Source organism: Micromonospora sp. SYSU B005 (genome assembly GCF_055362685.1).
In genome coordinates, this window is the sequence record NZ_JAXCFU010000004.1 from 397118 (window position 1) to 438728 (window position 41611).

Annotated in this window: 34 protein-coding genes (1 of these 34 only partly in view); 20 read left to right on the forward strand and 14 right to left on the reverse strand. The window is 74.0% G+C overall.

The features are described 5' to 3' along the window. The 5 genes from SM452_RS13450 to SM452_RS13470 form a co-directional block, all read left to right on the forward strand. Positions 1-1652, forward strand: partial view of an APC family permease gene (locus SM452_RS13450; protein ID WP_262013540.1) — the 3' portion only. Its footprint begins 409 nt before the window's first position; the window shows 1652 of its 2061 coding nt (coding positions 410-2061); its start codon lies beyond the left edge, outside the window; the stop codon is at positions 1650-1652. Further along, positions 1649-2908: a class I SAM-dependent RNA methyltransferase gene (locus tag SM452_RS13455; protein WP_463840007.1), complete on the forward strand. Its 1260-nt coding sequence runs from the start codon at positions 1649-1651 to the stop codon at positions 2906-2908. The genes SM452_RS13450 and SM452_RS13455 overlap by 4 nt, the downstream gene beginning before the upstream one ends. A 9-nt stretch (positions 2909-2917) precedes the next feature. Next, positions 2918-4084, forward strand: coding sequence for an anhydro-N-acetylmuramic acid kinase (locus SM452_RS13460; protein ID WP_463840008.1), 1167 nt, complete (start codon positions 2918-2920; stop codon positions 4082-4084). 58 nt (positions 4085-4142) lie between these two features. After that, the gene (gene dxs, locus SM452_RS13465) at positions 4143-6086 is read left to right on the forward strand and encodes a 1-deoxy-D-xylulose-5-phosphate synthase (RefSeq protein ID WP_318333054.1); all 1944 of its coding nucleotides are present in this window, start codon (positions 4143-4145) and stop codon (positions 6084-6086) included. A gap of 122 nt (positions 6087-6208) precedes the next feature. Then, a complete protein-coding gene (locus tag SM452_RS13470; protein WP_463840009.1) occupies positions 6209-6703 on the forward strand; it encodes an N-acetyltransferase family protein in 495 nt (164 codons plus the stop codon). A gap of 352 nt (positions 6704-7055) precedes the next feature. Here the strand turns inward: SM452_RS13470 and SM452_RS13475 are convergent, their stop codons facing one another. Beyond that, on the reverse strand, positions 7056-8246 hold the full coding sequence (locus SM452_RS13475; protein ID WP_262013535.1) for a hypothetical protein: 1191 nt from the start codon (positions 8244-8246) through the stop codon (positions 7056-7058). A 156-nt stretch (positions 8247-8402) separates the two neighbouring features. Between SM452_RS13475 and SM452_RS13480 the strand changes: the two genes are divergently transcribed. Both SM452_RS13480 and SM452_RS13485 read left to right on the forward strand, forming a co-directional pair. Continuing rightward, the gene (locus SM452_RS13480) at positions 8403-10334 is read left to right on the forward strand and encodes a DUF6311 domain-containing protein (protein WP_463840010.1); all 1932 of its coding nucleotides are present in this window, start codon (positions 8403-8405) and stop codon (positions 10332-10334) included. Further along, positions 10292-12076 (forward strand): hypothetical protein, encoded by a 1785-nt coding sequence (locus SM452_RS13485; RefSeq protein WP_315985927.1) that lies wholly within the window; start codon positions 10292-10294, stop codon positions 12074-12076. The genes SM452_RS13480 and SM452_RS13485 overlap by 43 nt, the downstream gene beginning before the upstream one ends. 12 nt (positions 12077-12088) lie before the next feature. Here the strand turns inward: SM452_RS13485 and SM452_RS13490 are convergent, their stop codons facing one another. After that, a complete protein-coding gene (locus SM452_RS13490) occupies positions 12089-13960 on the reverse strand; it encodes a hypothetical protein (RefSeq protein ID WP_410054917.1) in 1872 nt (623 codons plus the stop codon). 87 nt (positions 13961-14047) lie between these two features. Here SM452_RS13490 and SM452_RS13495 point away from each other — a divergent pair, with 87 nt between their 5' ends. Together SM452_RS13495 and SM452_RS13500 are read left to right on the forward strand one after the other, a co-directional pair. Beyond that, complete coding sequence (locus SM452_RS13495) at positions 14048-15310, forward strand: outer membrane protein assembly factor BamB family protein (protein ID WP_463840011.1); 1263 nt, start codon at positions 14048-14050, stop codon at positions 15308-15310. Then, positions 15307-16599, forward strand: coding sequence for an outer membrane protein assembly factor BamB family protein (locus SM452_RS13500; protein WP_357209241.1), 1293 nt, complete (start codon positions 15307-15309; stop codon positions 16597-16599). The genes SM452_RS13495 and SM452_RS13500 overlap by 4 nt, the downstream gene beginning before the upstream one ends. On the opposite strand, the gene SM452_RS13505 is transcribed toward SM452_RS13500, so the two are convergent. Further along, positions 16600-17916 (reverse strand): peptidase C39 family protein, encoded by a 1317-nt coding sequence (locus SM452_RS13505; RefSeq protein ID WP_463840012.1) that lies wholly within the window; start codon positions 17914-17916, stop codon positions 16600-16602. Between the two features lie 400 nt (positions 17917-18316). Here SM452_RS13505 and SM452_RS13510 point away from each other — a divergent pair, with 400 nt between their 5' ends. The 4 genes from SM452_RS13510 to SM452_RS13525 all read left to right on the forward strand — a co-directional run bounded on the left by SM452_RS13510 (position 18317) and on the right by SM452_RS13525 (position 23531). Then, positions 18317-18985 carry a response regulator transcription factor gene (locus tag SM452_RS13510; protein ID WP_018788976.1) on the forward strand — a complete coding sequence of 223 codons (669 nt, stop codon included), beginning with the start codon at positions 18317-18319 and terminating at the stop codon, positions 18983-18985. Next, positions 18982-20148 carry a sensor histidine kinase gene (locus tag SM452_RS13515; RefSeq protein WP_194803014.1) on the forward strand — a complete coding sequence of 389 codons (1167 nt, stop codon included), beginning with the start codon at positions 18982-18984 and terminating at the stop codon, positions 20146-20148. The genes SM452_RS13510 and SM452_RS13515 overlap by 4 nt, the downstream gene beginning before the upstream one ends. A 204-nt stretch (positions 20149-20352) precedes the next feature. Beyond that, positions 20353-22899 carry a malectin domain-containing carbohydrate-binding protein gene (locus tag SM452_RS13520; protein WP_463840013.1) on the forward strand — a complete coding sequence of 849 codons (2547 nt, stop codon included), beginning with the start codon at positions 20353-20355 and terminating at the stop codon, positions 22897-22899. A gap of 245 nt (positions 22900-23144) precedes the next feature. Next, positions 23145-23531 (forward strand): VOC family protein, encoded by a 387-nt coding sequence (locus SM452_RS13525; RefSeq protein WP_463840014.1) that lies wholly within the window; start codon positions 23145-23147, stop codon positions 23529-23531. A 58-nt stretch (positions 23532-23589) separates the two neighbouring features. Here the strand turns inward: SM452_RS13525 and SM452_RS13530 are convergent, their stop codons facing one another. The 4 genes from SM452_RS13530 to SM452_RS13545 all read right to left on the reverse strand — a co-directional run bounded on the left by SM452_RS13530 (position 23590) and on the right by SM452_RS13545 (position 29207). After that, positions 23590-24336, reverse strand: coding sequence for a hypothetical protein (locus SM452_RS13530; protein WP_135238961.1), 747 nt, complete (start codon positions 24334-24336; stop codon positions 23590-23592). Between the two features lie 188 nt (positions 24337-24524). Next, positions 24525-26591: a 3-hydroxyacyl-CoA dehydrogenase NAD-binding domain-containing protein gene (locus SM452_RS13535; RefSeq protein ID WP_463840015.1), complete on the reverse strand. Its 2067-nt coding sequence runs from the start codon at positions 26589-26591 to the stop codon at positions 24525-24527. Beyond that, positions 26588-27781, reverse strand: coding sequence for a thiolase family protein (locus tag SM452_RS13540; RefSeq protein ID WP_463840016.1), 1194 nt, complete (start codon positions 27779-27781; stop codon positions 26588-26590). The genes SM452_RS13535 and SM452_RS13540 overlap by 4 nt, the downstream gene beginning before the upstream one ends. Before the next feature lie 103 nt (positions 27782-27884). Next, positions 27885-29207, reverse strand: a complete 1323-nt coding sequence (locus tag SM452_RS13545) for a ribonuclease D (RefSeq protein WP_262013525.1) — start codon at positions 29205-29207, stop codon at positions 27885-27887. Positions 29208-29439: 232 nt separating this feature from the next. Between SM452_RS13545 and SM452_RS13550 the strand changes: the two genes are divergently transcribed. Further along, positions 29440-30897 carry a S1C family serine protease gene (locus SM452_RS13550; RefSeq protein ID WP_463840017.1) on the forward strand — a complete coding sequence of 486 codons (1458 nt, stop codon included), beginning with the start codon at positions 29440-29442 and terminating at the stop codon, positions 30895-30897. Between the two features lie 86 nt (positions 30898-30983). Then, the gene (locus tag SM452_RS13555; RefSeq protein ID WP_463840018.1) at positions 30984-31796 is read left to right on the forward strand and encodes a hypothetical protein; all 813 of its coding nucleotides are present in this window, start codon (positions 30984-30986) and stop codon (positions 31794-31796) included. Between the two features lie 69 nt (positions 31797-31865). Here the strand turns inward: SM452_RS13555 and SM452_RS13560 are convergent, their stop codons facing one another. Continuing rightward, positions 31866-32438: a DUF3000 domain-containing protein gene (locus SM452_RS13560; protein ID WP_135238966.1), complete on the reverse strand. Its 573-nt coding sequence runs from the start codon at positions 32436-32438 to the stop codon at positions 31866-31868. A 128-nt stretch (positions 32439-32566) separates the two neighbouring features. Between SM452_RS13560 and hemE the strand changes: the two genes are divergently transcribed. Genes hemE through hemQ form a run of 3 tightly spaced genes read left to right on the forward strand, consistent with a single transcriptional unit; the run spans position 32567 to position 35784 of the window. Further along, complete coding sequence (gene hemE / locus SM452_RS13565; RefSeq protein ID WP_463840019.1) at positions 32567-33667, forward strand: uroporphyrinogen decarboxylase; 1101 nt, start codon at positions 32567-32569, stop codon at positions 33665-33667. A gap of 9 nt (positions 33668-33676) precedes the next feature. Beyond that, entirely contained in the window at positions 33677-35086 is a 1410-nt protein-coding gene (gene hemG / locus SM452_RS13570) for a protoporphyrinogen oxidase (protein ID WP_463840020.1), read from the forward strand. Continuing rightward, positions 35083-35784, forward strand: a complete 702-nt coding sequence (gene hemQ / locus SM452_RS13575; RefSeq protein ID WP_357209228.1) for a hydrogen peroxide-dependent heme synthase — start codon at positions 35083-35085, stop codon at positions 35782-35784. Before hemG ends, hemQ begins: the two co-directional genes overlap by 4 nt. Before the next feature lie 46 nt (positions 35785-35830). Here the strand turns inward: hemQ and SM452_RS13580 are convergent, their stop codons facing one another. The 4 genes from SM452_RS13580 to SM452_RS13595 form a co-directional block, all read right to left on the reverse strand. After that, positions 35831-36961 (reverse strand): lytic polysaccharide monooxygenase auxiliary activity family 9 protein, encoded by a 1131-nt coding sequence (locus SM452_RS13580; protein ID WP_463840021.1) that lies wholly within the window; start codon positions 36959-36961, stop codon positions 35831-35833. Positions 36962-37067: 106 nt separating this feature from the next. Next, entirely contained in the window at positions 37068-37511 is a 444-nt protein-coding gene (locus SM452_RS13585) for a GNAT family N-acetyltransferase (protein ID WP_355507162.1), read from the reverse strand. Positions 37512-37605: 94 nt separating this feature from the next. Beyond that, positions 37606-38277: a hypothetical protein gene (locus tag SM452_RS13590; RefSeq protein ID WP_463840022.1), complete on the reverse strand. Its 672-nt coding sequence runs from the start codon at positions 38275-38277 to the stop codon at positions 37606-37608. A 54-nt stretch (positions 38278-38331) separates the two neighbouring features. Next, on the reverse strand, positions 38332-38592 hold the full coding sequence (locus SM452_RS13595; protein WP_030503017.1) for a hypothetical protein: 261 nt from the start codon (positions 38590-38592) through the stop codon (positions 38332-38334). Between the two features lie 155 nt (positions 38593-38747). On the opposite strand from SM452_RS13595, the gene SM452_RS13600 reads away from it, so the two are divergent. Continuing rightward, positions 38748-39023 (forward strand): isoamylase early set domain-containing protein, encoded by a 276-nt coding sequence (locus SM452_RS13600; protein ID WP_262013517.1) that lies wholly within the window; start codon positions 38748-38750, stop codon positions 39021-39023. A gap of 8 nt (positions 39024-39031) precedes the next feature. Here the strand turns inward: SM452_RS13600 and msrB are convergent, their stop codons facing one another. After that, on the reverse strand, positions 39032-39442 hold the full coding sequence (gene msrB, locus SM452_RS13605; RefSeq protein WP_013284828.1) for a peptide-methionine (R)-S-oxide reductase MsrB: 411 nt from the start codon (positions 39440-39442) through the stop codon (positions 39032-39034). 47 nt (positions 39443-39489) lie between these two features. Here msrB and ligD point away from each other — a divergent pair, with 47 nt between their 5' ends. After that, complete coding sequence (ligD, locus tag SM452_RS13610; protein WP_356954318.1) at positions 39490-40515, forward strand: non-homologous end-joining DNA ligase; 1026 nt, start codon at positions 39490-39492, stop codon at positions 40513-40515. Positions 40516-40542: 27 nt separating this feature from the next. Here the strand turns inward: ligD and SM452_RS13615 are convergent, their stop codons facing one another. Continuing rightward, a complete protein-coding gene (locus SM452_RS13615) occupies positions 40543-41388 on the reverse strand; it encodes a hypothetical protein (RefSeq protein WP_355507168.1) in 846 nt (281 codons plus the stop codon). Positions 41389-41611 lie beyond the last annotated feature (223 nt).

Sequence of the window (41611 nt, forward strand, 5' to 3'; positions counted from 1 at the left end):
GCTCGGTGGTGCCGTTCGTGGCGACCCACAAGGTGCTCATCGCGGTCAGCGCGGTGGTGCTGCTCACCGCGATCAACCTGCGCGGCCTGCGCGAGTCCGGCACCGCCTTCGCCATCCCCACGTACGGCTTCGTGATCGTGATCGGCGGCATGCTGCTGACCGGGCTGGTCCGCATCTTCGTGCTCGGCGACGACCTGCGCGCGCCGAGCGCCGGCCTGGAGATCCAGGCCGAGCACAGCGTCACCGGGTTCGCGCTGGTGTTCCTGCTGCTGCGCACGTTCTCCTCCGGCTGCGCCGCGCTCACCGGCGTGGAGGCGATCTCCAACGGCGTACCGGCGTTCAAGAGCCCGAAGTCGAAGAACGCGGCGACCACGCTGCTGCTGCTCGGCGGCATCGCGGTGGCGATGCTGGTCGGCATCATCTGGCTGGCCCGCCTCACCGGCCTGCAGTTCGTCGAGGACCCGGGCAGGCAGATCGTCTCCGGCCCGGACGGGTACGTGCAGAAGACGGTCACCACCCAGCTCGGCGAGACCGTGTTCGGCGGCGGCTCGGTGCTGCTCTACGTGGTCGCCGGGATGACCGCGCTGATCCTGTTCCTGGCCGCCAACACCGCCTTCAACGGCTTCCCGGTGCTCGGCTCGATCCTCGCGCAGGACCGCTACCTGCCCCGCCAGCTGCACACCCGGGGCGACCGGCTGGCGTTCTCCAACGGCATCCTCTTCCTGGCCGTCTTCGCGATCGTGCTGATCGTCGGTTTCCAGGCCGAGGTGACGAAGCTCATCCAGCTCTACATCGTCGGGGTGTTCGTCTCGTTCACGCTCTCCCAGGCCGGCATGATCCGGCACTGGAACCGGCACCTGCGCCGCGAGCGCGACCCGGAGGCGCGCCGGCGGATGATCCGCTCCCGGGCGATCAACACGTTCGGCATGGTCATGACCGGCGTCGTGCTGATCATCGTGCTGGCCACGAAGTTCCTGCTCGGGGCGTGGATCGCGATCGTCGCGATGGCCGTGATGTACGTGGTGATGCTCGGCATCCGCCGCCACTACGACCGGATCGCCGAGGAACTGGAACCGACCGAGCAGCGCGGCGTCCTGCCCGCCCGCAACCACGCCATCGTGCTGGTCAGCAAGCTGCACAAGCCGACGCTGCGGGCCGTCGCGTACGCCCGGGCCACCCGGCCGGACACGCTCACCGCCGTCACCGTGAACGTGGACGAGCAGGACACCCGCGATCTCCAGGCCGACTGGGAGCGCCGCGAGCTGCCGGTGCCGCTCACCGTGATCGACTCCCCGTACCGGGAGATCACCCGCCCGATCCTCAACTTCGTCGCGTCGGTGCGCCGGGAGTCGCCGCGCGACGTGGTCACCGTCTTCATCCCCGAGTACGTGGTGGGCCGCTGGTGGGAGAACCTTCTGCACAACCAGAGCGCGCTGCGGCTCAAGGGGCGGCTGCTGTTCGAGCCGGGCGTGATGGTGACCAGCGTGCCGTGGCAGCTCGCGTCCACCGCCAGCAAGAACCTGGACCGGCTGGACGCCACGCTGAGCCGGGGACCGGCGCGTGGCCCCCGGGTGGCGCCGCAGAGCACGCTGCCGCCGCCGGTGGCGTCCACGCCGTCCGCGCCCTCTGCCGAACGGGAGGAGCGGTCGTGAGCGCCGACGAGCGTCCCGTTCCTGTGCCGGCGGCGCAGCGGCCCGGGCTGGAGGAGGCCGAGCGGGTCGAGCTGACAGTCGACGCGGTCGCGCCGGGCGGGCACTGCGTGGCCCGCGTCGGCGGCCAGGTGGTCTTCGTCCGGCACGCGCTGCCCGGCGAGCGGGTGATCGCCGAGGTGACCGAGCTGCACCGGGGCTTCGCCCGCGCCGACGCGGTGGAGATCCTGGACGCCTCGCCGGACCGGGTCACCCCGCCGTGCCCGTACGCCCGGCCGGGCCGGTGCGGCGGCTGCGACCTCCAGCACGTCGCCCCGGCCGCCCAGCTCGACTGGAAGCTCTCCGTGGTGCGCGAGCAGCTCACCCGGCTGGGCGGCCTCACCGCGGAGCAGATCGACGCGCTCGGCGTCCACGTCGAGGCGCTGCCCGGCGGGCCGCTGGGCTGGCGCTCCCGGGTCCGCTACGCGGTCGACGCGGCCGGGCGGGCCGGGCTGCTCAAGCACCGCTCGCACGAGGTCGTGCCGATCGACAGGTGCCTGATCGCGCACCCGGCGATCCAGGACCTGCCGGTGCTCCCGCCCACCGGTGCCCGCTGGCCCGACGCCGACGCGGTGGAGACGGTCGCCAGCACCGGCAGGGACGTCGCCGTGGTCGCGTACACCGATGGGGTTCCGACGGCGGTGAGCGGGCCGGAGCGGGTCCGGGAGACGGCGGCCGGGCGGTCCTTCACGCTGCCCGCCTCCGGGTTCTGGCAGGTGCACCCGGCCGCGGCGGACGCGCTGACCGGCGCGGTCCTCGACCTGCTCGACCCGCAGCCGGGCGAGACGGCCTGGGACCTGTACGGCGGGGCCGGCCTGTTCGCCGCCGCGCTCGCCGAACGGGTCGACGGGGCCCGGGTGACGCTCGTCGAGTCGGCGCCGGACGGGGTGGCCGCGGCCCGGCAGAACCTGGCCGACCTGCGCGCCGTCGAGGTGGTCGCCGCGCGGGTGGAGGCGGCGCTGTCCCGGCGCCGGATCGCCGGACCGGTCGACCTGGTGGTGCTCGACCCGCCGCGCTCCGGCGCGGGCGCGCCGGTGGTGCGTGCGGTGGCGGGCGCCGGGCCGCGCGCTGTCGCCTACGTGGCCTGCGACCCGGCCGCGTTCGCCCGGGACGTGCGCACGTTCACCGAGGCGGGCTGGCGGCTGGCCGCGCTGCGCGGCTTCGACCTGTTCCCGATGACCCAGCACGTGGAGCTGGTGGGCCTGTTCCTGCCTGGCTAGCCTGACCCGATGAAGATCGTCGGGCTGATGTCGGGCACGTCCTACGACGGGGTGGACGTGGTGGCCGCCGAGTTCACCGCCGACGGCGACACGCTGCGGCTGCGGCCGCTCGGGCACCGGGAACTGGCGTACCCGGACGACCTGCGGGCCGAGATCGGCGCGCTGCTGCCCCCGGCGGCCACCACGATCGAGGCGGTCTGCCGGCTGGACAACCGGCTCGGCGAGGTGTTCGCCGAGGCGGCCGCGGCCGGCGTCGAGCTGGCCGGGGGCACCGCCGACGCGGTCGTGTCGCCCGGGCAGACGGTCTTCCACTGGGTCGAGGACGGCCGGGTGCGCGGCACGCTCCAACTCGGCGCGCCGGCCCGGGTGGCCGCCCGGGTGGGCGTACCGGTGCTGCACGACCTGCGCTCGGCGGACGTCGCCGCCGGCGGCCAGGGCGCGCCGCTGGTCCCGGCGTTCGACGCGCTGCTGCTCGACCCGGCCGCTGGTGCTGCACCCCGCGCCGCGTTGAACCTCGGCGGGATCGCGAACCTCACCGTGGTCGCGCCCGGCACGCCGGTCCTCGGGTACGACGTGGGCCCGGCCAACGCGCTGCTGGACGCCGCCGCCCGGCGGTTCCTGGACCGGCCCTGCGACGTCGACGGGGCCCGCGCCGCGGCCGGGCGGGTGCACGAGGCGCTGCTGGCCCGGCTGCTCGCCGAGCCGTACTACGCCACGCCGCCGCCCAAGTCGACGGGTAAGGAGCTGTTCCACGGCGGCTACCTGGACGCCGCGCTGAGCGGGCTGGGCGAGCCGGTGGCCGCCGACGACGTGCTGGCCACGCTCACCGAGCTGACCGCCCGCACGGTGGCCGACGCCTGCGACCGGCACCGGGTCACCGAGGTGGTGGCCGCCGGCGGGGGAGTGCGCAATCCCACACTCCGGGCGCGGCTGGCCGCGCTGGGCGCGGGACGCTGGCGGCTGCGCACCACCGACGAGCTGGGCGTACCGGCCCAGGCCAAGGAGGCGTACGCGTTCGCGCTGCTCGGCTGGCTGTCCTGGCACGGGCTGCCAGGCGCGGTGCCCTCGGTGACCGGGGCGTCCCGGGCCGCCGTGCTCGGCTCCTGGACCCCTGCGGGCCCGTCCGCCACAGCACCCCGCCCACCCGCGCCCCGGCGGCTGGTGGTCGACGCCTGACCTGGGTCGATGCACGGCCGGGCTGCGGACTGTTCCGCGGCCGATAGACTCTCCGGTCATGAGTGTTGAAGAGGGCACGGCCAACCACGGTCGGCTGCTGGGCACCGTCCGCGGCCCGCAGGACGTGAAGCGGATGACCGCCGAGCAGCTGGACATCCTCGCCGCCGAGATCCGTGACTTCCTGATCGCCAAGGTCTCCCGCACCGGCGGCCACGTCGGCCCCAACCTCGGTGTGGTCGAGCTGACCCTGGCGATGCACCGGGTCTTCGACTCCCCGCGTGACCGGCTCCTCTTCGACACCGGTCACCAGGCGTACGTGCACAAGATCCTCACCGGCCGGCAGGAGGGCTTCGACAAGCTCCGCCAGCGTGGTGGCCTCTCCGGCTACCCCAGCCAGGCGGAGAGCGAGCACGACCTGATCGAGAACTCGCACGCCTCCACCGCCCTGTCGTACGCCGACGGCCTCGCGAAGGCGTACGCGCTGCGCGGCGAGAAGCGCTCAGTGGTCGCCGTGGTGGGCGACGGCGCGCTCACCGGCGGCATGTGCTGGGAGGCGCTGAACAACATCGCCACCGCCGGCAACCCGCTGGTGATCGTCGTCAACGACAACGGCCGGTCCTACTCGCCGACCATCGGCGGCCTCGCCGACCACCTGTCGTCGCTGCGGCTCAACCCCGGCTACGAGAAGGTGCTCGACACGGTCAAGGACGCGCTGGGCAACACCCCGTTCGTCGGCAAGCCGATGTACGAGGTGCTGCACGCGGTCAAGAAGGGCATCAAGGACGCGGTCGCCCCGCAGGCCATGTTCGAGGACCTCGGCATCAAGTACGTCGGCCCGGTCGACGGCCACGACGTACCGGCCGTCGAGGCGGCACTGCGCGCCGCGAAGAACTTCGGCGGCCCGGTGATCGTGCACGCGGTCACCCGCAAGGGCTACGGCTACCGTCCCGCCGAGGACGACGAGGCCGACTGCCTGCACGGCCCCGGCGCGTTCGACGCCGAGACCGGCAAGCTGCTCGCCGTGCCGTCGGTGAAGTGGACGAACGTCTTCGCCGACGAGCTGGTCGCGATCGCCGACGAGCGCCCCGACGTGGTCGGCATCACCGCCGCCATGGCCGAGCCCACTGGCATCGCCACGCTCGCCCGCAAGTACCCGGAGCGGGTGTACGACGTGGGCATCGCCGAGCAGCACGCCGCCACCTCCGCCGCCGGCCTCGCCATGGGCGGGCTGCACCCGGTCGTCGCGGTCTACGCCACGTTCCTCAACCGCGCGTTCGACCAGGTCCTGCTGGACGTGGCCATGCACAAGCTGCCCGTCACGTTCGTGCTGGACCGGGCCGGCATCACCGGTCCGGACGGGCCCAGCCACTACGGCATCTGGGACATGTCGGTCTTCGGTGTGGTGCCCGGCCTGCGGATCGCCGCGCCCCGCGACTCGGCCACGCTGCGCGAGGAGCTGCGCGAGGCGGTCGCCGTGGACGACGGCCCGACCATCCTGCGCTTCCCGACCGGCACCGTCGCCGCCGACCTGCCGGCTGTCCGCCGGGTCGGCCCGGTCGACGTGCTGGCCGAGTCGGCGCGTACCGACGTGCTGCTGGTAGCGGTCGGCTCGTTCGCCGGCCTCGGCGTGGAGGTCGCCGCCCGGGTCGCCGAGCAGGGCTACGGCGTGACTGTGGTCGACCCGCGCTGGGTGCGCCCGGTGCCGGCCGAGCTGGTCGAGCTGGCATCCGCGCACCGGCTCGTGGTCACCGTGGAGGACGGCGTACGCATCGGTGGCGTCGGCTCGGCGCTGGCCCAGGCGATGCGCGACGCGGATGTCCGCGTACCGGTCAAGGACATGGGCGTACCGGCCGACTGGCACCCGCACGGCAGCCGCGCGCAGATCCTGGCCGACCTGCGGCTGACGGCGCAGGACGTGGCGCGCGACGTCACCGGCTGGATCTCCGGCCTGGACGCCGCCCCGGTGGACCCGGCCACGAACGGAGCCCGAGCCCAGAGCTGAGCCTGCCTCCGTCCAGCCCGCCTCGTCGATCTTGCACTTGCGGCCCTCCTGATGTCGGTTTCGCCCGATCAGGGAGGGCCGCAATCGCAAGATCGCGGGGCCTGACGTGGAAGGAGGGCCTCGTGGAGATACGCGAGGCGGTGCCGGGGGATCTCTCGGGGATCGTCGGGCTGCACAGCCGGGCGCGGGTCGCCTACTACGGGGCCGGCGGGCTGCCGGTCGGGGAGATCCTCACCCCGGAGCCGGCCCGGGAACAGCGGGAGGGCTGGGCGGCGGCGATCACCTCGGCGCACAAGCAGGTGCGAGTCGCCATCGTGGACGGTGCAGTGGCCGGCGTGCTGGCCATGGGACCGCCGCCCTCGTCCGGCCTGGATCCACGCACGACGGCGCAGCTCTACCAGATCCACGTCGACCCGGAGATGTGGGGACGAGGCGTGGGGAGTGCGCTGCACGCGCTGTTCGTACGGCACCTGGCGGACGAAGGACTGGTGCTGGGCGTGCTGGAGGTGTGGGAGCGCAACACCCGGGCTCGCGCGTTCTACACCCGCCACGGCTGGCGCCCCGACGGCACCTCCGCCCCGGCCCAGCCCAAACCCCCTACCTGGGCATGCGGCTGACCCGCCTTTAGCCCACCCAGCCCTCAGCCCGCCCCGACCTCGTCGCCGGCCCCCAGATTGCCGGTTATGCCCTGTTCAGCGGGGCCCCAACTGCAAGATCGCCGAGCCGAGCCGAGCCGAGCCGAGCCGAGCCGAGCCAGCCCCGCCCCGCCTGGCTCCGTCCTGTTGACCAAGGAGTTTGGGTGCGTGGAGGGCCCTCCGGATGGCACAAACTCCTTGATCACCGAGCAGGGTGGGTGATCATGAGGTTGGCGGTGCGGGGTGTCCGGTTTGTCGCCGTCAAGTTCATGATCGACGGGAGCGGGCCAACGCGCGAGGCGGGGCCGGGCCAACGCGCGGGGCGGGACGCGGGTCAGGGGGTGGGGAGGGAGCGGTACCACGTTTTCTCGGTGCCGGCCAGGCTGAACGTCTGCCTGGCGTCGGTGTGCTCGACCACCACCAGGCCGGGACGGTCCACCAGGCGCGTCGTGCCGGGCGGTGCGGAGAACGAGGCGTCCCGGGTACGCCAGGACAGCACCGCCAGCGGCCGGCCCGGCATCGGCAGGTGGTACGCCTGAAGCGTGGTGGACCGGTCGGCGGGGGAGACCACCGGGGTGCCGCCGTCGGCCGGCCGGTAGACCACCGCCGTCATGGTCGCGCCCGGCGTCTCCCAGCTGAGCTGCTCCAACTCGCCCGGCTCCCCGTCACCGAGGGCCACCGAACCGAGCGAACGCGTCGCGATCTTCGCCATCGGCCAGGACTCCGGCGCGGAGCGGGGCGCCTCCCGGTCGCCGATGCGGCGCGGCACACTGCCGAACGGGCCCCGCTCACCGGCGAGCACACAGGTGTCCAGCCCGGTCAGCGCGCGCTTGCCGGCGCCCGTCTCGTCGCGTACCAGGGGGTAGCGGGGCGCTTCGGTGGCCGTACCCAGGTCGAGGACGCGGTCCGCGGCCTTGCCGCGCGGCAGCGACGGTGTGGCCCGCAGCGTCGCGGTCAGTTCGACGGCCCGGCAGGCCGGTACGGCGACCGGGTCGCTGACGCCGTCGGTGCCGCCGAGCACCTTGCCGTCGGGCCCGGTCAGGCGTTCGACGCGGGCCGAGGTGAGGTAGCGGCGGCCGGACGGCTCCCGCACCGGCAGCACGTCGGAGTAGACCAGGTAGCCGGGGTCGGTGTACTCGGTGGCGTGGACGACCCGCCAGCGCTGCCCGTCCCGGTCGAGTTGCAGCAGCCAGGAGGCCGACTCGCCGGGCACGTCGGCGGCGACGAGCGCGAGCGCCGACCCGGCGACCTGACCGGAGAAGAGGATGCCGGACGTGGGCACGTGCACCCGGTCGTCCACCGGGGAGCGCCAGTCGCGTACCGCTGTCGTGATCGCGGCGGTAGCCTCGGCGTCGCGGGCCAGGCTGCCGCGCGGCGGCCACACCGCGAGGGTGCCGTCCAGGCTGTCGTAGCCGACCCGCAGGTCCGCCGGCCGCCGTTCGGCGACCGGTCCGCAACCGGCCGTGACCAGCAGCAGAGCTGCCAGCGCGATGCCCGTCGTAGCGCCTCGGCGGGCTGAAAGCACCCTGATCCCCTCGCCGGTCGTCGGTCGGAAGCCCACATGGTACGAGACGACCGGTCACCCGGCCGCGCCCGGCTCACCCTTTCGGCCGATCGGCCACTGCGGAACGTGACGGGCGATTCGGGTACCAATATCCGGCTCCGGTAGACTCCGCCGACTGTGACGCCTGCCGAGACCCGCGGCGCCTCGACGCCGGACGCCGCCGCCCCGACGGGCCACCGCGCCGTCACCCTGGACCCACCATCGGTCACCATCACCGCCGAGCCGGAGCCGGCGACCACCACGCCGCCCGAATCGCCGGCCGAGCCGGAGGCGCCGGCCACGCCGGGCGCACGGCGCGCGCGCCGGTGGCGGTGGACGCGCCGCCGGATCGACCTCACCGTGTACGGCGGATTCCTGCTCGCCGCGATCTGGGTCACCAGCGGCATCTGGGTCGACCCGGCCGGACGGGTCGCCGCGCTCTACAGCAGCGACCCGGCGCAGGTGCAGTTCTTCCTCGCCCACTCGGTGCGGGTGGTGCTGCACGGCGAGTTCCCGTTCTTCACCGAGCAGTTCAACTACCCCGACGGCGTCAACCTGATGGCGAACACCGCCATCCTGGCGCTCGGCATCCCGATGGTGCCGGTGACCCTCCTGTTCGGACCGGCGGTCTCGTTCGTCACGCTGGTCACGCTCGGTCTGGCCGGCACCGCCGCCGCCTGGTACCGGGTGCTGTCCCGGCACCTGATCCGGCACCGCCCGGCCGCCGCCGTGGCGGCCTGGTTCTGCGGCTTCTCACCGGCCATGCTGTCGCACGCCAACTGGCACCCGAACATCATCAGCCAGTTCCTGCCGCCGTTCATCGTGTGGCGGGTGCTGGTGCTGACCCGCTCGACCCGGCGGGTCCGCGACGGCGTGCTGCTGGCGCTGCTGGTCACCGCGCAGGCGTTCATCAACGAGGAGATCCTGCTCTTCACCGCGCTCGCGCTGGGCGTGTTCCTGATCGCCGTGGTGGTGCAGCAGCGGGAGCGGTGGAGCACCGCGTGGCGGCCGCTCGGCGCCGGGCTGGCGGTCTGCGCGGCGCTGGCCGGTGCGCTGCTGGCGTACCCGCTGTGGGTGCAGTTCGCCGGCCCGATGGCGTACCACGGGCTCAGCGACGCGGTGCGCGACTACGGCAACGACATCGCCGCGTTCTTCGCCCCCGGCTCGCCCACGTTCGGCGGCAACGAACGCGCCAACGTCAACCTCGCGCCGAACTACTCGGAGGAGAACGCGTTCTTCGGCTGGAGCCTGTCGCTGCTCGTCGTGGGCATCGTGGTGTGGCTGCGGCGGGACGTGATCGTCCGCGCGCTCGCCGCCACCGGGCTGTTCTTCGCCGTGCTCTCCCTGGGCGAGCGGATCTCCTGGTGGGACCGGGAGATCGCCACCGGCCCGTGGGAGCTGCTGGTACGGCTGCCGCTGCTCGACGCCGTGGTCCCGACCCGCTTCGGCCTGATCACCGGCGTGACGGTGGCGATCCTGCTCGCGTACGCGGTCCGGCGCGCCTGGGCGCTGCGCGGCGTGGACCGGCGGACCGCCCGCAGGCTCACCGCCGCGGGCCTGGTCCTCGCGCTGCTGCCGATCGCGCCGATGCCGTTGCAGGTCACCACCCGGGAGCCGGTGCCGGAGTTCATCACCGCCGACAGGTGGCGCAAGTACGTCGGGCCGGACCAGACGCTCGTGTCCGTGCCGGTGCCCGCGATGGGCAACACCGACCCGATGCGCTGGGCGGCCAGCACCAACCTCGACTTCAAGATCCCCGGCGGCTACTTCCTCGCGCCGCGCAACGGCGTCACCGGCGATCCCGGACGCTTCGGCGGCCGCCCCAGCGGCATCGGCGAGATGCTGCGGGAGGTATCGTCCACCGGCCGCATGCCGAAGCTGGACGACCGCCAGCGGCGCCGCTACCTGGACGAGCTGCGGCACTGGAACGCGGCGGTGGTGGTGCTGCCGCGCGACGAGCAGAACGCCGAGCCGCTGCGCCGCACCGTGGAGCAGCTGGTCGGCCCCGGACGGCAGGAGCTGGACGTGTGGCTGTGGGACGTGCGGAAACTGACCAGCCGGTCCGCCTGACCGAACCGGCGGTCCCCGCCCCCGCGCCCCGCCGCCGCCGGCCCCGCCCGGTCGACGTGCTGGTGGTGACCGGCTACCTCGGCCTGGCCGTGCTGCTCACCACCGGCCAGTGGCGCCGGCCGGAACGGCTGTTCCACCAGGCCGGCGACCAGATGCTGTTCGAGTGGATGCTGGCCCGGGCCGCCCGCGCGGTCACCGGCGGCGAGAACCCGCTGTACAGCGGCGCGCTGAACGCCCCGGACGGGGTGAACCTGATGGCGAACACGTCGGTGCTCGGGCTGGGCGTGCCGCTCACCCCGGTCACAGTCGTCTTCGGCTCCCAGGCGGCCTTCCTCGTCGCCGTGACGCTCAGCCTCGCCGGCACCGCCACCGCCTGGTACGCGCTGCTCGCCCGACGGCTGGTCCGCTCCCGGGCCGCCGCCGCGGTGGGCGGCCTGTTCTGCGGCTTCGCCCCGGGCATGGTGGCGCAGGCCGGGGCGCACCTGCACATGGCCGCCCAGTTCCTGGTGCCGGTGATCCTCGCGCTGGTGTTCCGCCCGGCCATCGACCGGGTCCGGCGCGACGGCGTGCTGCTCGGGCTCGCAGTCGCGTACCAGGTGTTCCTCGGCGAGGAGGTGCTTGTCTTCCTGGCGCTGGCAGCCGGGGTGTTCGCCGGGGCGTACGCGCTCGCCGACCGGGCCGCCGCCCGCCGCCTGGCACCGGTGGTGGCCCGCCGGCTGGGCGTCGGCGCGCTGGTGGCGGGCGTGCTGCTGGCGTACCCGCTGTGGTTCCAGTTCGCCGGGCCGGGCCACTACCGGGGGATGCCGTTCCACACCGAGGGCTACCGGCTGGACGTGGTCTCGTTCGCCGCCACCGCCCGGCAGACGGTCGCCGGGGACGCCCACCGGGCCGGGCTGCTGTCGCCGAACCCGACCGAGCAGAACTCGTTCTTCGGGCCGTTCCTGCCGCTGCTGGCCGTCCTCGTGGTGGTGCGGCTGTGGCGGCGGCCGCTGGTGCGCGCGCTCGCCGCGTGCGGCCTGCTGTTCGCGCTGCTGTCGCTCGGCTCCCCGGTGGTGGTGAACCGGCACGACACCGGGCTGCCCGGCCCGTACCGCCTGCTCGCCGGCGTGCCGCTGCTGGACCTGGTGGTGCCGGCGCGGTTCGCGCTGGTCTGCGTACCGGTGCTCGGGGTGCTGCTCGCGCTCGCAGTGGACCGGGTCCGGCACGGCGCCGCGCGCACCTGGGCGCCGTGGGCCGGCGCGGTCGCCGCCGCGCTGCTGCCGCTGGCGCCGACGCCGATCCGCGCGGTGCCGGTCCCGCCGGTCCCGGCCGTCGTGTCCGGCGGCGGCTGGCGGGAGTACGTGCCGGCGGGCCGGACGCTGGTGCCGGTGCCGCCGGTGACCGGGGCGGCGGTCAGCCCCGCCATGTTCTGGTCGGCGCGCACCGGGCTGGCGTTCGACGCGCCCGGCGGCTACTTCATCGGCCCGCAGTCGGCAGGCGACCCGGCGGCCCGCTGGGGCGCGCCGGACCGGCCCACGTCGCTGCTGCTGCGCCGGGCCGCCGAGACCGGCCGGGTGCCGCCGGTCGGCGAGACGGAACGCCGGCAGGCGGTCGACGACCTGCGGCACTGGCGCGCGGCGGCACTCGTGCAGGCCGACTCGTCACCGGCCGATCCGGTGCGCGCCACAGTGGACGCGCTGGTCGGCCCCGGCCGGGACGTGCCCGGCGGCTACCTGTGGGACGTCCGCCCGCTCGTCGGCTGACCGGCGCGGGTGTCACACCCGGTCGCGGACGTCCCAGATCCACACGTCGTCGACCCGCTGCGGCGGGCCGAGCAGCTCGGCCATCAGGTCGCGCAGCACCGCCTCACGCGGGCCGGCCCCGAGCACCACCACCGAGGCCCGCCAGAAGCGCAGGTCGTCCACGGCCTGGCGGCGGTTCTCCTCGGTGATCTCCGGCACCTCGTTGGCGTCCATGGTGGAGTAGATGAGCGTGCTGGTGGGCCGGTTCGGGGCGCCGAACACGCCCTCGCCGCGCTCGTTCGGGCCGATGAAGTAGCCACCCGGGATCGGGAACTCCTGCCCGGTCAGCGCGCTCCAGCGCAGCGTGTGCAGCCCGTGCACGTTGCTGGGGATCGGCACCGGCACGAGCGTGCGGCCCTCCGGCACGTACGGCCGCCAGCCGCCCGCGGTGATGAAGTGCGGCGGCGGGTCGATCCGCTCGGCCGGCAGCGGACGCGGGATCAGCGGCACCACGGCGGCGGCGATGGCCACGAGCCCGGCCAGGCGCAGCACCCGGCGACGCGTGTCGCGCGCGGCCGTCGCGCCGTCACCGTCGTCGTCACCGCCGTCGTCGTCGCCGGAGCGGGGGGCGGGCACCGGCGGGCGGCCGGCACCGGCGAGCGCGTCCCACGCCAGGGCGAGCAGCACGCCCACTGCCGCCACCACGACCAGGCTCAACCGGGTCGGCATCATCATCTCGACCAGCGGCAGGTCGTCCGGCACGTACGCCCACGGACCGTCGATGTCGGTCTCCGCGCCGTTGAACCGCACGACCGGGCCGATCGAGGCGATCGTGAACACGACCACCAGCACGGCCAGGATCCGGGCCGGCACCGACCGGCGGACCAGCAGCACCAGCGCGGCCAGCGCCACCAGCACCAGCGGCCAGCCGAACCAGGTGTTCTGCTCGGTCAGGCCGATGGTCTTCTCCACCGCCTCGTCACCGGCGATCGTGTCCCGGGCGAACGTGACGAAGGCGACCAGGTCCTCACCCCAGTTGTGGAAGACGCCGCCCTGCAACCCGCGGTAGGACTGCGGGCCGTTGAACTGGAACCAGATCGGGTACGCGGTCAGCAGCAGCGCCAGGCCGCCACCGAGACCGAGCGCGGCCACGAACGACCCGGCCCGCTCGCGGGCCGCGCGGGGCCGCTGCACCGCGTACGCCACCACGACGACCAGGCAGGCCAGCGCGGTCAGCAGCAGCATCTCCTCGTTGATGAAGATCTGGTACGCGACAAGCAACCCGAGCGCCAGCCCGTTGCGCCGCCAGCGGCCCGGCTCGCCCAGCCGCAGCACCCGGGCCACGATCAGCGGCAGCAGGAAGTTCGACACGAAGTTGGGCTGGCCGTTGGCGTGGTGCACGATGCCCGGCGCGAAACCGAGGAACGCGCCGCCGACGAACGCCCCGGCCCGGGACCGGACCAGGTGCCGGGACAGCACCCAGTACGACGTGGCGGCGGTCGCGGACAGCGCGGCGCCCAGGTAGAGCGCGTACATCACCTGCGGGCCGAGCAGCAGCGTCAGCGGCGCCAGCGGCAGCGTCACCCCGAGCAGCGAGGTGTTCGCCATCATGTTCACCCCGTCCGGCGCGTTCTGCCGGGTGGTGAACAGCGGGTTCTCCAGGTGCTGCACCGAGTACGCGCCGTGCGCGAACAGCCACTCGAACCAGCTGTGGTCGGTGGGCAGGTGCGAGGAGACCCGGTGCTCCACGTCGCCCCAGTAGTTGAGGCAGACGAGAACGCCGAGGAGCACATAGGCTCCGATGGCCAGCACGTCGGCGCGGGCCGGCCGGCGACGGGCGCGGCGTGGCGGGTCGGCCACGACGGCGTCCGCCTCGACGGACGAGGGGTTCAACGAGGGGTCCACCACGGGCACGGCCACGACGCGCCATCGTACAGGCGGTTCGTCACACGGCCGGTCACGGTCGGGCGGCGGCCCGGCGCGCGGGAGAGGATGGTCGTGACGGTCATCGATCTGGGGGAGCTGCGCGACGACGCGCCGCCCGGCCCGGCGCCCCGCCCCCCGCGTGCCGTCGGACGGCCGTTCCGCCTTCTCGTGGTGCTGCTGGTGGCGTTGCTCACGCTCACCGCCGCGACGCCGCCGCGAGGCCCGGTCGAGTGGACGCTGCCCGGCGGCCTGGGATCGGCCGTGTTCGTCTCCGGTGACGTGGTGTACGTGGTGCGGCCGGACCGCGCAGGCGCCGGCGGCGGGCGGGAACTCCTCGCGTACCGGGGCGACCGGGAGCGGTGGCGCAGCCCGCTGCCAGGCGTGGGCACCGCCGTGTCGGTGTGGGAGCAGGACGGCCGGGTGATCGTGGCCGGCCGGGGCGTCGACGACACGGACTGGCAGACGGTCACGTACGACGCGGCCACCGGCGCGGACGTCTGGCGCCGGCCCGGAATCGCGTTCGCGGTGGGCCGGGTGCTGCTGATCCAGTCGGCCACCTCCGACACCACGACGTCGATCGGAGGGCTGGACCCGGCCGACGGCCGTACCGTGTGGACGGCGCCGATGACGGGCGCGCTGGGGTTCGACGTCGAGCCGGCCGGGCCGGCACGCATGGTGTTGTCCCCGGCGACCGGGGAGACGGTGGTCGTGGACGTGCGCACCGGCGCGCGGCTCGTGGCCCGCGACCTGTACCCGGTACGACGGCCCGGCCCGCGCCGGTTGCAGATCGCCCGCGGGCTGCTGCTGGAGTTCCGCGACGGCGACGGGGCCATCGAGGCGTACGACCTGGACACGCTCCGGTCGCGCTGGACCGTCGCGCGGAAGCTCGTCGGCCACGCCGAGAGCTGCGGCGCCCTGCTCTGCGCCGTCGGGCCGGCCGGCGGGATGACCGCGCTCGACCCGGCGACCGGCGCCGTGCGCTGGAGCGCGGACCGGTGGGCGGGCGTGGCGGCGGAGCGTGGCGGCCGGCTGCTCGTCGGCGTCCCCGACACCGCCATCGACGACGGCCTGGCGGTGCTCGACCAGGACGACGGGCGGCTGATCGCCGACCTGGGCGGCTGGACACCGGTCCCGCAGCACGAGTCGGGCGGGCCGCTGCTGGCGACACGGCCGCTGGGCGGCGGCCGTCGGCTCCTGGCCGAGGTGGCCCTGTCCGGCGATCCACCCTCGATCCGGGGCACGCTCACCGGCACCCACTGCACCACCGGCGTGACGCTTCTGGTCTGCCGCCGGCCCGGCGGCGACTACATGGTGCGGCGGCTGACGTGAGCCCGGTGATCGAGCTGGGGGAGATGCGGCACGGCGAGTCCGCCGACGAGCCGGCCGCCGCGCCGCCCCGCCGGCCGCCGGGTCCGACGGCGCGGGTGACACTGCTCGGCTGCCTGGTGCTGCTCGTGGTCACCGCCGCCGCCGGGCCGCCGCGACGGCCCGAGCCGATCCGGGTGCCCGCCCCGCAGGGCGCGGCGTTCGTGGTCCTGCCGGACCGCGTGGTGGTGGCCGACGGCCCGGGCGCGATCGGCCGGGGTGGGCGGGTGGTAGCCGCGTATCGGCTGCCCGGTGGGGACCCGGCGTGGCGGTTCGCGCTGACCGACGGCGACCATGTGCTCGGCCTCACCGCAGTGGCCGGGGGACTGCTGGTGACGAGCAGCCCGGCCGGGGACGGCGACTCCGTCTCGGCCATGCTCGACCCGGCCACCGGCACGCTGCGCTGGCGGCATCCCGGCTACCCGGTCCGGACCGCATCGGGCGGGCTGCTGCTGGAGAACCCCCGCCCGCCCGGTGCGGGCACGGTGCGGGCCGTGGACCCGGCCTCCGGCGAGGTGCGGTGGACGCTGCCCGTACCCGGCCAGGAGGTGGGGTACCGCCGCGACGACCACGGGGTGACGCAGCTCGTGCTGGTCACCCCGCAGGGCCGGGTGACCGTGTACGACGCGGACTCCGGCGCGGTCGCGCACACCGGCCGGGTGGCGCCCGCGGCCGATCGCGCCGCCTACCGGTACGCGCAGGTGGTGGCCGATCTCCTGCTCGTCGAGGACGCCCGGGGCACTGTCACCGGGTACGGCCTGGACGGGCTCGACGAGCGGTGGAGCCTGCCGGTCGGCTCCCGCGCCGGGCTCTGGTTCGCCGACTGCGCCGGGATGGTGTGCCTGCGCGACCAGGTGGGCGGCGCGCAGGCCCTCGACCCGGCCACCGGTCGTCCGGCCTGGACGGACGAGCGCTGGCTGGGGATGGGACCGGTCGGCGACCGGCTCATCGCCGCCGAACGCGGCGTCGGGGAGGAACTGGAACTGTCGGCGCTGGACCCGCCGACCGGCCGCGTGCTGGCCCGGCTGGGCCGCTGGCGCGTCTCCGGCAACGACCTCCCGTCCGGGCCGCTGCTCGGACTGCGCACGCTCACCGAGGACCGCACGCTCGTCGGCGCGCTCGACGTGGCGGCCGGGCAGGTGCGGATCCGGGGGATCCTGCCCGGCGCCTGGTCCGAGTGCGCGGACACGGGTACGCAACTGGTGTGCCTGCGCCCGACCGGCGGCATGGCGATCTGGCCGGCCGGCCGCTGATCACCAGTTGGCCTGCGCCGGGGCCGGCGGCAGCGGCGCCGACTCGGGCCGCAGCACGTACGCGATCCCGCCGCTGCCCACCTGCCAGGCACGCTCGAACGGCGCGCGCGGCACGGTGCGGCGAACCCGCTCGTCGTCCGGCGCGTACGGGTCGTTCAGTACCGGGTCGCCGTCGGCGGTGAAACCGGCCAGCACCATGAGGTGTCCCCGGGTGTCGTAGTCCAGTCCGGGCACCTGACCGGCGGTGAACGCGGCCGAGACGATCAGCGGGATGCCGGCGGCCACGAACCGTTCCGCCTCGGCCAGCGAGCGCAGCCGGGTGACGAAGGCGTCCACCCCGTGCGTCGCCGCGTACGCGGTGTTGAACGGCCAGTTGCCCGGCCCGCCGTAGGCGTGGTCGTAGCAGTGCCGCGCGGCGTGCACCACCTGCGGGCGGGGGCCGGGCGGCGCCACCCAGGCGTACCGGTCCGGGGCGGGGCCGGTGCCCCAGAAGTCGAGCACCATCGACACGCAGGTGGGGCTGCACCAGGAGTCACCGCCGCCACCCCAGCGGGTCTCCCCGGCGGCGTGCAGCCGCTGCGCGTAGCGCGGCACGTCCAGCACCCGCCCCCACGCGCGCGCGTCTCCGACGGTGGTCTTCCGGCTGCCGGCCTTCGCGGTGGCGTCGACGCCCGTGGCCTCCGCGTCGCTGGGCGGGTCGGCCGAGGCGACCACGCCCACCGTGCGCAGCACCGGGCCGTCGGGCGCGTCGAGGCGGCGCAGCAGGGTCACCCGGACCTGCCAGCCGGTCACCGTCGCGCCGGTCACCCGCAGCGTGTCCGCGGCGACCCGCGCCCGGTCGTCCTCCTGCCCGGGTACCGAGGCGCGGTGCACGGCGCTGTCGTCGGCCCCCCAGTTTCCCAGGTCGTACCAGCCGGTGGTGGCAGTGCCGTCGGCCCAGCCGCGCAGCTCGACCCGCAGCCAGCAGCCGGGCGGGGTGTCGGCGGTCCACGAGGGCACCAGTTCGGTGACGGCGAAGCCGGCGGACGTCACGGGGGAGGTCCAGGTGCCGGCCGCGTACTCGGCTGTGGTCCCGGAGTGCGGGTCGGTGTGCGCGACCGGGCCGGCCGCGCCGTCGGGCGTGAGCCCGTCCGGCCCGTCGCGCAGTCCGTCCACACGACCCAGGTCGCGGTCCGCCGGGAAGCGGAACCGGCGGTACGCGATGTCGCGGCCGGTCATCGGGAACCCGCCCGGCACGGACGTGGCGGCCGGCTGGAGTGCTTGTCGATCATCGCCGCCGAGCATCGCGTACCCGAAGGTTTTCTGCAACGGCCGCACGCGCCGCGGGCCGCAACCCACCGACCCGCCCCGCGGTCACCGACAGTGGTCGCAGCCCGGCCCCCGGCATGGTCACCCCGCGCCCTTTGCTCTGCAGCCATCGGCGCAGCGGTTACTGACGGCCACCGCTGCGTATGCGGCTGCAGAGCAAAGGGCGCGGAGGGGTATTCCCGGCGCTGAGGAGCGGTCGACTGTTTCCCCTGTTCAAGCCGATTCGAATCGACGGGGCGTTCGATGTGCCCTGCGGGCGTCCATCACGGTGCGTGATGCCACGCCGAATCAGCCTCGGCGTTACGGCGAGTGACAATCGTGATCCGCGTGGAGGTGGCCGTCGGCTCCTGCGGCTGCCGGTTTTGCCTGCCGCACTAGGTTGTCAGGGGTCACGAGGTGGGAGGCCGGGATGCGGGTACTGGTGGTCGAGGACGAGCGCAACCTCGCCGACGCGATCGCGCGCGGGCTGCGCAAGCGCGGCATGGCTGTCGACGTCGCCTACGACGGCGACGCCGGGCACGAGGCGGCGTTCGTCACCCGCTACGACGTGGTGATCCTGGACCGTGACCTGCCCGGCGTGCACGGCGACCGGATCTGCGCCGACCTGGCCGCCTCCGGCGCGCTGACCCGGGTGCTGATGCTGACCGCCAGCGGCACCGTCGCCGACCGGGTGGAGGGGCTGCAGCTCGGCGCCGACGACTACCTGGCCAAGCCGTTCGCGTTCGACGAGCTGGTGGCCCGGGTGCAGGCGCTCGGCCGCCGCGCCACCCCGGCCGCGCCGCCGGTGCTGGAGGTGGCCGATCTGGTGCTCGACCCGGCCCGCCGGGTGGTGAGCCGGGGCGGCGTGCCGCTCGACCTCACCAACAAGGAGTTCGGCGTGCTCGCCGAGCTGCTCAAGGCGCGCGGCGCGGTGGTGTCCAGCGAGGAACTGCTGGAACGGGTGTGGGACGCCAACACCGACCCGTTCACCACGATCGTCCGGGTCACCGTGATGACGCTGCGCAAGAAGCTCGGCGACCCGCCGCTCATCGACACGGTCGTGGGCGCGGGGTACCGCATCGGTGGGGTACGGCAGTGAGCGCGCCGGCCACGCGCCGGGTACGGCCGACGCTGCGGCTGCGGCTGACCCTGCTCAACGGCGTGCTGCTGGTCGGCGCCGGGGCGATCCTTGTGCTGCTGGCCTGGCTGCTGGTCCGCGACGCGCTGCGTCCCACCGACGAGCTGCTGCCCGGCACCACAGTGGTGCTCAGCGACGGGCGCACCCTCGACGCCGGGGAGTGGCAGCGGCAGCTCGTCGACGCGGCGTCGCAGGAACTGCTGGTCAAGGGGCTGCTCGCGCTGGCGGCGATCAGCGTGGTCGGGGTGGCCGGGGCGTACCTGGTGGCCGGGCGGGCGCTGCGCCCGCTGCACCAGGTCACCGCCACCGCCCGCCGGCTCGGCGAGGCCACGCTCGACGAGCGGATCGGCTGGTCCGGCGCCGACGACGAGGTGGCCGAGCTGGCCGAGACGTTCGACGCGATGCTCGACCGGATCAGCGGCGCCTTCGAGGCGCAGAAACGGTTCGTCGCGAACGCCTCGCACGAGCTGCGGACGCCGCTGGCGGTGATGCGTACCGAAATCGACGTGACGCTCAGCGACGACGACGCCGACCTCGCCGAGTACCGCCGCATGGCCGGCGTGGTGCGCGACGCCTCGGAGCGCGCCAACGGCCTGGTCGACGCGCTGCTGGTCCTGGCCCGCAGCGAGGCGCAGACCGGCCGGCGGCTGGGCCGGCGCGCCGAGTCGGACCTCGCCATCGGCACCGCCAACGCCCTCTCCGCGGTCTCCCGGGAGGTCGAGCGCATCGGCCTGAAGGTGCACACCTCGCTGCGCCCGGCGCCGGTGGTCGGCGACCCGGGCCTGCTCGACCGGCTCGCCGGCAACCTGGTGGAGAACGCGGTCCGCTACAACCACCTGCACGGCCGGATCTGGGTACGCACCGGCACCGACGGCGAGCGGTCCTGGCTGGTGGTGGGGAACACCGGCTTCGAGGTCGCCCCGGCCGACGTACCCGGGCTGTTCGAACCGTTCCGGCGCGGCGGCCAGGAACGCACCGGCGCGCGCGGCTCCGGTCTCGGCCTGTCGATCGTGCGGGCCGTCAGCGACGCGCACGGCGGCACGGTGAAGGCGGTCGCCCAGCCCGGCGGCGGCCTGGAGGTGACTGTCACGCTTCCGTCGGCCGACCCGGCGGCGGCCACCTGACCGCCGAGCCGGCCCGCCCGGCCGGTGAGACGGCCTCACCTTTTCGTGCGGGCGGCCTCGGCTGTCCTGGCCGGACCCGACGGTGGTCGGCCCCCGGCGCACGGTGGTCGGGCAGAATGCGCCGCCCGCGCTGGACGCGGAGCCGGGGATCAACGGAGAGTAAGCGCAGCGACGCCTCACCCTGCTCACCCACCGGAGCTGCCCGTGACCCACCACTCGGCCTCGCGCCGCCGCCGCATCCTCGCGGTCCTCACCGCCGGCGCCCTCACCGTCGCCGGCCTCTCCCCGGCCACGCCGGCGGCCGCCGCCGCGCCCGGCCACGACAAAGTGGTCCACACCGTCCCCTCCGCCGCCTCGCCCGACGTCCAGGACGGCTCGGTCGACGCGATCCACGACGCCGGTACGAAGATCATCGCGGGCGGCTCCTTCACCCGGGTGCAGAACCGCAACTCCGACGTCGACATCCCCCGGGACTACCTGCTCGCCTTCGACAAGGCCACCGGACAGGTGGACACCGCGTTCGCGCCCACGCTCGACAGCGAGGTGACGGCGGTCGTCGCCGGTCCCACGGCGGGCACGGTCTTCGTGGCCGGCAAGTTCAACACCGTCAACGGCGTGACCCGGCGCAAGGTGGCACTGCTCGACGTCGCCACCGGGGCGGTCGTCACCAGCTTCGCGCCGCCGGCGTTCAACGGGCTGATCAAGGACATCGCGCTGGTCGGCAACCGGCTGCTGGTCGGCGGCATCTTCACCACGGCCGGCAACCTCAACCCGCGCGGCGGGCTCGCCTCGCTCAACGCCACCACCGGCGCGGTCGACAGCTACCTCACCACCACGCTGACCGAGAACCACAACTGGGACGGCGTCAGCGGCGCCAAGGCCGGCGTGGGCGCGGAGAAGCTCGCCGTCTCCCCGGACGGCACGCAGCTCGTCGTCATCGGCAACTTCAAGAAGGCCGACGGGGTCCTGCACGACCAGATCGTCAAGATCGACCTGGGTGCCACCGCCGCCACCGTCGCGGACTGGAACACGGCCCGCTACACGCCACGCTGCAAGTGGCAGTCGTTCGACTCGTACGTCCGCGACGTCGCGTTCTCCCCGGACAACAGCTACTTCGTGGTGGTCACCACCGGCGCCCCGTACGGCGGGACGCTCTGCGACACCGCGGCCCGCTGGGAGGCCGGCGCGACCGGCGACAACCTCCAGCCGACCTGGGTCGACTACAGCGGCGGCGACACGTTCCTGTCCGTCGGCATCAGCGAGCAGGCGGTCTACGTCGGCGGTCACCTCCGCTGGCTCAACAACAGCACCGGCGCCGACAACGCCCGGGCCGGCGCGGTCGGCCGGGCCAGCATCGCCGCGCTCGACCCGGTCAACGGCCTGCCGCTGTCCTGGAACCCGGGCCGGCACCCGCGCGGCATCGGCGCCTCGGAGATGCTCGTCACCGAGTCCGGTCTCTGGGTCGGCGGCGACACGCTCTGGATCGGCAACTTCCAGTACCGCCGGGAGCGGATCGCGTTCTTCCCGCTCGCCGGCGGCAAGGCCCCGCACCCGACCGGCACCGCCACGCTGCCGGGCAACGTCTACCAGGCCGGCCTGCCGAAGCCGACGAACGTGCTGTACCGGGTGAACGCCGGCGGTCCGCTGGTCGCCGCCACCGACGGCGGACCGGACTGGGCGGCCGACACCAGCTCCAGCCCCAGCCCGTACCACAACACCGGCAGCTCGACCTCCAGCTTCAACACGGTCGGCAGCCTGGACGCGACGGTGCCGGCCGGCACCCCGGCCGCGCTCTACAGCGACGAGCGGTACGACCCGGCCGGCGGCGCGGAGATGCTCTGGCAGTTCCCCGTGCCCACCGGCACCGAGGTGCACGTGCGGCTCTACCTGGCCAACCGGTACGACGGCACCTCCGCCCCGAACACCCGCGTCTTCGACGTGGCGCTGGACGGCACCGTCGTCCTCGACGACCTGGACCTGTCCGCCAGTGTCGGGCACAACGTGGGCACCATGCGGGAGTTCACGGTGACCAGCGACGGCACCGTCGACATCGAGTTCCGCCACGTCAAGGAGAACCCGCTCGTCGACGCCGTCGAGATCGTCAAGACCGGGCCACCGCCGGCCGGCACCGGCGAGGAGGTGCAGGTCCGCTCGTACGACGGGCTGACCGGCGTCGGCACGCCCAGCCCGGTGGCGAACCCGGACGAGACCGTGTGGTCCGCCACGCGTAACGCGTTCTGGGTCGGCGGGACGCTGTTCTACGGTGCCGAGGGCGCGCTGTGGCGGCGTACGTTCGACGGCACCACGTTCGGCACTCCCGAGCTGGTGGACCCGTACCACGACCCGTACTGGGACACCGTGGTGACCAACTCCGGCCCGACCGGGCAGACGTACGTCGGCGCGACCACCGGCTTCTACGCCGAGATCCCCAACGTGACCGGCATGTTCTACCGGGACGGGCGGCTCTACTACTCGCTGAGCGGGCAGAACGGCCTGTTCTGGCGCTGGTTCACGCCGGACAGCGGTGTGGTCGGCGCCGACCGGTTCACGGTGGCCGGGGCGAGCGGGTTCGCCGATGCGGGCGCGCTGTTCGCGGCCGGCACCACGCTCTACAAGGTGAACCGGAGCACCGGTGACCTGTCCGCCGCCGACTGGACGGGCGCCGCTCCGTCGACGACGTTCACGGTGCGCAGCGGCCCGGCGGTCGACGGCGTCGACTGGCGCGCGAAGGCGGTGTTCGTCGGCCCGTAAGGAAGGGCCCCTTCTTAACGCCTGCGGTAGAGGAAGGGCCCCTTGTTAACACCTCGCTGTTAACAAGGGGCCCTTCCTTGCACGAGCGGGGTTGTGTGCTCGGCGCGGGCGATGGAATGATCAACCGGTCAGCCCGAGAGGTGGAAGGGGGTGTGGTCGATGTCCGTCGTGAACCGTCCCGCGCCCCGCGTTTCCCGCTGACGTTCCCACTCCGCCGGGGCGCGCTCCCCACAGGAGGAAGCACCATGAGTGCACAGATCCACTGCGTGACAGTCGAGTCCGACGACCCGTACGCCCTGGCAGTCTGGTGGGCCCGCGTGCTGGACCGCCGGCTCGCCGACGACGACCAGCCGGGCGACCCGGAGGCGGTCCTCGTCGCACCCGGCGGGCACGGACCCGACCTGCTGTTCGTCCAGGTGGGCGAGCGGCACGGCAAGGGTGCGTTCCATCTCGACCTGCATGCCGCCGAAGGCACCCGGGACGAGGAGGTGGCGCGGCTGCGTGAGCTGGGCGCCACGCTGGTGGCCGACCGGCGCCGGCCGGACGGCACCGGCTGGGTGGTGCTGGCCGACCCGGAGGGCAACGAGTTCTGCGTGTGCCGGAGCCCCGCGGAACGGGCCGCGTCCGCCTGATCCGGAAACGACACCGGGCCCCCGCCGTCACGGCGGGGGCCCGGTGCGTGAACCGGTGTCAGTCCTGCTTCTCGATCTCGCCGCGCATCGCCACGAACTCCGACTGGAGTTCGGCCGCGGACTTGAAGTAGACCACCACCATGCCGAGGCTGCCCCGGTCGGCCCAGATGCAGACGGCCACCGGCACGTCCGACGCCTTGCCGTCGGAGCACTTGGCGTCGCCGCCCAGCGGGCCCGCGTCGACAGTCTTGAAGTCCTTGGTGGCCAGGTCCGGGGTGACCGCCGCGGTGGCGTCGGCCAGTTCCTTCTTCGGGTCCGCCATGACGCCGGACACGGCCACGATCATGACCAGGTCCTTCTTGGCCGGGTCGCCGTAGAACGCACCGACGGTGCTGGTCGCGTCCGGCACGTCCTTGCTGAGCTCGGACTTCATCTGCGCCGCGGCGGACTGCAGCTGCGGGTCGGTGACCTTGGCCCGGCCGCCGAGCGTCTGCGGCTCGACCACCCGGGTCTTGGTGGCGGTGACCACCTCGTCGACGGTGTCCTTCGTGGCGAAGTAGGCGGCGACACCGCCGCCGACGCAGAGCACCAGGACCACGGCGAGGACGATCAGCAGGACCTTGCCGACGCCGGACTTCTTCTTCGGCGGGACCGGCGCGCCGAGCTGGCCACCGTACTGCGGCTGCTGCGGAGTCTGCGGGTAGTCACCGCCGTACTGCGGCTGCTGCGGCGGCTGGAAGCCACCGGGCTGTTGCTGGGGGGAGGGGTAGTTGCCGGAGTAGGGACTGGACGGCGGCTGGGACATGTAGGCAGCTCCTGTGAGAAAACTGGACGCGTGATCGTAGCCAGCACCACCGACAACCCGCTGTCCGCACAAGGGCGGCGACACCAAACCGCGACCTACCCGTGACCTGGGCCGCAGACGCCGATCGCGGTGGCCGGACCGTCCGGAACGGACAGCCCGACCACCGCGATCGATGCGTTGCGGTCGCCTCAGCGCAGGCTTGCCGCGCCGCGCGGCAGGAACCGCTTGCCGGTCACCCGCTCGGAGGTGCCGGTCCGATCCAGGTACGGCGTGACGCCGCCCAGGTGGAACGGCCAGCCGGCACCGAGGATCATGCACAGGTCGATGTCCTGCGCCTCGGCGACGACGCCCTCGTCGAGCATGAGCCGGATCTCCTGCGCCAGCGCGTCCAGCGCGTTCTGCCGGACCTGCTCGGCGGTGAGCGGCTCGTCGCCGACCACCAGCAGCTTCGCCACCTCGTCGTTGATCTGGTCGTCGACCACGATCGGCTGGCCCGAGTCGGCGATCCGCTTGAGGTTCTCGCTGACGCCGAACCGGTCCGGGAACGCCTCGTGCAGGGTGCCGCCGACGTGGTACGCCACGGCCGGCCCGACGAGCTGCAGCAGCGCCAGCGGACGCATCGGCAGGCCCAGCGGGTCCAGCGCGCTGTTCGCCACGTCCAGCGGGGTGCCCTGGTCGACGGCGGCGAACACGGTGCCGAGGAAGCGGGTCAGCAGCCGGTTCACCACGAACGCCGGGGCGTCCTTGACCAGCACCGACGACTTCTTGAGCTGCTTGCCGACAGCGAACGCGGTGGCCAGCGTGGCATCGTCGGTCCGCTCGCCGCGGACGATCTCCAGCAGCGGCAGCACCGCGACCGGGTTGAAGAAGTGGAAACCGACCACCCGCTCCGGGTGCTCCAGCTCGGCGGCCATCTCGGTGATGGACAGCGAGCTGGTGTTGGTGGCGAGCACCGCCTCCGGCTTGACGATCTTCTCCAGCTCGGCCCAGACCTGCTTCTTGACGCCCAGGTCCTCGAACACGGCCTCGATGACGAAGTCGGCGTCGGCGAAGACGGACTTGTCGACCGAGCCGGACACCAGGCCGTACAGCTTGGCCGCGGTGCCCTTGTCCATCCGGCCCTTGCTCACGGCCTTCTCGATCTGGGTGTGCACGTAGCCGACGCCCTTGTCCACCCGGGACTGATCCAGGTCGGTCATCACGACCGGCACCTGCAGCCGCCGGGCGAACAGCAGCGCGAGCTGGCTGGCCATCAGGCCGGCACCGACGATGCCGACCTTGGTGACCGGGCGGGCCAGGCCCTTGTCCGGCGCGCCGGCCGGGCGCTTGGCCCGCCGCTGCACCAGGTCGAAGGCGTACAGGCCGCTGCGCAGTTCCTCGGAGAAGACCAGGTCCGCGAGGGCCTCGTCCTCCGCCGCGGTGCCGGTGGCGAAGTCGGCGTCCTTCGCCGTCTCCAGCAGATCCAGCGCCTTGTACGCGGACGGGACCGCGCCGTGCAGCCGCTGGTCCAGGGTCTGCCGGGCGAAGTAGAGCACGCCCGCCCACATGTCCTTGTCGACCTCGGGACGGGTCACGGCGACCTCGCCCCGGACGACGCCGGCGGCCCACTCCAGCGACCGCTCCAGGAAGTCGGCCGGCTCCAGCAGCGCGTCCGCGATGCCCATCTCGGCCGCCTGCTTCGGCTTGAGCATCTTGTTCTGCATCAGCGGGTTCTGGATGATGACCTGCGTCGCGGCCGGGATGCCGATCAGGTTCGGCAGCAGCTGGGTACCGCCCCAGCCGGGGATCAGGCCGAGCGAGACCTCGGGCAGCGCCAGGGCCGCCGCTCCCGCCGACAGGGTCCGGTAGTGGCAGTGCAACGCCAGCTCCAGGCCGCCGCCCATCGCCGCGCCGTTGACGAACGCGAAGGTGGGGACGGTGCTGTCCTTGAGCCGGGCGAAGACCCGGTGGCCCAGCCGGCCGATCTCCAGCGCCTGGTCGCGGTTCTCCAGCGCGGGCAGGCCGACGATGTCCGCGCCCACGCAGAAGATGAACGGCTTGCCGGTGACCGCGATGAACGCCGGCTCCGCCGCCAGCGCCGCGGTGATCGCCTCGTCCAGGCTGGTCAGCCCGGCCGGGCCGAAGGTGTTCGGCTTGGTGTGGTCGAAGCCGTTGTCCAGGGTGATGAGGGCGGCGGGCCGGTCCAGCCCGGGTACGGACACCTGGCGCAGCAGCGCCTTGGTGACGACCTCGTTCGGTGCGGCGAGCGCGCTCACTTGTTGCCCTCCCAGTGCGGGTTCTCCCAGATCACGGTGCCGCCCATGCCGATGCCGATGCACATGGCGGTGAGGCCGTAGCGGACCTCGGGGTGCTCGGCGAACTGACGGGCGAGCTGGGTCATCAGCCGGACGCCGGAGGACGCGAGCGGGTGACCGATGGCGATCGCACCGCCCCACGGGTTGACCCGCGGGTCGTCGTCGGCGATGCCGAAGTGGTCGAGGAAGGCGAGCACCTGCACCGCGAACGCCTCGTTCAGCTCGAACAGGCCGATGTCGTCGATGCTCAGGCCGGCGATGCGCAGCGCCTTCTCGGTCGACGGGATCGGGCCGACGCCCATCACCTCGGGCTCGACGCCGACGAAGCCGAACGACACCAGGCGCATGCCGACCGGCAGGCCCAGCTCGCGGGCGGTGTCCTCGGCCACCAGTAGCGCGGCGGTGGCGCCGTCGTTCAGGCCGGCCGCGTTACCCGCGGTGACCTTGCCGTGCGGCCGGAACGGGGTCTTCAGCCCGGCCAGCTTCTCCATCGAGGTGTCGCGGGGCGCCTCGTCCACGGTGGCCAGGCCCCAGCCCGCCTCCGGGTCGCGGACCGCCACCGGCACCAGGTCGCCCTGGAGCTTGCCGTTGGCGTACGCCTTCGCGGTCTTCTGCTGCGACGCCAGCGCGAACGCGTCGGTGCGCTCCTTGGTGATGCGCGGGACCCGATCGTGCAGGTTCTCCGCGGTGGAGCCCATCACCAGGGCGGACGGGTCGACGAGCTTCTCCGCGACGATGCGCGGGTTGGGGTCGACGCCCTCGCCCATCGGGTGGCGGCCCATGTGCTCGACGCCGCCGGCGATCGCGACGTCGTACGCGCCCATGGCGATGCCGCTGGCCACGGTGGTGACGGCGGTCATCGCGCCGGCGCACATCCGGTCGATGGCGAAGCCGGGCACGGTCTTGGGCAGGCCGGCCAGCAGGGCGGCGGTGCGGCCGATGGTCAGGCCCTGGTCGCCGATCTGGGTGGTGGCGGCGATGGCCACCTCCTCCACCTTCTCCGGCGGCAGTTGCGGGTTGCGGCGCATCAGCTCGCGGATGCAGCGGATCACCAGATCGTCGGCGCGGGTGTTGGCGTACATCCCACCCGCCTTGCCGAACGGGGTACGGACGCCGTCGACGAAGACGACATCCCGAACTTCACGGGGCACTTGGAGCCTCCCTCGGCACGGGCATTTCCCCGGATGCTACTCGCCAGTAACCAAACGTGGCACCACCCCCCGCGTGGCCCACCTCACACCCCGCCCGCCGCCGTCACGACTGCGGGGTGTGCAACGCCTCCGTCAGCGCGGGCAGGAGCAGCCCGATCTGCCACTCGCGCGCCCCGAACCCGCGCAGCGTCTCCGCCACCGTCTCGTCGGTGATCTCCGCCGGTGGCTGCCACGCCAGCCGGCGGATCGAGTCCGGCGCGATCAGGTTCTCCGCCGGCAGCCGGTGCGCCCCGGCGGTGCCGACCACGACCTCCCGGGCCCGGGCCAGCCGCCCGGCCGCCACCGGGTCGCGCTCGGCCCATCGGTGCGGCGGGGGCGGCCCCTCCACGGCCGGACTGACCGGCAGCGCGTCGTCCGGCAACTGGCGCGCGTCGTCGAGCGCCGCGAGCCAGGTACGCGCCAGCCGGCGCACCGACCGCCCACCGAACCCGGGGAGCGTCAGCAGCGTCTTCTCGTCCTTCGGGTCCAGCTCGGCGGCGGCCACGATGGCCGAGTCGGGCAGCACCCGGCCCGGCGCGGCGTCCCGGCGGGAGGCGATCTGGTCCCGCGCGTACCAGAGGGAACGCACCCGGGCCTGGGCGCGCGCGCCGCGTACCCGGTGGATGCCGGACGTGCGCCGCCACGGCTCGGCGCGCACGCGCGGCGGGCGGGCGCCGTTGCGCACCAGCGCGTCGAACTCCTCCGCCGCCCAGCCGGACTTGCCCTGCCGCTGCAACTCCTCGTCCAGCGCGTCGCGCAGGTCCACCAGCAGTTCCACGTCCAGCGCCGCGTACGTCAGCCAGGACTCCGGCAGCGGCCGGCTGGACCAGTCGGCGGCGGAGTGGTGCTTCTCCAGGCTGAACCCGAGCAGCTGTTCGGTCAGCGCGGCCAGGCCGACCCGCTCGAAACCGGCCAGCCGGGCGGCCAGTTCGGTGTCGAACAACCGGCGCGGGCGCAGCCCCACCTCGGCCAGGCAGGCGAGATCCTGGCTGGCCGCGTGCAGCACCCACTCGGTCTCGGCGATCGCCGCGTCCAGGGCGGACAGGTCGGGCAGCGGCAGCGGGTCGATGAGCGCGGTGCCGGCGCCGCCGCGGCGCAGCTGCACCAGGTAGGCGCGCTGGCTGTAGCGGTAGCCGGAGGCACGTTCGGCATCCAGGGCCACCGGGCCGGTGCCGGACGCGAAGCGGGCCACCACCTCGTCCAACTCGGCGGGTGTGGCCACCGGGGCGGGCGTGCCGTCGCGCGGCGCGGTGAGGGGGACGGCCGCGCCCGTGTCGGTCTCGGTCCCCGCGTCCGCCGGCTCCGGCAGGGCCGACGTCGGAGCGGCGGACGCCTCTCCGGTACGGCTTTCGGCGGCCCGACGGCGCAGGGGTGGTTCGTCGGTCACCTGACAACCCTAGTAGGCCGGACGATCCGGTGTGCGCAGCCGGTCCGGCGCGTGTCGGCGCGATGGCCGTCAGGTGACCGGAAAGGTGCGGGTTGCGGGGCCGTGAGAGGGTCGGACAAGGGGGAAGACAAAGCCCGTTCCCGCCGGTACGGTCCATCGAGCCGCGAACGGCGTACGGGTGCCGCAGCGGGTCGGGGGGCGTCGGCGAGGCCGACGGGGAGGACGGGCGAGCATGACAGGCGGGTACGGAACCGGCGACGACGTGCCGGGGCAGGGCGGCGAACCGGCAGCCGACCGGCCGGGACCGCTGCCGCCGCGTTTCGCCCCGCCCGCTGGTTCGGCAGCGGTGCCGGGCTCGTTCCCCGGTGGGTCAGAGTGGGCCGGCAGCCCCGGCTACCCGGCGCGGGCCGCCGTCCAGCCGCCCGCCGTCCAGCCGCCCGCCGGCTACCCGAACCGCCCGGACCAGGCCGGGACGCCGCAGGCGACGCCCTACGCGGCCTCGTCCGGCGTCGCGACCCCGCCCGCCACGACCCCGCCCGCCACGACCCAGCCGTCCTACGGCTCCGCGCCGGCCCAGCCGTCGTCCTTCGGCTCCGTACCGGCGCAGACCTCCCGGTCCGCCGCTCCGGCGTACCCGGGCCAGCCGGCCGCCTCGCCGTCGTATCCGGGCCGGCCGGTCTCCGCGTCACCGTCCTATCCGGGCGGGCCGGGCTCGTCGTCGTACCCGGACCGGGCGCCCGCCGCACCGGCCTACCCGGGCCCGTCCGGCAGCGGCCCGGCGTACCCCGGCCAGCCCGTGTCCGCGCCCGCCTACCCGGGGCAGCCGGTGTCCGCGCCGTCCCAGCCCGGCTCCGCGTACCCCGGTCAGCCGGCCCCCGTCGGCGGCCCGGCCGGCTTCGGCGCGCAGCCGGCGCGGCGCAGCCGGGTGGCTGTGGTGGCGCTGGCCCTGGCCGCGGTGCTGGCGGTGGTCACCGGCGTGCAGGCGTACCAGATCTACCGGCTCGACGACCGGCTCGCCGCCGCCGACAAGCGGATGGCCGAGGGGCAGGGCGCGGACGCCGACCGGCTCGACGGCCTGGAGCAGCGCGCCGGCAGCCTGGAGAAGCAGGCCGACGCGGCCTTCAACCCGGAGGCGGTGGCCAGCGCGGTCCTGCCGAGCGTGTTCCGGGTGCGGGCCGGGCAGTTCACCGGTACCGCGTTCGCCGTCGGCAAGGCCCCGTCGGGCGGCGGCACCACGCTGCTGACGAATTTCCACGTGGTCGAGTCGGTCTTCACCGCCGGTGAGCGCAAGGTGTTCCTGGAGCGCAAGGACCAGCGGTTCGAGGCGACGATCATCGCCACCGACAAGGACAAGGACCTGGCGCAGCTGCAGACCAGCGCCAAGTTCACCGGACTGGTCGCGGCCCGCGCCCCGGTGCGGTCCGGCCAGCAGATCATCGTGGTCGGCGCGCCGCTCGGGTTGCAGGACAGCGTCACCACGGGCGTGGTCAGCGCGTTCCGCGAGGACGAGCGCGGCGGCGGTCCGGTGATCCAGTTCGACGCGCCGATCAACCCGGGCAACTCCGGCGGCCCGGTGATCAACGGCTCGAAGGAGGTCGTCGGCATCGCCACGGCCAAGGCCCGCAACGCCGAGGGCATCGGGCTGGCGGTGCCGATCAAGACCGCCTGCGACCGGTTCCGGCTCTGCTGACGGCGGCCACACCGGCCCGGCCGCACCGCATCGACCCCGGCCCACCGGGCCACCCCGCGGGGGACCAGCACATCTGGAGGAACGACATGTCCTACCCACCGGCCGGGGGCGACAACCCGCCCCCGGCGCCGGGGGGCACGGTCTACGGCAACGTGTACGGCAGCCGGCCCGCGCCCCAGCAGTACGACCCGAACCAGCCCGCGCCGACCCTGCACCAGCCCGCCGCGCCCGACGGCGCCCCCGGGTACGGCGGATACCAGCCCACCGCGCCGGGACAGCCGGGCTACGCGCCCGGCGCCGCCCCGGTGCCCCCGCCGGCGCAGCCGATGTCGGCGCCGCCGGTCTCCGTCCCGCCGGTCTCCGGGCCCGGCTACGCGCAGCCGATGTCGGTCCCGCCGGCGTCCGCTCCGCCGGTGTCCGGCCCCGGCTTCGCGCCGCCGCCGATGTCCGGGCCACCCGGCCCGTACGGCCCGGTGGGCGCCGCGCCGGCCGGCGGCCGCCGGAAGTGGGCCCCGCTGGTGCTCGGCCTGGTGGCCGCGTTGCTGTTCGTCTTCGGCGGCGTGATGACCTTCCTGTACGTCTCCACGAACGGCGAACTGGACGAGTCCCGGCAGACGGTCAGCCAGCGGGACGGCACGATCTCGGCGAACCAGCAGGAGATGGAGAAGCTCAAGGGTGAGCTGAAGGCGGTCCAGGAGCGGCTGTCGGACACCCAGCAGGACCTGACCGGCACCAAGAACGACAGGGACGAGCAGGCCCGGCAGAAGAAGGTCATCGCGAGCTGCCTGGACAAGCTGACCACGGCCATGTCGGCGGCGTCGCGCGGCGACCGGGCCGCCTTCGAGGCGGCCAGCAAGGGCCTGGACAAGATCTGCGACGAGGCCGAGAACTACCTCTGACCGGTGTCCACCGAAGGCCGTCCCGGTTCGTCCGGGGCGGCCTTTCGCGTGTCCCGGGGCGGGGCGCGGTCAGGCGGCGCCGGCTGCGCGGCGGGTGGGTAGCGCGGTGACGCCGGGCGGCGGCAGGCCGGCCGTGGAGGCCAGCAGCGTGCACCAGCCGAGCAGGTGCGGACCCAGGTCGGCGCGCAGCGGCGTCCAGGAGGCGCGGATCTCGATGTCCCCGGCGGCGGGCGGCCCGGCCAGCTCGCCGAACCGGGTGGAGAGCGTCTGGGTGACGGTGCCGCCGATCGCCCGGTGCCCGGCGCCCTGGGCGTCGAGCGCGTCGGTCAGCCAGGTCCAGCCGACGCCTGGTAGCAGCGGGTCGCTGGCCAGGTCGACCTCCAGTTCGGCGGTGACGTACGTGACCAGGCGCAGCGTGCCCTGCCACGCCTCGTGCCCGGCCGGGTCGTGCAGCAGGATCAGCCGGCCGGTGGCCACCTCGTCGTCGTCGCGCATCACGGCGGCGGAGAGCGCGAACGCGTACGGGGCCAGCCGCTGTGGCGCGCCGACCTCCTCCAGGACGATCTCCGGGCGGGGTGTCACCGATCGCAGCCCCGCGACCGCGCGAGCGAACGTTTCCGGGAGCGCGATCGGGGGGGCCATGCGGGCAGCCTATGCCGCGCTCACCGCACGGCGCGCGACGGCGCGCCGGGTGATCGACGGTTGAGGGCCTTCCTTCTACGTCACAAATGCGGACGGTGAGCGCGGGCGCGCGCCGGGGGCGTGGCACGATGGCCGCGATGACCACCGACACCACGGGCACTGCCGCCCGAGACGGAGAACCCCGCCGCGGCGGGCCGGCCGACTCGCCCTTCGTGCGCGCCTGCCGGCGCGAGCCGGGCCCGCACACCCCGGTCTGGTTCATGCGCCAGGCCGGCCGGTCGCTGCCGGAGTACCGGGAGATCCGGGCGAACGTGCCGATGCTGGAGTCCTGCCGCCGGCCCGACCTGGTCACCGAGATCACGCTCCAGCCGGTGCGCCGGCACGGCGTGGACGCGGCGATCCTGTTCAGCGACATCGTGGTGCCGGTCGCCGCGGCCGGCGTCGACCTGGACATCGTGCCCGGCACCGGGCCGGTGGTGGCCGAGCCGGTCCGTACCGCCGCCGACGTCGAGCGGATCTCCCCGATCGGCCGCGACGACGTGTCGTACGTGGACGAGGCGGTCCGCCGGCTCGTCGTCGAGCTGGGCGACACCCCGCTGATCGGCTTCGCCGGCGCCCCGTTCACGCTCGCCAGCTACCTGGTCGAGGGCGGCCCGTCGCGGACCCACGCCAAGACCAAGGCGCTGATGTACGGCGACCCGGACCTGTGGCACGCGCTGTGCGCGCGGCTGGCCGAGGTGACGCTGGCGTTCCTCCAGGTGCAGGTCGACGCCGGGGTCTCCGCGGTGCAGCTGTTCGACTCGTGGGCGGGCGCGCTCTCCGAGGCCGACTACCGCCGCTTCGTGCTGCCGCACTCGACGTACGTGCTGGGCGGGCTCGCCGACGCGGGTGTGCCGCGGATCCACTTCGGGGTGGGCACCGGCGAGCTGCTCGGCGCGATGGGCGAGGCCGGCGCCGACGTGGTGGGCGTGGACTGGCGTACGCCGCTGGACGTCGCCACCGGCCGGATCGGCCCGGACAAGGCGGTGCAGGGCAACCTCGACCCGACCGTGCTGCTCGCCCCCTGGCCGGCGGTGGAGACCGAGGTGCGGCGCATCGTCGAGCAGGGCCGGGCCGCTCCCGGCCACGTGTTCAACCTCGGTCACGGCGTCCTGCCGGAGACCGACCCCGAGGTGCTGACCCGGGTGGTCGCGCTGGTGCACGAGCTGACCGCGCGACCGGAGCGCTAGGAGGAGACAGTGGTGCGACCGTGGCGGGTGGCGATCGTCGGTGGCGGGATCACCGGGCTGGCCGCCGCCGTCCGGTTGCGCGACCGCGCTGGTGAGGGCACCGAGGTCACCGTGTACGAGCAGTCCGGCCGCCTCGGCGGCAAGCTGTTCACCGGTGAGATCGCAGGCGGGCCGGTCGAGTTCGGCGCCGAGTCGTTCCTGATGCGCGACCCGGCCGGTGGCGAGTCGGCGGCGGTGACGCTGGCCCGGCGCCTCGGCCTGGACGCCTCGATCGTGCACCCCACAGTCGGGCAGGCCGCCCTGCTCGTCGACGGCACGTTGCACCAGGTGCCGGGCGGCACGCTCGTCGGCGTACCCGGGGATCTGGACAAGGTGGCGGCGGTCGCGCCGCCGGCCGCGGACGCCGACCGCGACGCGGGCCGGCCGCTGCTGGCAGACGGCGAGGACACCTCGGTCGGTGAGCTGGTCCGCAAGCGTCTCGGTGACGCGGTGGTGGACCGGCTGGTCGACCCGATGCTCGGCGGCGTGTACGCGGGGCGGGCCGACGACCTGTCGCTGGTCACCACGATGCCGGCGCTGGCCCGCGCGGCCCGTGCCGAGCACACGCTCGTCGGTGCGGTACGCGCCGCGCAGGCCGCCGCGCCGCGCGCGCCCGGCGCCCCCGTCTTCGGCACCCTGGCCGGTGGGCTGAGCACGCTCGTCGAGGCGGCGGCGACGGCGAGCGGGGCGACGATCCGCCGGGGCGCGGCGGTACGCGAGCTGCGCCGCACCCCGTCCGGCTGGCGGCTCACCGTCGGGCCGACCCGCGACGCCGAGCACGTCGAGGCCGACGCGGTGCTGCTCGCGGTGCCGGCCCGCCCGGCCGCCCGGCTGCTCGCCGCCGCCGCGCCCGAGGCGGCCGACACGGTCGGCGCGCTCGACTACGCCAGCGTCGCCCTGATCACCCTCGCCCTGCCGGGCCCGGCCCTGCCGGAGCTGTCCGGCTTCCTGGTGCCGGCCGGTGAGGGGCTGACGATCAAGGCGTCCACGTTCTTCACCACCAAGTGGGGGCACCTGCGGCGGCCGGACGGGCTGGCGCTGGTGCGCGCCTCGGTGGGCCGGTACGGCGACGAGACGTCGTTGCAGCTCACCGACGACGACCTGGCCGACACGGTGCACCGGGAGCTGTCGGCGGTGCTCGGCGCACCGCTGCCGGCCCCGGTGGCCCGGCACGTGCAGCGGTGGGGTGGCGCGCTGCCGCAGTACACGCCCGGGCACACCGCCCGGGTGGCGGCGGTCCGGACGGCGCTGCGCGCCGCCCACCCGACGCTTGCGGTGGCCGGCGCCGGTTACGACGGCGTCGGCATTCCGGTCTGCGTCCGCTCCGGCGAGACGGCGGCCGAAGAGATCATCACGGCACTGGGAGGATCGGCAGCATGACCGAGCAGACCAACGCGGCGCGGCTGCGGGAGCTCAACGAGACCATCCGCTACACGATGTGGTCGGTGTACCGGGCCACCAGCCCGCTGCCGTCGCTGCGGGAGAACGTCGTCGACGAGGTCGAGTCGCTCTTCACCGAGCTGGCCGGCAAGGACGTCACGATCCGGGGCACGTACGACGTGTCCGGGCTGCGCGCCGACGCCGACCTGATGATCTGGTGGCACTCGTCGTCCAGCGACGCGCTGCAGGACGCGTACCTGCGGTTCCGCCGCACCACGCTGGGCCGGGCGCTGACCCCGGTCTGGTCGCAGATGGCGCTGCACCGGCCGGCCGAGTTCAACAAGAGCCACATCCCGGCGTTCCTGGCCGACGAGCAGCCGCGCGCCTACCTGTGCGTCTACCCGTTCGTGCGCTCGTACGAGTGGTACCTGCTGCCCGACGCCGAGCGGCGGGAGCTGCTGTCCGAGCACGGCAAGATGGCCCGGGGCTACCCGGACGTGCGGGCCAACACGGTGGCCTCGTTCGCGCTCGGCGACTACGAGTGGATGCTGGCGTTCGAGGCCGACGAGCTGCACCGGATCGTCGACCTGATGCGTGACCTGCGCGCCTCCGGCGCCCGCCGGCACGTACGGGAGGAGATCCCGTTCTACACCGGCCGCCGCCGCCCGGTCGCCGACATCGTCAACTGCCTGGTCTGAGGGTGCCCGGCCGGGGCCGTGAGTGCGGCCCCGGCCGGATCCCGGGTCAAGCGGTCGTCGTGCAGGACAGGATGCCGGGCACCGGGTTCGTCGCACCGGCCGAGCCGGTGAAGCCGAACGAGGTGCTCGCACCCGGCGCGAGCGAGCCGTTGTAGGCCACGTTGCGTGCCGTGACGAGCGTTCCGCTCGTGGTGACGGTGGCGTTCCACGCCGAGTTGACCTGCTGGCCGTTCTGGTAGTTCCAGCTCACCGACCAGCCGCGGATCGGCGAACCGCTGTTGTTCGTCACCTTCACGTCGGCCTGGAAGCCGCCGCCCCACGAACCGGTGATCGCGTACGTCGCGGTGCAGCCACCGGCCGGGTTCGGCGTGGTCGGCGGCGGGCTGGTGGGCGGCGGGCTGGTGGGCGGCGTGCTCGTCGGCGGGGTGCTGGTGGGCGGGGTGCTGGTGGGCGGCGTGCTGGTCGGCGGGGTGGTCGGGCCGGACCCGCCGAAGTCCACGTCGCTGCACAGGTAGTAGGACTGGTCCAGGTGGCTGGCCTGCCAGATCGTGTAGACGATGTGCCGGCCGGTGCGGCCGGGCGCGTTCGCCGGGATCTGGATGGACACGCCGTCCACCTCACGCGTCCACTGGCTGGCCGGGGTGTTGCCGATCTGGCCGACCAGTTCCAGGTCGCTCCAGCGCAGCGGCGAGGTGAGCGCGTTGAAACCCTGCTTGGTCACGTACACCCGGATGTAGTCGGCGCCGTGGCTGGCCTGGTCGAAGAACTTGACCCGGAAGTTGTTGGTGACCGGCACGGTCTTCCAGGCGCCGACGGTGTCGAGCGCGTTGTACCGGCCGCTCTGGGTGCGGCCGCCGCTGCACAGCTGCCCGTCCGGGATGGCGCCCTGGTGGTTGCCGGCCACGCCCTCGCGGAACAGGCCGTTCCAGTTCCACATGGCGTTCGGGTCGGCCTGCCACGCCTGCCAGCACATCGGGTCCTGGGTGGCCATGGCCGGGTTCTGGAAGTCGCCGCCCCAGCGCTGCCAGCAGCTGTAGGCGCGCGAGGCCGGGTCGACCACCGACCCGTGCGCCGAGGCCGGGCCGGAGAACGCGGTGGTGAGCAACGCCGCGACGACCGCGCAGACGGCGAGGATCGCCGCCGCGAGCGGTAAGGGGCGGCGGTACGGAGTGGACATGGAAGCCTCCGGGATGGGATGTCGGTGCACGACGCCCGGACTGTCGGGAGTTGCCCTCTCCCGCGTGGCGGCTCCGCCCGCACGCTGCCACAAAAAGCGACAAACGTCAATGAGTCGGGTCGCGGCGCATCGGGGTGTGCGGGATGCCGTCCTCGACGTAACCGGGGCCGCTGACCTCGAAGCCGAGCCCCGCGTAGAAGCCGACCAGGTGCGTCTGCGCGTCGAGCACGCACGGCCGGTCACCCACCACGGCGAGCGCCTCGGTCATCAGCGCGCCGGCCAGGCCCGCGCCGCGGGCCGCCGGCGCCACCACCACCCGCCCGATCCGTGCGACGCCGCCGGGGTCGGCCAGGATCCGCAGGTACGCGACCACGGCGCCGTCGCGGCTCAGCCACAGGTGGCGGGTGCCGGGTTCGACGTCCCGGCCGTCCAGTTCCGGGTACGGGCAGGACTGCTCGACCACGAACACGTCGATGCGCAGCCGGAGCAGGTCGTGGAAGGTGCTGGTGTCCAGGTCGGCGAAGCTTGCCAGGTGGGACTCGACGGGCATCGGCCCAGGTTAGGCGGCGCGTCTGCGGCCGGTCGCGCACACCCCGGCGCGCGGCGGTCCGGCGCGCCGGGCCAGCGCGGTCCGGCGCGCCGGTTCAGCCCTTCGATGCGCGCAGCCCGGTTGCGGTGGCGGTGACGGCGCGTTCGAACCAGGTGCCGGTGTCGGCCGCCGAGCGGGTCCAGACCCAGACGCACTGGGTCACCCGGCCCTGCTGGAGGCAGCCGTAACGGTGCGGGAAACGGGTGCCGTCGGACAGGGTCATGGTGGCCGACACCATCCGGCCCGGCACGCCCAGCCCGGCGGGCAGCTTCCCGGCGGTGTGGCCGGTGGTGACCTGGCCGGCCTCCTCGTCGCGCTCGCACGCCTCCAGCACGCCGAAGATCTGCCGGACCGCGTCCGCGGCGGTCGCCTCGTCCGGATAGACCACCGTCTCCTGGGCCACCTCGACGAACTCGCCGGCCGGTGTTCCCTCCGGCGTGCCGAAGACCCGGGTCGACACGACGAGCCGCCGGTCGAGCAGGGGCAGCGGGCGACCGCAGGCGACGCCGTCGGAGTCGAGTTGCTCGCTGGCGTTCTCGGGCTTCTCGGCCAGGCCGGCCAGGCTGCCGGTCGCCGCGTACCGGTCGCGCAGCGCCGCGGCGGCGCCGCCGTCGGTGGGCGAGGGCGCGACGAGGGCCGGATCGGTGGCGGGGGCGGGCTCGGTGGCGGGAGAGCAGCCGGTGAGGGCGGCGGTCAGAGCCGCCGCGATGATCATCCGTCGGGACACCGGAGGGATGCTAGACGGAGATCGACGCCGGTGGGCGCCCCGGGAGCGCCCGCGTCAGGCGGGGCGGGCGCCGACCGCGTCGCGTACCTCGGCGCCCTGCTCGCCCTCGACGGCGCGGGCGCAGTGGGCGCAGCAGAAGAAACGGCCGGAGACCTCGACGCCGTGCCCGACGATCTTGATCTGGCAGTGCTCGCAGATCGGCGCCATCTTGTGCACCGCGCACTCGAAGCAGTCGAACGTGTGCCGCGACCCGTCGACGGTGCGCACCTCGAACGCCATCCAGTAGTCGTTACCGCAAACCTCGCAGGTTGCCATGCGAAACCCCCCGAAAACGGACCTGTCATCCGAGAGTTGCGCAGACGACACCTTCGAGCAACCGGAACCGGCGAACCTGATCCGGCCCCACGGCGAGTCGCTCCCGGCGTGTCGCGCGTTGACCCCGGTGACCGCCGAACATCCCCGGAGGATTCGTGATCAAGCGCAACAAGCTCTTCGGCAACCAGACCCGGGTGACGTTCTCGCTGCCCCGGGACGCCCCGGCCGGCACGGTGAGCGTGGTCGGCTGTTTCAACGGCTGGGAGCCCGGCCGGCACGAGCTGGTGCCGCGCCGCGACGGCACCCGTACCGTGACGGTCCGGCTGAAGCCGGGGGAGTACCGCTTCCGCTACCTCGCCACCGGCGGGGTGTGGCTGGACGACGAGGCCGCCGACCAGGTGGACGAGGCCGGCGGCCTGCTGCGGCTGTGACGCCGCCGTCAGCCGGCGCTGGGCTCCAGCCGTACCGAGATCGAGTTGACGCAGTGCCGGGTGTCCTTCGGGGTGAAGCCCTCACCCTCGAAGACGTGCCCGAGGTGGCTGTCGCAGCGCGCGCAGCGGATCTCCACGCGCCGCATGCCGAGCGTGTTGTCCGGGATCTCCTTGACCGCGCCCGGGATGGCGTCGTCGAAGCTCGGCCAGCCGCAGTGCGAGTCGAACTTGTCCTGGCTGCGGAACAGTTCCAGCCCGCAGGCCCGGCAGTGGTAGACGCCGGGGGTCTTGGTGTCGACGTACTCACCGGTCCAGGGCGCCTCGGTGCCGGCCTCGCGGAGCACCCGGAACTCCTCGGGGCTCAGCCGCACGCGCCATTCGTCCTCGGTACGGGGCAGTTCGTTGTCGGAAAGACTCACCCCTCAACGGTACGTCGGGTGTCGGTGGCATCGCATATGGTCGCGTGATGGCGGGCAAGGGTGCGGTCGAGGAGATCGAGGTAGCCGGGCACACGGTGCGGCTGAGCAGCCCCGATCGGGTGATCTTCCCGCAGCGGGGCTTCACCAAGGCCGACGTCTTCCGCTACTACCTGGCAGTCGGCGACGGGATCATGCGCGCCCTGCGCGACCGGCCGACGACGCTCCAGCGCTTCCCCGACGGCATCGAGGGGGAGATGTTCTTCCAGAAGCGGGTGCCGCAGCGGGGCGTGCCCCCGTGGGTCAGCACCGCGCGGATCGCCTTCCCGAGCGGCCGCCCGGCCGACGAGCTGTGCCCGGCCGACCTGGCCCACGTGGCCTGGGCGGCGCAGATGGGCACAGTGGTGTTCCACCCGTGGCCGGTGCGCGCCGCCGACACCGACCGCCCCGACGAGCTGCGCGTCGACCTCGACCCGCAGCCCGGGACCGACTTCGCCGACGCGGTGACCGCCGCCGGTGAGCTGCGCGGCCTGCTCGACGAGCTGGGCGTGCCCGGCTGGCCGAAGACCTCCGGCGGCCGGGGCGTGCACGTCTACCTGCGCATCCAGCCGCGCTGGACGTTCGTGGAGGTGCGCCGCGCCACCATCGCGCTGGCCCGGGAGCTGGAACGCCGCCGCCCCGAGCTGGTCACCACCGCCTGGTGGAAGGAGGAGCGGGGCGAGCGTGTCTTCGTCGACTTCAACCAGATGGCACGGGACCGCACCATCGCCTGCGCGTACTCGCTGCGCGCCAACGCCCGCGCCACCGTCTCCACCCCGGTCGACTGGGACGAGCTGCCCGAGGTCGACCCGGACGACTTCCACCTGGGCACGGTGCCGGCCCGGTTCGCCGAGCGCGGCGACCCGCACGCCGGCATCGACGACGCCCCGTGGGACATCACGCCGCTGCTCGAGTGGGCCGAGCGGGACGCCGCCGACGGGCTGGGCGACATGCCTTATCCACCTGAATACCCGAAGATGCCCGGCGAGCCGAAGCGGGTCCAGCCGTCGAAGGACCGCGACCGCCCCCGCTCCTGACACGGCCCCTGCTCGAGTGCCGCCGGCTCAGGCGGGAGCGGTGAGCATGCTCCGCACCGAGGCGACGATGTGCCGGGGGCGGCGGTAGAGGTCGGTGGCGGTGTAGACCCGCATGCGCCAGCCGTGCTCGGCCAGCCAGTTGAGCCGGGAACGGTCGTGGTGCAGCCGGCCGGGGTCGAGGTGGGAGGCGCCGTCGTACTCCAGGCCGATGCGCCGGTCACGATAGCCCAGGTCGAGGCGGTAGATCGGGATCCCGTCCCGGTCGGGAACCCACAGTTGCGGCTCCGGCGGCGGCAGCCCGCCGTCGATCAGCAACAGACGCAGTTGGCTCTCCTGCCGGCACTCCGGGCGCGGGTCGGCGAGCGCGATCAGTTCCCCTGCCTGCCGTACTCCCCGCAGACCGGCGTGCCATGCCACCTCGGTGAGCAGGTCGTCGCGGCGGCAGGCGCCGGCGCGGAGGCAGAGGTCGAGCACCGGCAGCGCGTCCGCCCGCCGGAGCACCCGGGCCAGATCCACGGCGCAGCGGGCGGCGGGCGCGCAGGGGATGCCGGCGATCTCCACCGCGTCCGGCACCGGCAGCACCGTCTGATGCGTCACCACGCCCCGGATGCGCCGGGCGCTCACGCCGGGCGGCACGATCACGTGCACCCGGTCGCCTGGAACCGCCCCGAACCGGTGCAGTCTCGCGCCGGTGTGGAACCCCGCGACGGTTCCCGGCGGCAGTCGCCGGAACAGGGCGCGCAACCGGCTCTTCTCGTCGTCGGTGCAGCCGTACACACCCCGGGACAGCCGGCCCAGCCGTCCCGCCCCCACCTGGTGCCGTACCGCCCCGCGGCTCATCCCACCCGCCAGCAACTCCCCGTACCGCCACACCCGCCCACCTTCCCGCCCCATCGTCCTTCCCGTCCGCCCCTGTGGACAGCGCTCGTCCTCGCGCCGGTGGTGGCCGTCGATCTTGGAGTTGTGGCGCCCAGGATGTCCGTTCGGCGGGATTTGTGAGGTGCCACAACTCCAAGACGCTTCTATGTGTGTGGTGATCGGTTCGGTTGGTTGCCGTTAGGGTTCGGCATCGATGATCACTTGGGTGACTCTTCGT

Excerpts from the sequence above, each read along its gene's own strand:
- SM452_RS13585 (WP_355507162.1), bottom strand. The coding sequence starts at position 37,511 with ATGCCCGTCGAGTCCCACCTGGCAAGCTTCGCCGACCTGGACACCAGC.
- SM452_RS13495 (WP_463840011.1), top strand. The coding sequence starts at position 14,048 with ATGGTCGTGACGGTCATCGATCTGGGGGAGCTGCGCGACGACGCGCCG.
- SM452_RS13580 (WP_463840021.1), bottom strand. The coding sequence starts at position 36,961 with ATGTCCACTCCGTACCGCCGCCCCTTACCGCTCGCGGCGGCGATCCTC.
- SM452_RS13550 (WP_463840017.1), top strand. The coding sequence starts at position 29,440 with ATGACAGGCGGGTACGGAACCGGCGACGACGTGCCGGGGCAGGGCGGC.
- ligD (WP_356954318.1), top strand. The coding sequence starts at position 39,490 with ATGGCGGGCAAGGGTGCGGTCGAGGAGATCGAGGTAGCCGGGCACACG.
- hemQ (WP_357209228.1), top strand. The coding sequence starts at position 35,083 with ATGACCGAGCAGACCAACGCGGCGCGGCTGCGGGAGCTCAACGAGACC.
- SM452_RS13595 (WP_030503017.1), bottom strand. The coding sequence starts at position 38,592 with ATGGCAACCTGCGAGGTTTGCGGTAACGACTACTGGATGGCGTTCGAG.
- SM452_RS13525 (WP_463840014.1), top strand. The coding sequence starts at position 23,145 with ATGAGTGCACAGATCCACTGCGTGACAGTCGAGTCCGACGACCCGTAC.
- dxs (WP_318333054.1), top strand. The coding sequence starts at position 4,143 with ATGAGTGTTGAAGAGGGCACGGCCAACCACGGTCGGCTGCTGGGCACC.
- SM452_RS13460 (WP_463840008.1), top strand. The coding sequence starts at position 2,918 with ATGAAGATCGTCGGGCTGATGTCGGGCACGTCCTACGACGGGGTGGAC.
- hemE (WP_463840019.1), top strand. The coding sequence starts at position 32,567 with ATGGCCGCGATGACCACCGACACCACGGGCACTGCCGCCCGAGACGGA.
- SM452_RS13530 (WP_135238961.1), bottom strand. The coding sequence starts at position 24,336 with ATGTCCCAGCCGCCGTCCAGTCCCTACTCCGGCAACTACCCCTCCCCC.
- SM452_RS13510 (WP_018788976.1), top strand. The coding sequence starts at position 18,317 with ATGCGGGTACTGGTGGTCGAGGACGAGCGCAACCTCGCCGACGCGATC.
- SM452_RS13560 (WP_135238966.1), bottom strand. The coding sequence starts at position 32,438 with ATGGCCCCCCCGATCGCGCTCCCGGAAACGTTCGCTCGCGCGGTCGCG.
- SM452_RS13555 (WP_463840018.1), top strand. The coding sequence starts at position 30,984 with ATGTCCTACCCACCGGCCGGGGGCGACAACCCGCCCCCGGCGCCGGGG.